Annotated in this window: 53 protein-coding genes and 2 pseudogenes (1 of these 55 cut by a window edge); 33 read left to right on the plus strand and 22 right to left on the minus strand. The window is 73.6% G+C overall.

What is annotated here, in order from left to right:
* The 3 genes from PUR71_RS06195 to PUR71_RS06205 form a co-directional block, all read right to left on the minus strand.
* On the minus strand, window positions 1–76 hold the 5' end (the start) of the coding sequence (locus tag PUR71_RS06195; RefSeq protein WP_329925308.1) for an acetyl-CoA C-acetyltransferase. Its footprint begins 1139 nt before the window's first position; the window shows 76 of its 1215 coding nt (coding positions 1–76); it begins with the start codon at window positions 74–76; the stop codon falls past the left edge of the window.
* Window positions 77–194: 118 nt separating this feature from the next.
* Window positions 195–1337, minus strand: a complete 1143-nt coding sequence (locus PUR71_RS06200; RefSeq protein WP_329925309.1) for an acyl-CoA dehydrogenase family protein — start codon at window positions 1335–1337, stop codon at window positions 195–197.
* Between the two features lie 2 nt (window positions 1338–1339).
* A complete protein-coding gene (locus PUR71_RS06205; protein WP_329925366.1) occupies window positions 1340–2515 on the minus strand; it encodes a CaiB/BaiF CoA transferase family protein in 1176 nt (391 codons plus the stop codon).
* 452 nt (window positions 2516–2967) lie between these two features.
* Between PUR71_RS06205 and PUR71_RS06210 the strand changes: the two genes are divergently transcribed.
* The 5 genes from PUR71_RS06210 (at window position 2968) to PUR71_RS06230 (ending at window position 7486) form a co-directional block, all read left to right on the plus strand.
* A complete protein-coding gene (locus PUR71_RS06210) occupies window positions 2968–3492 on the plus strand; it encodes a GNAT family N-acetyltransferase (RefSeq protein WP_329925310.1) in 525 nt (174 codons plus the stop codon).
* Between the two features lie 109 nt (window positions 3493–3601).
* Window positions 3602–4594, plus strand: coding sequence for a hypothetical protein (locus PUR71_RS06215; RefSeq protein WP_329925311.1), 993 nt, complete (start codon window positions 3602–3604; stop codon window positions 4592–4594).
* Window positions 4595–4610: 16 nt separating this feature from the next.
* Entirely contained in the window at window positions 4611–5891 is a 1281-nt protein-coding gene (locus PUR71_RS06220; RefSeq protein ID WP_329925312.1) for a sensor histidine kinase, read from the plus strand.
* Window positions 5892–5994: 103 nt separating this feature from the next.
* A complete protein-coding gene (locus tag PUR71_RS06225) occupies window positions 5995–6666 on the plus strand; it encodes a response regulator transcription factor (protein ID WP_329925313.1) in 672 nt (223 codons plus the stop codon).
* A 166-nt stretch (window positions 6667–6832) separates the two neighbouring features.
* A complete protein-coding gene (locus PUR71_RS06230; protein WP_329925314.1) occupies window positions 6833–7486 on the plus strand; it encodes a Pr6Pr family membrane protein in 654 nt (217 codons plus the stop codon).
* Window positions 7487–7624: 138 nt separating this feature from the next.
* Here the strand turns inward: PUR71_RS06230 and PUR71_RS06235 are convergent, their stop codons facing one another.
* Window positions 7625–9232 (minus strand): ABC-F family ATP-binding cassette domain-containing protein, encoded by a 1608-nt coding sequence (locus PUR71_RS06235; protein WP_329925315.1) that lies wholly within the window; start codon window positions 9230–9232, stop codon window positions 7625–7627.
* A gap of 556 nt (window positions 9233–9788) precedes the next feature.
* Between PUR71_RS06235 and PUR71_RS06240 the strand changes: the two genes are divergently transcribed.
* From PUR71_RS06240 to PUR71_RS06255, 4 genes are all read left to right on the plus strand, one after another.
* Window positions 9789–11036 (plus strand): trypsin-like serine peptidase, encoded by a 1248-nt coding sequence (locus tag PUR71_RS06240; RefSeq protein WP_329925316.1) that lies wholly within the window; start codon window positions 9789–9791, stop codon window positions 11034–11036.
* Between the two features lie 200 nt (window positions 11037–11236).
* The gene (locus PUR71_RS06245; RefSeq protein WP_329925317.1) at window positions 11237–12892 is read left to right on the plus strand and encodes an ABC-F family ATP-binding cassette domain-containing protein; all 1656 of its coding nucleotides are present in this window, start codon (window positions 11237–11239) and stop codon (window positions 12890–12892) included.
* Window positions 12893–13020: 128 nt separating this feature from the next.
* Window positions 13021–13704 (plus strand): nitroreductase family protein, encoded by a 684-nt coding sequence (locus tag PUR71_RS06250; RefSeq protein ID WP_329925318.1) that lies wholly within the window; start codon window positions 13021–13023, stop codon window positions 13702–13704.
* A 147-nt stretch (window positions 13705–13851) separates the two neighbouring features.
* Window positions 13852–14457, plus strand: coding sequence for a GNAT family N-acetyltransferase (locus PUR71_RS06255; RefSeq protein WP_329925319.1), 606 nt, complete (start codon window positions 13852–13854; stop codon window positions 14455–14457).
* 4 nt (window positions 14458–14461) lie between these two features.
* Here PUR71_RS06255 and PUR71_RS06260 read toward each other — a convergent pair whose 3' ends face one another.
* Complete coding sequence (locus tag PUR71_RS06260; RefSeq protein ID WP_329925320.1) at window positions 14462–15415, minus strand: aldo/keto reductase; 954 nt, start codon at window positions 15413–15415, stop codon at window positions 14462–14464.
* A gap of 428 nt (window positions 15416–15843) precedes the next feature.
* Here PUR71_RS06260 and PUR71_RS06265 point away from each other — a divergent pair, with 428 nt between their 5' ends.
* The 3 genes from PUR71_RS06265 (at window position 15844) to PUR71_RS06275 (ending at window position 19695) form a co-directional block, all read left to right on the plus strand.
* Window positions 15844–17361 (plus strand): carbohydrate binding domain-containing protein, encoded by a 1518-nt coding sequence (locus PUR71_RS06265; RefSeq protein WP_329925321.1) that lies wholly within the window; start codon window positions 15844–15846, stop codon window positions 17359–17361.
* Between the two features lie 158 nt (window positions 17362–17519).
* Window positions 17520–18992 carry an SDR family NAD(P)-dependent oxidoreductase gene (locus tag PUR71_RS06270; protein ID WP_329925322.1) on the plus strand — a complete coding sequence of 491 codons (1473 nt, stop codon included), beginning with the start codon at window positions 17520–17522 and terminating at the stop codon, window positions 18990–18992.
* A 70-nt stretch (window positions 18993–19062) separates the two neighbouring features.
* The gene (locus PUR71_RS06275) at window positions 19063–19695 is read left to right on the plus strand and encodes a GNAT family N-acetyltransferase (protein ID WP_329925323.1); all 633 of its coding nucleotides are present in this window, start codon (window positions 19063–19065) and stop codon (window positions 19693–19695) included.
* Window positions 19696–19767: 72 nt separating this feature from the next.
* Here PUR71_RS06275 and PUR71_RS06280 read toward each other — a convergent pair whose 3' ends face one another.
* Window positions 19768–20511: an SDR family oxidoreductase gene (locus PUR71_RS06280; RefSeq protein ID WP_329925324.1), complete on the minus strand. Its 744-nt coding sequence runs from the start codon at window positions 20509–20511 to the stop codon at window positions 19768–19770.
* Window positions 20512–20656: 145 nt separating this feature from the next.
* On the opposite strand from PUR71_RS06280, the gene PUR71_RS06285 reads away from it, so the two are divergent.
* Window positions 20657–21259, plus strand: a complete 603-nt coding sequence (locus PUR71_RS06285) for a TetR/AcrR family transcriptional regulator (RefSeq protein WP_329925325.1) — start codon at window positions 20657–20659, stop codon at window positions 21257–21259.
* A 68-nt stretch (window positions 21260–21327) separates the two neighbouring features.
* Here the strand turns inward: PUR71_RS06285 and PUR71_RS06290 are convergent, their stop codons facing one another.
* From PUR71_RS06290 to def, 3 genes are all read right to left on the minus strand, one after another.
* Window positions 21328–21858, minus strand: coding sequence for a hypothetical protein (locus PUR71_RS06290; protein ID WP_329925326.1), 531 nt, complete (start codon window positions 21856–21858; stop codon window positions 21328–21330).
* 69 nt (window positions 21859–21927) lie between these two features.
* On the minus strand, window positions 21928–22572 hold the full coding sequence (locus PUR71_RS06295) for a class I SAM-dependent methyltransferase (RefSeq protein ID WP_329925327.1): 645 nt from the start codon (window positions 22570–22572) through the stop codon (window positions 21928–21930).
* Window positions 22569–23213, minus strand: coding sequence for a peptide deformylase (gene def, locus PUR71_RS06300; protein WP_329925328.1), 645 nt, complete (start codon window positions 23211–23213; stop codon window positions 22569–22571). The genes PUR71_RS06295 and def overlap by 4 nt, the downstream gene beginning before the upstream one ends.
* 86 nt (window positions 23214–23299) lie before the next feature.
* On the opposite strand from def, the gene PUR71_RS06305 reads away from it, so the two are divergent.
* The 5 genes from PUR71_RS06305 to PUR71_RS06325 all read left to right on the plus strand — a co-directional run bounded on the left by PUR71_RS06305 (window position 23300) and on the right by PUR71_RS06325 (window position 27882).
* On the plus strand, window positions 23300–23866 hold the full coding sequence (locus PUR71_RS06305; RefSeq protein WP_329925329.1) for a helix-turn-helix domain-containing protein: 567 nt from the start codon (window positions 23300–23302) through the stop codon (window positions 23864–23866).
* 444 nt (window positions 23867–24310) lie between these two features.
* The gene (locus PUR71_RS06310) at window positions 24311–25516 is read left to right on the plus strand and encodes a cytochrome P450 (RefSeq protein WP_329925330.1); all 1206 of its coding nucleotides are present in this window, start codon (window positions 24311–24313) and stop codon (window positions 25514–25516) included.
* A 75-nt stretch (window positions 25517–25591) separates the two neighbouring features.
* Window positions 25592–26752, plus strand: a complete 1161-nt coding sequence (locus tag PUR71_RS06315) for a type III polyketide synthase (RefSeq protein ID WP_329925331.1) — start codon at window positions 25592–25594, stop codon at window positions 26750–26752.
* Complete coding sequence (locus tag PUR71_RS06320; protein ID WP_329925332.1) at window positions 26749–27339, plus strand: NUDIX hydrolase; 591 nt, start codon at window positions 26749–26751, stop codon at window positions 27337–27339. Before PUR71_RS06315 ends, PUR71_RS06320 begins: the two co-directional genes overlap by 4 nt.
* A 99-nt stretch (window positions 27340–27438) precedes the next feature.
* Window positions 27439–27882, plus strand: coding sequence for an SHOCT domain-containing protein (locus PUR71_RS06325; protein WP_329925333.1), 444 nt, complete (start codon window positions 27439–27441; stop codon window positions 27880–27882).
* Between the two features lie 82 nt (window positions 27883–27964).
* Here the strand turns inward: PUR71_RS06325 and PUR71_RS06330 are convergent, their stop codons facing one another.
* A complete protein-coding gene (locus PUR71_RS06330; protein WP_329925334.1) occupies window positions 27965–30439 on the minus strand; it encodes a Tex family protein in 2475 nt (824 codons plus the stop codon).
* Between the two features lie 174 nt (window positions 30440–30613).
* Window positions 30614–31243: a hypothetical protein gene (locus PUR71_RS06335; protein ID WP_329925335.1), complete on the minus strand. Its 630-nt coding sequence runs from the start codon at window positions 31241–31243 to the stop codon at window positions 30614–30616.
* A 93-nt stretch (window positions 31244–31336) separates the two neighbouring features.
* On the opposite strand from PUR71_RS06335, the gene PUR71_RS06340 reads away from it, so the two are divergent.
* Window positions 31337–32236: an aminoglycoside phosphotransferase family protein gene (locus PUR71_RS06340; RefSeq protein WP_329925336.1), complete on the plus strand. Its 900-nt coding sequence runs from the start codon at window positions 31337–31339 to the stop codon at window positions 32234–32236.
* A gap of 89 nt (window positions 32237–32325) precedes the next feature.
* Window positions 32326–32991: a TetR/AcrR family transcriptional regulator gene (locus PUR71_RS06345; protein WP_329925367.1), complete on the plus strand. Its 666-nt coding sequence runs from the start codon at window positions 32326–32328 to the stop codon at window positions 32989–32991.
* Here the strand turns inward: PUR71_RS06345 and PUR71_RS06350 are convergent.
* The gene (locus PUR71_RS06350) at window positions 32988–35048 is read right to left on the minus strand and encodes a HelD family protein (RefSeq protein WP_329925337.1); all 2061 of its coding nucleotides are present in this window, start codon (window positions 35046–35048) and stop codon (window positions 32988–32990) included. The genes PUR71_RS06345 and PUR71_RS06350 overlap by 4 nt on opposite strands.
* A gap of 142 nt (window positions 35049–35190) precedes the next feature.
* Here PUR71_RS06350 and PUR71_RS06355 point away from each other — a divergent pair, with 142 nt between their 5' ends.
* Window positions 35191–35712 carry a DUF4240 domain-containing protein gene (locus PUR71_RS06355; RefSeq protein ID WP_329925338.1) on the plus strand — a complete coding sequence of 174 codons (522 nt, stop codon included), beginning with the start codon at window positions 35191–35193 and terminating at the stop codon, window positions 35710–35712.
* Between the two features lie 21 nt (window positions 35713–35733).
* Here the strand turns inward: PUR71_RS06355 and PUR71_RS06360 are convergent, their stop codons facing one another.
* Window positions 35734–36654, minus strand: coding sequence for a pentapeptide repeat-containing protein (locus tag PUR71_RS06360; RefSeq protein ID WP_329925339.1), 921 nt, complete (start codon window positions 36652–36654; stop codon window positions 35734–35736).
* Window positions 36655–36821: 167 nt separating this feature from the next.
* On the opposite strand from PUR71_RS06360, the gene PUR71_RS06365 reads away from it, so the two are divergent.
* Window positions 36822–37511 (plus strand): GNAT family N-acetyltransferase, encoded by a 690-nt coding sequence (locus PUR71_RS06365; protein ID WP_329925340.1) that lies wholly within the window; start codon window positions 36822–36824, stop codon window positions 37509–37511.
* Here PUR71_RS06365 and PUR71_RS06370 read toward each other — a convergent pair.
* Window positions 37502–38290 (minus strand): SGNH/GDSL hydrolase family protein, encoded by a 789-nt coding sequence (locus tag PUR71_RS06370; RefSeq protein WP_329925341.1) that lies wholly within the window; start codon window positions 38288–38290, stop codon window positions 37502–37504. The genes PUR71_RS06365 and PUR71_RS06370 overlap by 10 nt on opposite strands.
* Window positions 38291–38446: 156 nt before the next feature.
* Window positions 38447–38797: pseudogene (locus tag PUR71_RS06375) on the minus strand (winged helix-turn-helix transcriptional regulator); the annotation flags it as partial.
* A 104-nt stretch (window positions 38798–38901) separates the two neighbouring features.
* Here PUR71_RS06375 and PUR71_RS06380 point away from each other — a divergent pair.
* Together PUR71_RS06380 and PUR71_RS06385 are read left to right on the plus strand one after the other, a co-directional pair.
* Window positions 38902–40116 (plus strand): pyridoxal phosphate-dependent aminotransferase, encoded by a 1215-nt coding sequence (locus PUR71_RS06380; protein ID WP_329925342.1) that lies wholly within the window; start codon window positions 38902–38904, stop codon window positions 40114–40116.
* A 69-nt stretch (window positions 40117–40185) separates the two neighbouring features.
* Window positions 40186–40518, plus strand: a complete 333-nt coding sequence (locus PUR71_RS06385; protein ID WP_329925343.1) for a YnfA family protein — start codon at window positions 40186–40188, stop codon at window positions 40516–40518.
* 142 nt (window positions 40519–40660) lie between these two features.
* On the opposite strand, the gene PUR71_RS06390 is transcribed toward PUR71_RS06385, so the two are convergent.
* The 3 genes from PUR71_RS06390 to PUR71_RS06400 form a co-directional block, all read right to left on the minus strand.
* A complete protein-coding gene (locus PUR71_RS06390) occupies window positions 40661–42328 on the minus strand; it encodes a purple acid phosphatase family protein (RefSeq protein ID WP_329925344.1) in 1668 nt (555 codons plus the stop codon).
* A gap of 168 nt (window positions 42329–42496) precedes the next feature.
* On the minus strand, window positions 42497–42751 hold the full coding sequence (locus tag PUR71_RS06395; protein ID WP_329925345.1) for a hypothetical protein: 255 nt from the start codon (window positions 42749–42751) through the stop codon (window positions 42497–42499).
* Between the two features lie 116 nt (window positions 42752–42867).
* Complete coding sequence (locus PUR71_RS06400; RefSeq protein WP_329925346.1) at window positions 42868–43272, minus strand: (2Fe-2S) ferredoxin domain-containing protein; 405 nt, start codon at window positions 43270–43272, stop codon at window positions 42868–42870.
* A 113-nt stretch (window positions 43273–43385) separates the two neighbouring features.
* Here PUR71_RS06400 and PUR71_RS06405 point away from each other — a divergent pair, with 113 nt between their 5' ends.
* Both PUR71_RS06405 and PUR71_RS06410 read left to right on the plus strand, forming a co-directional pair.
* The gene (locus PUR71_RS06405; RefSeq protein WP_329925347.1) at window positions 43386–43733 is read left to right on the plus strand and encodes an ArsR/SmtB family transcription factor; all 348 of its coding nucleotides are present in this window, start codon (window positions 43386–43388) and stop codon (window positions 43731–43733) included.
* Window positions 43730–44293 carry a S26 family signal peptidase gene (locus tag PUR71_RS06410; protein WP_329925348.1) on the plus strand — a complete coding sequence of 188 codons (564 nt, stop codon included), beginning with the start codon at window positions 43730–43732 and terminating at the stop codon, window positions 44291–44293. The genes PUR71_RS06405 and PUR71_RS06410 overlap by 4 nt, the downstream gene beginning before the upstream one ends.
* A 9-nt stretch (window positions 44294–44302) precedes the next feature.
* Here the strand turns inward: PUR71_RS06410 and PUR71_RS06415 are convergent, their stop codons facing one another.
* A complete protein-coding gene (locus PUR71_RS06415) occupies window positions 44303–46069 on the minus strand; it encodes an FAD-binding dehydrogenase (protein ID WP_443077393.1) in 1767 nt (588 codons plus the stop codon).
* Window positions 46070–46294: 225 nt separating this feature from the next.
* Here PUR71_RS06415 and PUR71_RS06420 point away from each other — a divergent pair, with 225 nt between their 5' ends.
* A complete protein-coding gene (locus tag PUR71_RS06420; protein WP_329925350.1) occupies window positions 46295–47245 on the plus strand; it encodes an SGNH/GDSL hydrolase family protein in 951 nt (316 codons plus the stop codon).
* 137 nt (window positions 47246–47382) lie between these two features.
* Here PUR71_RS06420 and PUR71_RS06425 read toward each other — a convergent pair whose 3' ends face one another.
* Entirely contained in the window at window positions 47383–48504 is a 1122-nt protein-coding gene (locus PUR71_RS06425; protein WP_329925351.1) for a HoxN/HupN/NixA family nickel/cobalt transporter, read from the minus strand.
* 290 nt (window positions 48505–48794) lie between these two features.
* Between PUR71_RS06425 and PUR71_RS06430 the strand changes: the two genes are divergently transcribed.
* The 3 genes from PUR71_RS06430 to PUR71_RS06440 all read left to right on the plus strand — a co-directional run bounded on the left by PUR71_RS06430 (window position 48795) and on the right by PUR71_RS06440 (window position 52436).
* Entirely contained in the window at window positions 48795–50645 is a 1851-nt protein-coding gene (locus tag PUR71_RS06430) for a CocE/NonD family hydrolase (protein WP_329925352.1), read from the plus strand.
* Window positions 50646–50710: 65 nt separating this feature from the next.
* The gene (locus tag PUR71_RS06435) at window positions 50711–51403 is read left to right on the plus strand and encodes an aspartate/glutamate racemase family protein (RefSeq protein WP_329925353.1); all 693 of its coding nucleotides are present in this window, start codon (window positions 50711–50713) and stop codon (window positions 51401–51403) included.
* Window positions 51404–51449: 46 nt separating this feature from the next.
* On the plus strand, window positions 51450–52436 hold the full coding sequence (locus PUR71_RS06440; RefSeq protein WP_329925354.1) for a restriction endonuclease: 987 nt from the start codon (window positions 51450–51452) through the stop codon (window positions 52434–52436).
* A gap of 15 nt (window positions 52437–52451) precedes the next feature.
* On the opposite strand, the gene PUR71_RS06445 is transcribed toward PUR71_RS06440, so the two are convergent.
* Complete coding sequence (locus PUR71_RS06445; RefSeq protein WP_329925355.1) at window positions 52452–52853, minus strand: VOC family protein; 402 nt, start codon at window positions 52851–52853, stop codon at window positions 52452–52454.
* 107 nt (window positions 52854–52960) lie between these two features.
* On the opposite strand from PUR71_RS06445, the gene PUR71_RS41115 reads away from it, so the two are divergent.
* A complete protein-coding gene (locus tag PUR71_RS41115) occupies window positions 52961–53635 on the plus strand; it encodes a class I SAM-dependent methyltransferase (RefSeq protein WP_443077391.1) in 675 nt (224 codons plus the stop codon).
* A 149-nt stretch (window positions 53636–53784) separates the two neighbouring features.
* Window positions 53785–53949 (plus strand): annotated as a pseudogene (locus PUR71_RS06460) (DUF397 domain-containing protein); the annotation flags it as partial.
* 77 nt (window positions 53950–54026) lie between these two features.
* On the opposite strand, the gene PUR71_RS06465 reads toward PUR71_RS06460, so the two are convergent.
* Entirely contained in the window at window positions 54027–54347 is a 321-nt protein-coding gene (locus PUR71_RS06465; RefSeq protein ID WP_329925356.1) for a cupin domain-containing protein, read from the minus strand.
* A 142-nt stretch (window positions 54348–54489) separates the two neighbouring features.
* Between PUR71_RS06465 and PUR71_RS06470 the strand changes: the two genes are divergently transcribed.
* Window positions 54490–55344 (plus strand): hypothetical protein, encoded by an 855-nt coding sequence (locus PUR71_RS06470; protein WP_329925357.1) that lies wholly within the window; start codon window positions 54490–54492, stop codon window positions 55342–55344.
* Window positions 55345–55411 lie beyond the last annotated feature (67 nt).

The following is a 55411-nucleotide window of genomic DNA, read 5'->3' on the forward strand; positions in this document are numbered from 1 at the left end:
CGTGCAGCGAGCCGGTGGCCTTGCCCCGGCCGCGCGGGGTGCGGATCGCGTCGTAGACGTACGCTTCGGTGGTCACGGTGGGAACGCCTTTCGGGGCTTCAGGGCTTCGGGACTTCAGGGTTCGGAGCTTCGAGGCTTCGGTGGTTCGGGGCTCGGGGGCCGCAGTGCGCGGGGAGGGCCGGACGGCAGGGGCGTCAGCCCAGGATGGAGCGGCCGACGATCTCCTTCATGATCTCGGTGGTGCCGCCGTAGATGGTCTGGATGCGCCCGTCGGTGAACGCCCGGGCGACCGGGAACTCGCTCATGTACCCGTACCCGCCGTGCAGTTGGAGGCACCGGTCGGCGGTGCGCTTCTGCAGTTCGGTGGCCCACCACTTGGCCATCGAGGCGTCGACCGGGGTGAGGGCGTAGCGGTTGTGCTCGGTGATGCAGCGGTCGACGAACGCCCGGGTGACGGCGCACTCGGTGGCGAGCTCGGCGATCTCGAACCGCACGTGCTGGAGCTTGGCGAGCGGACGGCCGAAGGCCTCGCGCTGCTTGACGTAATCGGTGGTGATCTCGACCAGGTACTCGGCCCCGGCGATCGCGGCGACGGCGATCGCGAGCCGCTCCTGGGCGAGGTTCTGCATCAGGTGGACGAACCCGCCGTTGAGCCGGCCGAGCAGGTTCTCCTTCGGTACCCGGACGTCCTCGAAGAACAGCTCGGCGGTGTCCTGGGACTTCTGGCCGATCTTGTCCAGGTTGCGGCCGCGCTCGAAGCCGGGGGTGCCGCGCTCGACGACGAGCAGGCTCAGGCCGTGGGCACCGCCCTCGGGGGTGGTGCGGGCGACGACGATCACCAGGTCGGCGAGGATGCCGTTGGAGATGAAGGTCTTGGCGCCGTTGAGCAGGTAGTGGTCGCCCTGGTCGACCGCCTGAGTGCGGATGCCCTGGAGGTCGGAGCCGGTGCCGGGCTCGGTCATCGCGATCGCGGTGATGATCTCACCGCTGCAGAAGCCGGGCAGCCAGCGGCGCTTCTGCTCCTCGGTGGCGAGCGAGGTGAGGTAGGGGCCGATGATGTCGTTGTGCAGCCCGATCGCCAGTCCGGGGGCGCCCGCGCGCGCGAACTCCTCGGCCAGCACGGCGGCGTAGCGGAAGTCCGGGGCGCCACCGCCGCCGAACTCCTCGGGGACGGCGATGCCGAGCAGGCCCTGACGGCCGGCCGCCACCCAGACGGAGCGGTCGACGATGCCGGCCTTCTCCCAGCGGTCGTAGTGCGGCAGGACCTCCTTGGCGAGGAACGCCCTGACGGTGTCCCGGAAGTCGTCGTGCTGCTCGGTGAAGATGTCGCGCTGCAACGCTACGCTCCTTGGTCTGCTGCTCGGCCTGCCGCTTGCTCGGCAGCTTGGTCCGCTGCTCGGCCTGCTGCGTCGTTGTCCGGGTCGGGGCTCAGGAGGGGCACGTCCCAGTCGCGGGCCACCTCGGCGGTGTGCGCGCCGGGCCTGGCCGGTGGGCGCCGCAGCGCACCGGGGGTGACGGAGAACCGCGGGGCGGGGGCGGGCTGGGTGACGCCGTCCGCCTCGACGTAGGTGCCGCGCGCCACCAGGTGGGCGTCGGCGGCGGCCTGGCGCATCGTCAGGACGGGCTCCACGCAGGCGTCGGAGCCGGCGAAGACGGCCTCCCACTCGGCGCGGGTGCGGGTGGCGAAGCGTTCGGCGATCAGGGCCCGCAGTTCGGGCCAGCGGGCGTGGTCGTGCTGGCCCGGCGCGTCCGGGCCGAGGCCGAGCAGGCGGGCGAACTCGGCGTAGAAGCGCGGCTCCAGCGCGCCGACGGCGAGGTGACCTCCGTCCCCCGAACGGTAGACCGCGTAGAAGGGGGCGCCGCCGTCGAGCAGGTTCACCCCCCGGCGGTCCTGCCAGTGGCCGGCCGCGAGCAGGCCCCACAGCATGCTGCCGAGGTGGGCGGCGCCGTCCACGATCGCCGCGTCGACGACCTGGCCGGTGCCGGTGGCGCGGGCGTGGTGCAGCGCGGCGAGCAGGCCGACGACGAGGTAGAGCGAGCCGCCCGCGTAGTCGCCGAGCAGGTTGGCGGGGATCCCGGGCGCCTCCTCGGCCCCGCCGGGGGCGGCGACCAGCCCGAGCACGCCGGCGACCGCCGCGTAGCCGATGTCGTGTCCGGCCTGCGCGGAGCGCGGCCCCTCCTGCCCCCAGCCGGTCATCCGGCCGTACACCAGTGCGGGGTTGCGCGCGAGGCAGGCGTCGGGGCCGACGCCGAGCCGCTCGGCGACTCCCGGCCGGTAGCCCTCGATCAGCAGGTCGGCCCGCTCGACGAGGTCGAGCACCCGGGCGGGCCCGTCCGGGGACTTGAGGTCGATCAGCACCGAGCGCTTGTTGCGGTTGGTGACGTCCCGCGCGGGGTCGATGCCGAGGGGCGAGGGATCGGGCCGGTCCACCCGCACCACGTCGGCGCCGAGGTCCGCGAGCAGCATGCCGGCGAACGGCCCCGGCCCGATCCCCGCGAGCTCGACCACCCGCACACCCGCCAACGGGCCGGCACCCGGGGCCGGGGAAGCACTGGTGTCACGCACTGGCTGCAGAACCCTTCGGGGTTTGACAGTAAAGCTGTAACACTCGCGATGATAGAGAAGCGACCCGCCGGTAACAAGACCTCGCCCCCCCAACGCGCCGCACCGGGGCGACCACGGAGGGCTCCTTCGCCCACTGACGGTGCCACCCGGCACCTCAGACACGGTGCGCGACGGGCCCCGACGGTGGACGAGGTGCACGAGGCACTGGGGGCCGGGCGGATCAGCGAGGACATGGCCGGGACGCCTCGGCGATGGCATGGCGGTGGATCCGGCCGGCGAGTGCGGCGTGACGGTGCGAGCCGATCTTGGGAGGCGATTCCGGGAGGCGATTCCGGGAGGCGAGCAGCATGGTAATGACCTAAACTGCGATCGACCTATTACTGATGACACGGGGGGCCGCCATGACCGTTGCCGGACGCACGATCGTCGCCGCGACCGAGCGGCTGCTGCTGACGCGGCCGCAGGACGACGACGTCGAGGCGGTGTTCGCCGTCCACGGGGATCCGGAGACCAACCGGTACAACCCGCACGGGCCGCACCGGGACCGCTCGGAGAGCCGGGCGATGCTGGACGGCTTCCTGGAGCAGTGGACGCGGGACGGGGTCGGGAACTGCGCGGTGGCGACGCGCGAGGAGCCGGGGGTGGTGATCGGGTTCGCGGGGGTGTGCCTCCACACGCTGGACGACGAGCGGGTGTTCAACGTCTACTACCGGTTCCGGCCCACCGCCTGGGGACTCGGGTACGCGGCCGAGGCGGCCCGGGCGGCGCTCGCGGAGGCCGGGCCGCGGTTCCCGGGCGTGCCGGTGACCGCGCTGATCCACGCCGACAACCTGCCGTCGCGGCGGCTGGCCGAGCGCCTCGGGCTCGTCCCGGACCCGGACGGCAGGGTCGACCCGGAGGACCGGCTGATCCACCGGATGCCCTGAGGCCCCGCCCCATCCGCCGCCGCGCTGATGGCCGGATCCCCCGCCAGGGGGAGGGGGATCGTTTCCAGGGCCGACGTGCCGCCCCCGCCTCCGGCGCGACCGTAGGGGCATGAGGAACAAAGAGGATGTGGTGCGGGGCGTCGCGGCCGGAGTCGCGATGGCTTCGACGATGCCCTACCTGACGCTCAAGATGGCGTGGCTGTGCGGGTCAGAGGCCGGCGTGCGCGACCCGGGTGCCATGGACAAGCTCTGGCTGCTCAACCTCATCACCTTCGGCATGGACGTGATCGCCCTGGCGCTCGCGCTCACCTTCGTCCGGCCCTGGGGCCCACGGGTGCGGGCCGGGCTGGTGGCGTTCCCGATGTGGGTGGCGACCGGGCTGCTCGGGACGATCCTGGTGGCCGTGCCGGTGACGCTGCTCGCCGGCCTGGTGCTCGGCCCGGAGCACCGGAACGCGGCGCAGCAGGCCGACGACGGCCTCGCGGGCTGGGTGTTCGGGCTCGTGTACGGCGGGTTCTCGGTGCAGGGCGTGGCGCTGATCCTCGCGTTCGTCCTGTACGCCCGCCGGCGCTGGGCGGGCCTGCTGAGCGAGCGCGTCGGCGACCTGCCCGGCTCCCCCACGCTCGTCGTGCAGCGCGCCTTCGCGGGCGTGGCCGCACTGCTCGGGCTGGGCGTCGCGGTGGTCAGGGCGTACTGGGCGGCGGGCGGGACGGCCGGGCTGCCGCTGCGGTGGGTCGAGGAGCGCAGCAGGTCGGTCGCGACGATGGACGCGGTGACGGCGGTGATGGCGGTGGCCGCGGCGGGAGCGCTGCTGGTGCTGGTGTTCCGGATCGGGCCGGGCCGGCGGCTGCGGACGCCGTTCGCCGTGGCGTGGACCGCGGCCGGGTCGATCTTCGGCTGGGGCTCCTGGCAGTTGGTGGCCTTCGGGAGCACGACGACCGTCCCGGACCTGCCGCACGCGGTGCCCGGGCTGATGGTCCTGGTGGAGGCCGGACAGGTCGTGGCCGGACTGCTGGTCCTGGCGACGGGCGCGATGGCGCTGACCGAACGGGCGGCGGCCGCCGCCGGGAGGCCGCCGGCTGCCGTAGAGTCGCGCGCGTGACCACGGGGGCGGGCAGGTGAACACGGGCGCGCAGGTGCGGCGACAGGGGCGCATCCGGCGGACGGCGGAGACGCTGTTCGGGCGGCGGGCGCGGCTGCGCTGGGTGCACCTGGTGCTCGGCGGCGCCCTGCTGATGCCGTACTGGCTGCTGTCGCAGGTGCTGCTCGGGGCGCTCAACAACAACCAGTCCCACCTGCGTCAACTCCTGCTCCAACTCCTCTCGGTGGGCACCTCGCTGCCGATGGCCGCCGTCACCGCCCTGCTCCCGACCGTCCGCACACTGGAGAGCGCGGCGGCGCGGGCGCTGTGCACGCCCGACCGCCCCGAGGCGCTGGCCACCGGCCCGGCCCGGTCGTGGGCGGCCCGGCGCCGCGCGGCCGGCTGGTACGTGCTGCACCTGTTCCTCGGCGGGGTGGTCTCCGGCATGACGCTGGCCGGGGCGCCGTTCGCGGTCGTGCTGATCCTCGACCTCCCGGGAGCCAACGACCTCACCCACTACTGGGAGCGCGGCTTCCCCGGCTGGATGCTCACCGGCGTCGCCCTCGGCCTGGCCGTCCTGGCCCTGATCGTGGGCACCAACGCCGCCTGCGGCGCGCTGCTCGCCCGCTGGGCGCCGGTCCTGCTCGGCCCGACCCCCGAGGAACGGCTGGCGGTGGCCGAACGCCGGGCCGCCGTGCTCGCCCAGCGCAACCGGCTGGCCCGCGAACTGCACGACTCGGTCGGGCACGCGCTGAGCGCCGTCGGCATCCAGGCCTCGGCGGCGGCCCGGGTGCTGCGCAGCGACCCGGACTTCGCCGCCGAGGCGCTGGCCGCGATCGAGGAGACCGCGCGGGCCGCCGTCACCGAACTCGACACGGTGCTGGGGCTGTTGCGCGAGGAGGACACCGGCGACGGACCGGCCGGCCCCACCCTGGCCGGGCTCGACGACCTGCTGCGCCAGCTCGCCCGCACCGGCGTGCGGGTCGACACCGAGCTCTCCCCCGGCCTGGACCGGTTGCCGCCGGCGGTCTCCTGCGAGGCGTACCGGATCGTCCAGGAGGGCCTGACCAACGTGCTGCGGCACGCCGGGCCCGCGCCGGCCGCGCTGCGGGTGGCCCTGGCGGACGGCCGGCTGGACATCCGACTCACCAACCCCCTGGACAGCCCGCGCCCCGGCCGTCCGAGCCGCCCCGGCGGCGGGCGCGGGCTGCGCGGCATCGAGGAACGGACGGCGGCGCTGCGCGGCGGCAGCGAGGCGGGACCGGCCGAGGACGGGACGGCTTGGCGGCTGGCCGTCTGGCTGCCCACCGGCCGGTAGGAACCGACGGGAACGCGGCCGGACGTCGCCCCGGCTCCGAGCCGACGCCAACCAGACGAGGCACCAATCAACCGACCGCCAACCGACCGACGGGGAAGACGAGATGACGGGCACCATCCGCGTGGTGATCGCGGACGACGAGCGGCTGGTCCGGATGGGCCTGCGGGTGGTGATCGACGCCGAGCCGGACCTCGACGTCGTCGGCGAGGCGGCGGACGGCGCCGAGGTCGTGCCGCTGGTGCGCGAACTACGGCCGGACGTGGTGCTGATGGACGTCCGGATGCCCGGCATCGACGGGATCCGGGCAACGGAGCAGCTGGTCGGCGGGATGGCCGAGCCGCCGCGGATCCTCGTCGTGACCACCTTCGAGCACGACGACCACGTGTACGACGCGCTGCGGGCCGGCGCCGCCGGGTTCCTGCTGAAGCGGGCGCGGGCCGAGGAGATGGTGCAGGCGGTGCGGCTGGTCGCCCGCGGGGACTCGCTGCTGTTCCCGGCGGCCGTCCGGGAGCTCGCCCTGCGCCACGCGCCCGCGGCCGCCCGCGGCGGCCCCGCCCCGGACCGGGGGCCGATCGGGAGGCTGACCGAACGCGAGGCCCAGGTGCTGCGGCTGATGGCCACCGGGCTGAACAACGGGGAGATCGCGCGGGAGTTGGTCGTCAGCCAGGAAACGGTGAAGACCCACGTCGGCAGCGTGCTCGCGAAGCTCGGCGCACGGGACCGCACCCAGGCGGTGATCGCGGCGTACGAGTCGGGGTTCGTGCTGCCGGGCTGAGCCGGGGTTCGTGCTGCCGGCGAGCACCGGTCAGGCGTGGTCGGGGCCGGTCAGCGCCCTCCACGCAGGAATGATTCTTTCGTCCCGCCCCTACCTGCGAGTAGAGTGCTTCGATCCCCTGCCCGTCCGATACCTCCCGTATCGCCTGAAACGAACTGGTGACCGCATGTCAGTCCGGACCCGCCCGGCGCTGTGGTGGCGCGTGGGCATCGCGCTGTCGGCATTCCTCGGTCTGACGCTGGGCAACGCGTCGCTGGTGTACTTCACCGTGCAGAGCAACGTCATCGTGCTCGGCTACTTCATCGGCGCGGCCTACTGGATGCTCGAGCGCGGCACGGTGGACGCGCCCGCGCCCCGGCTGCGCGGCGCCGCCACGCTGTACATCGTCATCACCGGGCTGGTCTCGCACGTCCTGCTCCAGCACGGCGCCAACCCACTGCCGGGGCTGGTCGACGGGCCGGACAGACTGGCGCACTGGTCCTCGTTCTTCCTCCACTACGTGACGCCGGTGATGGTGGTCACGGACTGGCTGCTGCTCAAGCCCCGCAACGCCTCCGCCTGGCGGGACATCCCGCTCTGGCTGGCCTTCCCGCTCGGGTACGCGGCGGTCGTGCTCACCCGCAACGCGCTGTTCGCCGACTTCCCGCTGAAGTACCCGTACTTCTTCTTCGACCCGACCACCAAGGGCTACGGCTACGTCTGGGGTCAGATCGCCATGCTGACGGTCGAGTTCGTCGTGCTCGCCGCAGCCGTGGTCGGCCTGGACCGGCTGGGCACGAAGGTCGCGGGCAAGCTGCGCCCCGCCGCCACCGAGGCGTAGCGCCAACGTCGGGCACCCCGCCGGACCTGCGGGTGCCGGTGGGGTGCCCGACGAGTGGGCCGGGCTCGGGGACTCGGCCCCGAGCCCGGCCCGGCCGGGGCCGGCGGCGGAGCGGCAGTGAGCGGTGAGCGGTGAGGCCTACATCGGGTCCACCGCCCTCAGCTCCCCGTCCAGCTCCAGCCAGCGCGTGACGCCCAGGCCGCGCAGGAACGGCAGGTCGTGGCTGGCCACGATCAGCGCGCCCTGGTAGGCCGCGAGCGCCTCGGTGAGCTGGCGGACGCTGGCGAGGTCCAGGTTGTTGGTCGGCTCGTCGAGCAGCAGGAGTTGCGGCGGCGGGTCGGCCAGCAGTAGGGCGGCCAGGGTGGCCCGGAACCGCTCGCCTCCGGAGAGCGTGGCGGCCGGCTGGTCGGCCCGCCCGCCGCGGAACAGGAAGCGGGCGAGCCGGGCGCGGATCGCGTTCTCCCCGGCGGCGGGGGCGAACCGTTTGACGTTCTGGGCGACGGTGAGCCCGTCGTCCAGGAGGTCGAGCCGCTGGGGCAGGTGGCGCAGCGGCACCGGCGTGGTGACCTCCCCCTCCAGCGGGACGAGTTCGCCCGCGATGGTGCGCAGCAGGGTGGTCTTTCCGCTGCCGTTGCCCCCGACGAGGGCGATCCGCTCGGGGCCGCGCAGGTCGAGGTGGGCGGTGGCGCCGTTCGGCAGCCGGACCTTCTGCAGGGTGAGCACGGTGCGCCCGGGCGGGACGGCGGTGCGCGGGAGGTCGATCCGGATCTCGGCGTCGTCGCGGACCGCCTCCTCCGCGGCGGTGAGCCGCTGCTTGGCCTCCTCCAGGCGCTCGGTGTGCATGCCGGTGAGCCGGCCCGCCGTCTCCTGGCCCTGACGCTTGAGCATGCCGGCGAGGATGTGCGGGTCGTTGCGGGTGACCGAGCGCTTCCTGCCGTAGCCGGCGCTGCGTTCGAGCCGGATGCGGGCGTCGGCGAGGTCCCGCTTCTGGCGCTGGACGTCGGCCTCGGCGTTGCGCAGGAGCCGCTCGGCCGTCTCCTGCTGGGCGGTGAGCGTGCGCTCGTACTCGGTGTGGTTGCCGCCGTACCAGGTGACCCGGCCGTCGCGCAGGTCGGCGATCTGGTCGACGTGTTCGAGCAGTTCGCGGTCGTGGCTGACGATCAGCATGACGCCGCGCCAGCCGGCCACCGTCTCGTACAGCCGCTCACGGGCGCCGCGGTCGAGGTTGTTGGTGGGCTCGTCGAGCAGCAGGACGTCGGGGCGGCGCATCAGCAGGGCGGCCAGCCGAAGCAACACGGCTTCGCCGCCGGAGAGTTCACCGGTGGTGCGGTCGAGGTCGAGCCGCTGCAGGCCGAGCTTGTCGAGGGTGGCGCGGGCGCGCTCCTCGACGTCCCAGTCGTCGCCGACGGCGTCGAAGTGGTGCTGGGCGGTGTCGCCGGACTCGATGGCGTGCAGGGCCTCGCGGGCGGCCCGCACGCCGAGCGCCTCGTCCACGCGCAGGGCGGTGTCGAGCGTCAGCCCCTGGGGCAGGTAGCCGAGTTCGCCCGCGACGCGGACGGTGCCGCCGGAGGGCGTGAGGTCCCCGGCGATCAGCCGCAGCAACGTGGACTTGCCGGCGCCGTTGAGCCCGATCAGGCCGGTGCGGCCGGGGCCGACGGCGAGTTGGAAGCCGTCGAGGACGGACGTGCCGTCGGGCCACTCGAAGTCGAGGTCGGTGCAGAGGACGGCGGTGGTGGGTTGTGCCATGTGGGCCTCCCGGTTGGTTGCTGGTGGAGAACGGGGTGAGCAACACGGGGAGACACCGCGGGTGCGGAAGGGCGCGGGAGGGCTCGGCGGAGAACGGCGGAAGGCCCGCGGAAAGCGGCGGGGAGCAGCGGGAGAACGCCGCAGGAGCCGTGGGGAACCACGGGGGCCGTGACCGAGGTCGCACACCATGACGCACACCGCGCGGCGAAACGGCCTGCGCGGCGGGGCGGTGTCCTGGGACCTCAGTAGTTCAACGGCCTGCTCCTGTTCGGGTGACTGACGGGCCCGACGCTACGGACCCTCCGCACCGCTCCGCAACCGAATTTCCGTCCACCCTGCGGACCGGCGTCGGAACCGGCGGGACGGGCGCACCTGACGGCGGGGCCAAGGTGCCGATCCGGTGCCGATCCCGTGACAGCCTCGTTGCAGTGGGGGGTGGAGGTGAGAACGCCCCTGTGCGGCATGGCAGACTCCTCACCTGCCATACCTGCGGCCCTCGCGGCCGTACCCGCGGATCGGGCCGTATGGCGTTCATTCACAGGGGGAACAGAACACGATGTCATCGATATCCCGGACCACCCGTGCCGCTCTGGGCGCCTCCGTCGTCGCGCTGACGATGGTGCTGGCCTCGGCGTGCGGCCCGGACAACAGCGACAGCTCGAACGGGGCGCAGACCGCGGCGCCCACCACCGCTGCCGCGGCGGGCGACACGGCCAAGCCGGGTGCCGCGCCGATCAAGCTCCCGACGGTCGACGAGATCAAGAAGTGGAAGCCCGAGGACTGGGAGAAGTGGGCCCAGGCCAACGTCATCACCCCGGCCGTCAAGGGCTACTGGGACCTGCAGAAGATCCTCAAGGCCAAGCCGGTCAAGCCGGGCCTGGGCAACCAGCCCACCGGCCAGCCGACCGCGCCGGCCCCGACCGGCGCCGCTCCGGCGCAGCCGACCTCGCAGGCCCCGGCGCAGCCGACCTCGCAGGCCCCGGTCCAGCCGCCGGCCGACGGCGGCAACGACCCGAAGCCGTCCCTGATCCAGATGAAGCCGGTCCCGCACCCGTTCGCGAAGAACCTGAACGTCAACGGGAAGCTGTTCTTCATGGACGGCAACCAGGAGTACGTCTGCTCCGGCACCGTGATCTCCGACCCGGCCAACCCGGGCAAGAGCAACCTGGTGTGGACCGCGAGCCACTGCCTGCACGGCGGCAAGGGCGGCAAGTCGCACACCGACATCGTCTTCGCCCCGGCCTTCAACAGCAACGGCGCGCTCAGCGGCGGCAAGCAGGGCTCGCTGGCGCAGGCCGAGCCGTTCGGCGAGTGGGGCGCCACCGCCGGCATCGTGTCGCCGACCTGGGCCGGCGAGGCCGACCCGGAGAGCGGCGGCCCGTGGAGCCAGTACGACTTCGGCATCATCCGGGTCGCCAACCCGGACGGCGGCGGCAAGTCGCTGGAGGAGACGGTCGGCGGCTCCGTACCGGTCTGGTTCAACGCCCCGCGCGACCAGATCACCGCGGTGAGCAGCTACGGCTACCCGGCCGCCAAGCCGTTCGACGGCATGGAGCTGGACCACTGCGACGGCCCGAAGCCGGCCCGCCGCACCATCGACCCGTCCCGCCCGGCCATGCTGACCTCCGGCTGCAACGGCACCGGCGGTGACAGCGGCGGCGGCTGGTTCGCGATGAAGGACGGCAAGCAGGTGCTGGTCTCGGACACCTCCATCGGTGGCGAGGACAACACCTGGGAGGCCGGCCCGTACCTGGACGACGTCGCGGCCAAGGCGCTGGACTACATCTCGAAGAAGACCAAGTGACGCGCTGAGCCCACCACCGCGGGGCCCGCTGCCGGAAACGGCCGCGGGCCCCGCGCCTTTCCGCCCCGCCCCGCGCCTTTCCGCCCCGCCCCGCTCCGGTCGGGCCGGCCCCGCAGCGTCCCGCCCGGACCCGCGGCTTTCCCGCCCGGGTCCGCGGCTTTTCCGCCCGGGCCCTGCGGCTCCGTAGAATCGACCCCATCATGAGCGCCACACTCGTAGTCAAGGACCTCAGCGCCGGTCACGGCGAACGCACCCTCTTCTCCGACCTGGACCTGGTCGTCGCCCCCGGCGACGTGATCGGCCTGGTCGGCGTGAACGGCGCCGGCAAGTCGACCCTGCTGCGGCTGCTGGCCGGACTGGACACCCCCGAGGCGGGTTCGCTGCGGCTCAGTCCGGCGAGCGCCAACGTCGGCCACCTGCCGCAGGAGCCGGAGCGCCGCGACGGCGAGTCGGTGCGCGACTTCCTGGCCCGCCGCACCGGCGTCGCGGCCGCGCAGGCCGAGCTGGACGCCGCCACCGAGGGCCTGGTCGAGGGCCGCCCGGGCGCCGACGACGCGTACGCGACCAGCCTGGACCGCTGGCTCGACCTCGGCGGCGCCGACCTGGAGGAGCGCGCCGAGGAGGTCGCCGACTCGCTCGGCCTGAAGGTGTCGCTCGACCTGCCGATGACGGCGCTGTCCGGCGGCCAGGCCGCCCGGGCCGGCCTCGCCTCGCTGCTGCTCTCCCGCTACGACGTCTTCCTGCTCGACGAGCCCACCAACGACCTCGACCTGGACGGCCTGGAGCGGCTGGAGGCCTTCGTCAAGGGCCTGCGCGCCGGCACCGTGCTGATCAGCCACGACCGCGAGTTCCTGGCCCGGACGGTCACCAAGGTGCTGGAGCTGGACCTCCACCAGCAGCAGGTCAACCTGTACGGCGGCGGCTACGAGGCGTACCTGGAGGAGCGGGCGGTGGCCCGTCGGCACGCCCGCGAGGAGTACGAGGGGTACGCCGACACCAAGGCCTCGCTGGAGGCCCGCGCCCAGATGCAGCGCAACTGGATGGAGCACGGCGTGCGCAACGCCCGCCGCAAGGGCGGGGACAACGACAAGAAGGCCCGCGCCACGCGCGCCGAGTCCACCGAGAAGCAGGCCTCCAAGGCCCGGCAGACCCAGCGGATGATCGAGCGGCTGGACGTGGTCGAGGAGCCGCGCAAGGAGTGGGAGCTGCGGATGGAGATCGCCGCCGCGCCGCGCTCCGGCTCCGTCGTCGCCACCCTGCGCGCGGCCGTCGCCCGCCGCGGCGACTTCGCCTTCGGCCCGGTGGACCTGCAGATCGACTGGGCCGACCGGGTCGCGATCACCGGTGCCAACGGCGCGGGCAAGTCCACGCTGCTGGCCGCCCTGCTCGGCCGGCTCGAACTCGACGGCGGCAGCGCGGTGCTGGGCTCGGGCGTCGTGGTCGGCGAGGTCGACCAGGCGCGCGGGCACATCTTCAAGAACAAGCACAGCCTCGGCGGGGAGCCGCTGGTGGAGGCGTTCGCCGCCGCCGTGCCGGAGCTGTCGCCGGAGGACGTGCGCACGCTGCTCGCCAAGTTCGGCCTGAAGGCCGTGCACGTGCTGCGCCCGGCCGCCACCCTCTCCCCCGGCGAGCGCACGCGCGCCGCACTGGCGCTGCTCCAGGCGCGCGGGGTCAACCTGCTCGTGCTGGACGAGCCCACCAACCACCTTGACCTGCCCGCGATCGAGCAGCTGGAGTCCGCCCTCGCGTCGTACACCGGCACGCTGCTGCTGGTCACGCACGACCGGCGGATGCTGGACACCGTCGCGGTGAACCGGCGTCTGGAGGTCCGGGACGGCCGGGTGCACGAGCTGTAGCCGTTCCGAACGCACCACGCACCACGCACCACGCACCACGCAGCACGCAGCTCACGGCTCACGGCGGTTCCGCCGGGATTGGTCTCGACCTCTTCCCGGCGGAACCGTCATGTGCTGTGCTGTCCGCCATGGTTGAGAGTGCAGAGAGCGCAGTGCCGCAGACGTCCCACCCGACCGTCCCGCACACCCCGATGGCCGTGCCGGCCCACGAGGCCGAGGCCCGTAGCCGGTCGTTCCACGACGTGATGGCGCGGCGCCGGACCGTCCGCGACTACTCCACCCGCCCGATCCCGGACGGCGTCGTCGAGTGGGCGGTCCGCACCGCCAACACCGCGCCCAGCGGCGCCCACGTGCAGCCGTGGCGGTTCGTGGTGATCACCGACCCGGAGCGCAAACGGCGGCTGCGCGAGGCCGCCGAGGCGGAGGAGCGCGAGTTCTACGCGCACCGGGCCTCGGAGGAGTGGCTGGCGGCGCTGGCGCCGATCGGCACCGACTGGCACAAGCCGTTCCTGGAGGACGCGCCGGCGGTGATCGTCGTGTTCGAGGTGCACAAGGGGCCGAGCTCGCCGCGCCCGTACTACACGAAGGAGTCGGTGGGGATCGCGGTCGGGCTGTTGCTGGCCACGCTGCACCAGGCCGGGCTGGCGACGCTGACGCACACGCCGAGCCCGATGAGGTTCCTGAACGAGGTGTGCGAGCGCCCGGCGGAGGAGCGTGCCGCGTACGTGATCCCGGTCGGCTACCCGGCCGAGGGAGCGCGCGTGCCGGACCTGCGGCGCAAGGAGCTCGACGAGGTGCTCGTGCGGCTCTGACCGGCCGGACGAACGCAGGGCCGGGCGTCCGGCGCGGGCCCCCGCCGGACGCCCGGGCGCGGGACCGCCGCCGGCACGCCTCGCGCGCTTCCGGGTGACGGCGGGCTCCGCTGGTGACAGGTCCCGGCCAAGGACATAATCGCCGTCATGAGCGACGCACAGCCACGGTCCTGTGACCACCACCCGGCGACGCCGGGCGAGGCCACCGCGGGCCGGCCCCCGGAGCTGCTGCGGCTGCCCGGCGGCGTCACGCTGCACCGCCGGCTCAGCGCGCACACGACCGCGCTCAACAAGGCCGTCCGCGCCAACCTGGACCACCTGCGGCCCTGGCTGGAGTGGGCGGCCGAGGCGCCGAGCCGGGCCAGGACCGCGCAGCTGACCAGGGCCGGGGCAGCGGCCTGGGACGCCGGCACCGACTTCATGTACCTGGTCGGGCTGGACGCCGAACCCGGCAGCGTGATCGGCGCGTTCGGCCTGCACGGCCGGATCGGCCCCGGCGCGCTGGAGATCGGCTACTGGGTGAGCGCCCGGCACGTCGGCCGCGGCATCGCGACCACCGGGGCCGGGGCGCTGACCTCGGCCGCGCTGACGCTGCCCGGGATCAGGCGGGTGGAGATCCGCTGCGACCAGGCGAACGGCGCCAGCGCGGCCGTGCCGCGCAAGCTCGGCTACCGGCTGGAGCGGATCGCCGACGCCGCCGTCCGGGCCCCGGCGGAGACCGGACGGCAGCAGGTGTGGGTCATGGAACGCTAGGTGTTCAGTACCGCCCGCCGGTCGCCGACGGGATGGCGTCCAGTTCGGCGAGGTCGGCCGCCGAGAGCACGACGTCGGCCGCGCCGACGTTGTCCACCAGGTAGCGCGGGGTCCGGGTGCCCGGGATCGGGAAGACGTACCGGCCCTGCGCCAGCGTCCAGGCCAGCGCGACCTGCGCGGGCGTCGCGCCGATCCGCCCGGCGACCTCCCCGACCTTCGCGACCAGCGCCAGGTTCGCCTTGAGCGCGTCCTGCTGGAAGCGCGGCAGCTTGCGGCGGAAGTCGTCGGCGGGCAGCTCGTCGAAGGAGGAGATGCTGCCGGTCAGGAAGCCGCGGCCGAGCGGCGAGAACGGCAGGAACGCGATGCCCTGCTCCTCGGTGTAGGGCAGGACGTCGGCCAGCGCGTCCCGGGTCCACAGCGAGAGCTCGGACTGCACGGAGGCCACCGGGTGCACCGACTGCGCCCGCTTGATCTCCTCGACGGTCACCTCGGACAGGCCGATCCGCCGCACCTTTCCGGCCCGGACGAGCTCGGCGAAGGCGCCCCAGGTCTCCTCGATCGGGACGGCCGGGTCGACCCGGTGCAGCTGGTAGAGGTCGACGTGGTCGGTGCCGAGGCGGCGCAGGCTCTCGTCGATCGAGCGGCGCACGTGCTCGGGGCTCCCGTTGCGCTCGCCCTGGCCACTGCCGCCCGGGACGATGCCGACCTTGGTGGCGAGGAACGCGCGCTCGCGGTACGGGCCGGCGAGGGCGGCGCCGACCACCTCCTCGTTGGTGTAGGGCCCGTACATGTCGGCGGTGTCGATCAACGTGACGCCGAGGTCCAGCGCCTGGCGGATCACCTGGACGGACTTCTCGTCGTCCCGGTTCCGCACGTCGTAGGCATGGGTCATCCCCATGCAGCCGAGGCCGAGGACGCCGGTCTCCGGGCCGTTGAGTCCGAACGGGGCGGTGCGCATGTCGGTTCTCCGATCTGGTGGCTCAGTGGGTCAACGGGGAACAGCCTCCACCTTGGAGTGCGCTCGAGGTCAAGCGCCTTCCGGATCACGGACGGGCCGGACGGGACGGGCCGGACGGGACGAGCGGGCGGGACGAGCGGGCGGGCCGGACAGGCCCGACAACGCCCAGGTGAAGGAGTGCGGGCCCTGCCGCAACTGACCCACCCGGCTCCGGGCCCGTCCTGAGCCGTCTCCTCAAGCCCGTCCTAAAACCTGCTCTCGGCGGGCTCCCCGGTCCGGAGAAGTGCTTGACGTGCACAGCTGGTCTAGTCCAGTTTGATCCTCGGCACCCCACGCAGCTCCCCCCGCACCGGACCACGCCCCCAGTCGGCCGCCCGCGCCCCCACGTCCGCGGCGCGGGCGGCCCACCGTCCCCGAGAGGCACCCCCATGCCCAGCGCGCCCCACGACGCCCCCGCGCACCGCCGGTCCCCAGGCCGCACCAAGCTGCTGAGCCTCGCCGCGGCCACCGCGCTCGCGGCCGGCGGCCTCGCCGCCCTCGCCGGGAACGCCGGCGCCGCCGACACCGACCTGCTCGCCAACGCCGGCTTCGAGAGCGGCTCGCTCACCCCATGGAGCTGTTCCGGCGACACCGGCAGCGTCGTCAACTCCGGTGCCCACAGCGGAACCTACGCGCTGAAGGGCGCGGCGAGCGCGAGCGACACCGCTCAGTGCGGCCAGACCGTCAGCGTGCTGCCCAACACCACGTACTCGCTCAGCGCCTGGGTGCAGGGCCGGTACGTGTACCTCGGCGTCACCGGCAACGGCGTCAACGACCCGGCCACCTGGACCCCCGGCGGCGCCGACTGGCAACGGCTGTCGACCGGCTTCACCACCGGCCCGAGCACCACCAGCGTCACCGTCTACCTGCACGGCTGGTACGGGCAGGGCGCCTACCTCGCCGACGACGTCACCCTCACCGGACCCGGCGGCACGGGCCCCAGCCCGACCGCCACCCCGACCGTGACACCCACCGGCACCCCCACCGGCACCCCGACCGGCGGCCCGAGCACCCCGCCACCGAGCGTCGCCCTCCCGGTCGCCCCGTACATCGACATGGGCGCCTGGCCCACGCCGTCCATGCCCGACATGGCCAAGTCCGGGAACCTCAAGGGCTACACGATGGGCTTCGTCACGGGCGTCGGCTGCAAGGCCAGCTGGTTCAACGCCTACGACCCGCGCACCGGCTGGGCCAAGGACCAGGTCGACGCGCTGCGCGCGGCCGGAGGCGACGTCAAGCTCTCGTTCGGCGGCGCCGGCGGCACCGAACTCGCCGCCGCCTGCACCACCGTGGACTCGCTGTTCGCCGAGTACGACGCCGTGGTGAAGGCCTACGACCTGCACTACGTCGACTTCGACATCGAGGGCGCGGCGATCGCCGACACCGCCTCCAACGACCGCCGTTCGGCCGCGCTCGCCAAGCTCCAGCAGGCCCACCCGGGCCTCAGGGTGTCGTTCACCCTGCCCGTCCTGCCGGAGGGCCTGACCTCCGACGGCGTCGCCGTCGTCAAGTCGGCCCGGGACGCGGGCGTGAGGGTCGACCTGGTGAACATCATGGCGATGGACTACTACCGGACCGGCACCGACTACGGCAACGCCGCCGTCCAGGCCGCGCAGGCCCTGTTCGGCCAGCTCAAGGCGCTGTACCCGGCGAAGGCCGACGCGCAGCTGTGGGCCATGGTCGGCGTGACCCCGATGATCGGCGAGAACGACGACCACCAGATCTACAACCAGACCGCCGCGCGGCAACTGGTGACCTTCGCCCAGCAGAACCACCTCGGTCTGCTGGCCTTCTGGGACGCCACCCGGGACGCCAACGCGTGCACCGGCGGTTCGCTCTCCAAGTGCACCAACATCCCGCAGAAGCCGTACGAGTTCGCCGAGATCTTCGCGAAGTACGCGGGCTGACCAGGCGATTCCCCCGCGGCGGGGGCCCACGGCCGGGCCACGGCCGCCGGCCCCCGCCGTTCGCACCCGGCCGGCCCGCAGCCCGGCTTTATTGAGGTCACATCGCCTGCGCCCCTCCGTTACAGTCCGACCCACGGCACGACCACGAGGGGGCGGACATGACGGTCCGGACGATACGAACGGAAGACCACCAGCACGACCCGGCCACCGGCCGCGGCGCCGCGTGCGCCGCGAGCGCCGAGGCCGGCAGCACCGCGGAGACCGTCACCGCCGAGGAACTCGCCGCACTCGGCCGCACCCTGCGCCGCCTGCGCGACCTGCCGCCGCACGACCGCACCCGCCTGCACGCCGAGCGGCAGCTCAGCTCCTTCGTGATGGAGAGCCGCAAGCGCCGCCGCCAGGAGGCCAAGCAGGCCGTCCGCGACGCCGACGCCGCGCTCCTCGCCGCCACCGCGACCGGCGCCCTCGACCGGCGCGAGGACGCCCCGCTGGCCCCGCCCGCCCTGACGAACAGGCCCGTCGGGGAGCTGCGGACACCGCGCCGGTGCTACGTCTGCAAGCGGCAGTACCGCGAGGTCGACGGCTTCTACCACATGCTCTGCCCGGACTGCGCCGCCGACAACACCGCCCGACGCGGCCTCGGCACCGACCTGCGCGGGCGGCGCGCGCTGCTCACCGGCGGCCGGGTCAAGATCGGCTTCCAGCTCGCCCTCATGCTGCTGCGCGACGGCGCCGAGCTGACGGTCACCACGCGCTTCCCGCACGACACCGTCCGCCGGTTCCGCGCCGCCGAGGGCAGCGCGCAGTGGTGGGAGCGGCTCACCGTCGTCGGGATCGACCTGCGCGACCCGCGCCAGGTCCTCGGGCTCACCGAGCAACTGCGCGCCGACGGGCGGCCGTTGGACATCCTGATCAACAACGCCGCGCAGACCCTGCGCCGCCCGCCCGAGTCGTACGCGCTGCTGGCCGCCGGGGAGCACGAGGCGCTGCCCGCCGCCGACCGCCGCGCCGTCGCGCACGCCCCGGGCTTCCGGCCGATGCCCGCGCTCACCGCCGCCTGGCCCGCCGCGGAGCTCGACCCCGCCCCGGCCGCGGCGCACGGGCTGCTCGCCCTGCCCGACGAGGCCGGCCTGCTGCCCGACCTCGCCCCCGGCAACTCGTGGTCCGCCCGGCTCGGCGGGCTCGACCCGGCGGAGGTGCTGGAGACGCAGCTGGTCAACGCGCTGGCCCCGGCCCTGCTCTGCGACCGCCTGCTCCCGCTCCTGCTCGCCTCCCCGCACCCGCGCCGCTACGTCGTCAACGTGACCGCCGTCGAGGGCCGCTTCGCCGTCGCCAACAAGACCGGCGGCCACCCGCACACCAACATGGCCAAGGCCGCCCTCAACATGCTCACCCGCACGAGCGCCGCCGAACTCGCCGACCAGGGCGTGCACATGTGCGCCGTCGACACCGGCTGGATCACCGACGAGAACCCGGCCCCGAAGAAGACCCGGATCGCCGCCCGCGGCTTCCGCACGCCGCTGGACATCGTCGACGGCGCCGCCCGCGTCTACGACCCGATCGTCCGGGGCGAGGCCGGCTCGCCGGTGTCGGGGGTGTTCCTCAAGGACTACCGGGAGGCCGCGTGGTGAAAGCCCGTCCGCCCGGCCGCGGGGCCGGGTACGGTACGGGAGGTCGAGATCGCCGCACCGGGGGGAACGCATGGCGCCGGACGCCGAACTGACGCACGCCTGGGTGCACGGGCTGGCCCTGGCCCGCCGCTGCCCGGCGCCGGTCGAGGTGCCGTGGGGGCTGCGGGTGGACGTCGGACGCGGCAAGGAGTCCGTGCGGCACGTCCTGCTGCACACCGACGGGGCGAGCGTGCGGGCCGCCGCGGCCGCCGCCGACCGGCCGTTCGCGCGGATCAAGGGGTTCGTCGACCCGGAGACGACCCTCGGCCTGCTCGGCGCGGCCTGGGAGCGCGACGCCGACGAGCTGATGATGACGACCGTGCTGCGCCGCGAGGAGGTCCGCCTCCCCGCCGGCTACACCGCGGAGGTCGAGCGTGGCGACGGGGTCGCGCACGCCCGGCTCCTCACCCCGGACGGCCGGTTCGCGGCCGGCGGCCACACCGGGACGCACGGCGCGCTCGCCGTGTTCGACCGCATCGAGACCGACGGGGCCCACCGGCGCCGCGGGCTCGGAAGCGCGGTGATGCGGCTGCTCAGCGACGCCGCCCTCGACGCGGGCGCGCAGACGGCGGCCCTCGGCGCGACGGAGGAGGGGCGGGCACTGTACTCCTCGCTCGGCTGGGACCTGCGGGGCCTCATGGCCGGGTTCGTCCGCCGCACCTGACCTCCCCCTCCCCCGCCGCGACGACCGGCCCGACGCCGGCCCGACGCCCGCCCGGCACCCGCCCGGCGCCGCTCAGCGGCCGGTGGCCAGGTTGGCGCCACCGGTGCAGTCGAGCACCACACCCGTCACGAAGGTGTTGGCCGCGAACATGTGGATCGCGCGGGCCACGTCCTCCGGGCGGCCGACCCGGCCGACCGGGGTGGTGGCGGCGAGGCCGTCGAACAGGGACTTGCGCTGCTCCTCGGGCACGCGGTCCCACCACGGGGTGTCGACGACGCCGGGCGAGACCGCGTTGACCCGCAGCGGCGCGAGCTCGACCGCCAGCGGCGGCACCATCGCCTCCAGCGCGCCGTTGATGGCGGCCAGTCCGGCGGTGCCGGGGATCGCGGCGCGGGCCGAGGCGGCGGTGATCAGCGTGACGGAGCCGTCCGCCCGCAGGTGCGGCAGGGCCGCCTGCAGGACCCGGACCTGCGGCCAGAACTTGGCGTCGAAGCCGTGCGCGAGGTCGGCGAGGTCGAGCCGGGCGAACGGTCCGGAGCCGGCCGCGCCGCTGACGGCGAGGACCAGGTGGTCGACGGCGCCGCCCCCCGCGAAGAAGGCCGCGACGGCCTCGGCGTCCGTCGCGTCGACCGACGCGCCGGTGGTCCGGCCGCCGATCCGGACGACGGCGGCGTCCAGGCGCTCGCGGTCCCGTCCGGTGATCACGACCTCCGCGCCGTCGGCGGCGAACGCGGCCGCCGCCGCCTCGCCGATGCCCGAGCTGCCGCCCATCACGACGACGCGCTGTCCGGCGAAGAGGTCCGACGTGGTGCTCATGGTGGTGCTTCCTTCCGACTTGTCGAGACTAGCCGTTCCGATAAAGATGATTGCCGAGACTGCTAGTCTTGTCAACGGAGAGCCCGAGCCGGCCGGGACCGGACGAGGCGGGGGGCGAGCGGACGACAGAGCGAGAGGACGACCGATGAACGCGACGGATCCCCAGCCGGGCCCCGCCCGCCCGCACACCGGCCGCCGCCGCAACGAGGCCGCCCACCGGGCCATCCTCGACGCGGCCCTGCGCCTGCTCGCCGAGTCCGACGGCACGCCCGTCACCATCGACGCCATCGCCCGTACCGCCGGCGTCGGCAAGCAGACCGTCTACCGCTGGTGGCCCTCCAAGGGCGCCGTCCTCCTCGACGCCCTCTCCGACCGCGCCGACCAGGACGTGGCCGGCCCCGACACCGGGGACCTCCGCGCCGACCTGCGCGCCTTCGTCGCCACCACCTTCGACGCCGCCCGGCGCGACACCAGCGCCTCGGCCCTGCGCGCCCTCGTCCGCGAGGCCGCCCGCGACCCCCACCTGGCCGACCTGATGCAGACCTTCACCGCGACCCGCCGGGCGGCCCTGCGCGAGCTCCTCACCCGCGGGCGCGAACGCGGCCAGCTCCCCGAGGGCGCCGATCTCGACCTGATCGTGGACCAGGTCTACGGCGTCTTCTGGTACCGCTTCCTCCTCGGCCACGCCCCGCTCGACGCCGACGCCGCCGACCGGCTCGCCGAATCGCTGGTCACCGGGGCCCGGTAGCGGTCCGCGACACGACGTGTGCGCGGGAAGTCGGCCGGTCCGACGTCCTGCGCGCGACGGCTGGACGGTCACCGCCCGGCCGCGGGCCGCCGGCGGCGGTAGTACGCGAAGGCCAGGGCCAGCACGATCGGGCCCCACAGCATCGCCGGGCCGACGCACACCCGGGCCAGCGCCAGCCACCAGCCGTTGCTGTAGCCGACCTCGTCGACCACGCCGAGCCAGGCGAGCGGCTGCAGACCGAACAGCCCCACCAGGAGCAGCCCGCCCACCACCGCGGGCCCGGCGGCCGCGAGCGGCGGCACCCGGCGGCCCGCGAGGAACGGCACCCGGCGCGGGAAGACCTCGCCCCACCCCGCGACCAGGCCGAGGGTCAGCAGGCACAGCGCCTCGGTGAGCACGCTCAGCCCGACCACGTAGCCCGGCGCCCACCAGGGCATCGTCGGCCGTCCCGGGTCGACGGTGCCCATCTCGAAGCCGGCCGCGAACGGGAGCCGCCACAGGCAGTGCGGCAGCACGACGAACGGGAGGGCCTTCGCCAGCCACAAGGCCCAGCGCTGCACGGGACGTTCGGTGTCGCCCAGGGGAATCGTGATCGCCATGGCTCCACTCTCGCCGCGCCCCGGGGCCCGGACGTCGTCCACGCGGCCGAACGCCCTCCCCCGCGCGAGCTATCCGGCGTCCGCCAGGAGGCAGACGTAGGAACGATCCACGCGCGACGGATGTGGCTGCTCCACCCGCGTGGTGACGGTGAACCCGGCGAGCGCGAGCAGGTCGACGAGCCGCCGCGCGGGCACCAGATGGGACTCGTACGACACCGGGTGCCCGTACGCCTCGGTGGGCCGCAGGCGGCCGTCCCCGACGTGGCCGCCGAGCAGCAGCCGGCCCCCGGGGCGCAGGACGCGCCGGAACTCGCCGAACAGCGCCGGAAGTCGCGCGGCCGGCGTGTGGTGGACGGAGTTCCAGGCCAGGATGCCCCCGAGACCGCCGTCCGCGAGCTCCAGCGCCCCCATCGAGCCCTCCACGAAGCGGAGTCCGGGGTAGGCCAGCCGGGCGAGCCGGATCATCTCGCCCGACACGTCCACCCCGAACACGTCGAGCCCGAGCCCCGCCAGGTACGCCGCCAGGCGCCCCGGCCCGCAGCCGAGATCGGCCACCGGTCCACCGCCCGAGGTGCGGACGAGCTCGGCGAAGGCGGCCAGCATCGCGCGCGAGACCGGGTCCAGCTCCTGCGGCGGGATGACGAGTCGGACGTAGTCGGCGGCGACGGCGTCGTAGGACGCGCGGACGGCGGCGAGGTGGGCGGGTTCGGTCACGCGGCCGATCCTGCCGCGAGGCAGCGGCACGACGAGGCGCAAACCCCGGCCGGGCCCGTCCAGTCGGCGCGGGCGCCCGCGGCCTCCCGCTCGGCGAAGACGCCCGCCCGCAGGTCGGCGGTCTGCCGCAGGACGTCCTTGCGCTCGCGCCTGGCGAGCCGGTCGACGTAGAGGCCGCCGCCGAGGTGGTCGCTCTCGTGCTGGAGGCAGCGGGCGAAGTACCCCGTGCCGACCACCGTGCGCGGGCCGCCCCGCCAGTCGAAGCCGCGGACCACCACACGGGCGGGCCGGGCGAGCACCGCCCGGGCCCCGGGCACCGACAGGCAGCCCTCGGTGTCCTCCAGGAGGCGACGGCCGGGCGACTGCGGTTCGACGACGGGGTTGAGCAGGTGGCCGACGTGCCGGACGCCGTCGTCGTCGGCGCAGTCGTAGACGAACAGGCTGAGGTCGACGTCCACCTGGTTGGCCGCGAGCCCGGCGCCGTCCGCGACGTACATCGTGGCGAACATCGCGTCGATCAGGCGGGCGAGTCCGGGGCTGCCGAAGTCCGCCGGGCCGGCCGGGCGGCACGGCCGGTGCAGGACCGGCTCGCCGATCTCGGTGATCCGCAGGATCTCGGGACGTTCACGCGGGTCGGACATCGGAGCTCCTCGTGGGCGGGACCCGGCGGACACGTCGTCACGTGCCGGGTTTGCGATGGGCTTTGCAAAGTAGCAGACTTTGCAAAGTGACCGAAGAAGCAGCCGAGGACGACCTGACCGCCCCCGCCACCGGCGCGCTCCCCGAACACGCCGTCCGCACGGCGCTGCTGGAGCTCCTGGCCGGGCGCGGCACCGTCACCTCCACCGAGGCGGCCGGACTGCTCGGGTACAGCTCCGGGCTCTGCTCGTTCCACCTGCGGCAGCTGGCCCGCTACGGGCTCGTCGAGGAGGCGCCGGCGACCGACGGGCGGGCACGGCCCTGGCGCCTTCCCCGAGAGAAGCCCCAGCACGGCGACGCGGAGGAAGAGTTCGGCGAGCTCGCCCGCGGACTGGAGGACGAGAGCTACCGGCGCTGGCTCGCCCACCGCGGCGAGGCACCGGCCGAGTGGCAGCACGACGACGCGTTCAGCGCCGTCGTCTACCTCACGCCCGCCGAGCTGACGGCCGTCGGGGAGGCCGTCCGGCAGGTGCTGGCCCGGTTCCGCGGCCGCGAGCACGACCCGGCCGCCCGGCCCGCCGGGGCGCGGCCGGTCGCCGCCGTGGCCAGACTGTTCCCGCTGCTGCCCGACGACGGCCCGACGACGAGGGGCTGATGCCCGCTCACCGCACGATCAGGTACCGCCGCTCGCTCGAACCGCTGACGCACACCAGAGCGCCACGATGGTCTGCATCCGGCGGCGCTTCACCTCCGCCCGCGAGGCCCGCCACACCGCGCCGGCCATGACGACCGCTCCGCGGGCTCCAGGACGCGCTCTCGCGCCACCCGGCCGTCCGCCATCTCCACGGGCCGACTGGCGCAGCGGGTGGCCGGGTCGGGGTCGTGGGTGACGATCAGCAGGGTCTGTCCGATCTGCTGGGGGTCGATAGCAGGAACGTTCAACTCCCTTGATTCGCACGAAAATCATCAATCTAACTCGTTCGAGGTAACCAGCCTTCTCCTCCACATTTCTGCCTGCCCATGGGGGAACATCGCCATGTCCGCGCCCGGACGGGTCATCCCCTCCGGGCGGCCTCACCTTCAGCCTCTGGATCGGCCCTTGACTACGTCCGCCCCCGTGTGGGAATGCCCCTTCAACCACACCGAAGGCCTGGAGTTCGACCCCCTCCTCAAGCGGCTGCTCACCGAGGCCCCGGTCGCCCGGATCCGGCTGCCGCACGGCGAGGGCGAGGCCTGGCTGGCCACCCGCCACGAGGACGTCCGCACCGTCACCACCGACCGCCGCTTCAGCCGCGCCGCCGGCATCGGGCGCGACCTCCCCCGCATGACGCCCGCCCCGATCGCCCAGGCCGAGGCGATCAACCTGATGGACCCGCCCGCCCACAACCGGCTGCGCCGCCTCGTCGCCCAGGGCTTCACCAACCGCCAGGTCGAGCGGATGCGCCCCCGCACGCAGGACGTCGTCAACGGCTACCTGGACGACATGGAGGAACACGGCGCCCCGGCCGACCTGACGCACTTCCTCTCCGCCCGGCTCCCGCTCCACACCATCTGCGAACTGCTGGAGATCCCGCACGGGGACCGCGCCCGGCTGCGGGCCTGGGCGGTCGCGATGATGCGGATGGTCCCGGGCGGCCGGGAGGCCCAGGAGGAGGCCAAGGCCGGCCTGCGCGCCTACTTCAGCGAGCTGACCGCCGCCCGCCGGGCCGATCCCGGCGAGGACCTGATCAGCGCCCTCGCCACCGCCCGCGACGGCGACGAACTACTGGACGACGACGAGCTCGCCGTCATGGCGATGGTGCTCCTGGTGACCGGCCACGACACCAGCACCTACCAGCTCAGCAACATCACCTACACCCTGCTCACCCACCCCGAGCAGCTCGCCAAGCTCCGCGCCCGGCCGCAGACGCTGCCGCAGGCGCTGGAGGAGCTGCTGCGCTTCATCCCGTTCCGCCAGGGCGTCGGCATCGCCCGGGTCGCCGTCGAGGACGTCGAGCTGGGCGGGGTGCTGATCCGGGCCGGCGAGGCCGTGCACGTCTCCTACCTCACCGCCAACCGCGACCCGGCGGTCTACGAGCGCCCCGACGAGCTGGACCTCGACCGCGGCGCGCCCACCCACATGGCCTTCGGGCACGGCCAGCACCACTGCCTCGGCTCGCACCTGGCCCGGATGGAGCTCCAGGTCGCCATCGGCACGCTGCTGCGGCGCTTCCCCGGGCTGCGCCTGGCCGTCGAACCGTCCGAACTCGACTGGAACTCCGGCTCGATCTGGCGCTTCCCGCAGGCCCTGCCCCTCGCCTGGTGACGGCCGCACGGCGTCCGAACCGTTCCACGCATCCACCGGCCCACCCGCGGGCCACCCAGGGGAGATCCCGTACCCATGGCAACACTCTGCCGCCCCGCCATCGCCGTGCCCGAGCACGTCATCACCCTCGACGAGACCCTGGACCTGGCCCGCGCGATGCACTCCGGCCACCCCCAACTCGGCCTCGCGCTACGGCTGATCGAGAACACCGGCGTGCGGACCCGGCACCTGGTCCAGCCCATCGAGCAGACGCTGCGCCACCCGGGCTTCACCGCCCGCAACGCCGTCTACGAGCGCGAGGCCAAGCGACGCGTCCCCGAGGTGGTCGAAGCCGCCCTGCGCAACGCCCAGTTGGGCGCCCAGGACGTCGACCTGCTGATCTACGTGTCGTGCACCGGCTTCATGATGCCGTCGATGACCGCCTGGCTGATCAACACGATGGGTCTGCGCCCGGACACCCGCCAGATGCCGATCGCCCAGCTCGGCTGCGCGGCCGGCGGCGCCGCCGTCAACCGGGCGCACGACTTCTGCCGCGCCTACCCGGGCGCCAACGTGCTCATCGTGGCCTGCGAGTTCTGCTCGCTGTGCTACCAGCCGACCGACCTCGGCGTCGGCTCGCTGCTCTCCAACGGCCTCTTCGGGGACGCCGTCGCCGCCGTGGTGATGCGCGGGCACGGCGGCACCGGGGTGTCGGTCGAGCGCAACGGCTCGCACCTCGTCCCGGACACCGAGAACTGGATCTCCTACGGGGTACGGGACACCGGCTTCCACTTCCAGCTCGACCGGCGCGTTCCCGGCACGATGGAGATGCTCGCGCCCGCCCTGCGCGGTCTGGCCGCCGAGCACGGCTGGGACGCCTCGGGGCTCGGGTTCTACATCGTCCACGCCGGCGGCCCGCGCATCCTCGACGACCTGTGCCACTTCCTCAACCTCGATCCGGCGATGTTCCGCTACAGCCGGGCCACGCTGACCGAGCGCGGCAACATCGCGAGCGCCGTCGTCTTCGACGCCCTCGCCCGGCTGTTCGCCGACGGCGGCGCGACCGACGGCACCCGCGGGCTGATCGCCGGTTTCGGGCCCGGCATCACCGCCGAGATCTCGCTGGGGAGTTGGGTGTCGGTGCCGCGCGGCGTCGCCCAGCCCCGGCGGCCGCGCGCCATCGCCACCACCGACCTCTCCCGCGTCCACCCCGACGCCCCCCACCGTTTCCCGGCCGGCACTACGATCACCGAATGACCGACACCACGGACCGCACCGCCACCGACCCGTCCGCCGGAGCCGCCGAAATCGCCGCGCTCTTCCCCGCGTTGCACGCGCCGCAGTACTGGGCCTGGGGGAGGTACGACGCGCAGTTCTCCACCGAGCTGCCGCCGGACGGCCTGGTGACCAACATCCACCTGGTGGGCTTCGCGGACGGCGGCGTGGTCCTCTGCCGGGACGACCGGGACCACTGGTTCCTGCCCGGCGGCACGCGCGAACGGGACGAGAGCGTCGCCGACTGCCTGCGGCGCGAGCTCGAGGAGGAGGCGGGCGCCCGGCTGCTCGGCGAGCCCGCCTGGCTCGGCGCGCACCGCTGCCGCACGGACGACCCGACGCCCTACCGGCCGTGGCAGCCGCACCCGGAGAAGGCGTGGCTGTGGGGCTGGGCGGACATCGCGCTGGAGTCCGCGCCGACCAACCCCTCGGACGGCGAGCAGGTCGTCGAGGTCCGCGCCCTGCCGGCGGCCGAGGCGCAGCGGCTGCTGGCGGACTCGCACGAGCCCTGGTGGGGCGAGCTGATCGGGCTCGCGGTGGAGCTGCGGCGGCGGGCGGGGCTGGGCTGAGGCCGCCGTCCCGCTGCGGCATCCCCGTCCCGCGCGAAGATCACCGGAACGGCCCAGCAGCGGGACGCTTCGTCCGTTTTGCGATGATATGACTCGGCCATGGACACCTCTTCGTTGGCCGCCTCGCTGGCCGTGGACTACCCGGTGCTCAACATCTTCTGGACGATGTTGGAGCTGTTCCTCTGGGTGCTCTGGTTCTTCCTGCTGTTCAAGATCATCACCGACATCTTCCGCAGCCACGACCTGGGCGGCTGGGGCAAGGCCGGTTGGCTGGTCGTGGTGATCATCCTGCCGCTGATCGGCGTGCTCGCCTATCTGATCGCGCGCGGCGAGGGCATGGGGAAGCGGGACCTCGCCCAGGCCCAGCAGACCGAGGCGGCCCTGCAGGCGTACATCCGGGACGCCGCCGGGGCCCCCGGGGGATCGGCCGACGGCGGCGGACGCAGCCACGTCGACGACCTGGCGAAGCTGGCGGACCTGAAGGACAAGGGCCTCATCTCCGCCGAGGAGTACCAGCGGGCCAAGGACAAGCTCCTGGTGTGAGCGCAGGCCGCGCAACGGCCGGGGCCGGTGGGTACATCACCCACCGGCCCCGGCCGTTGCGTGCCCGGTGTCACGGCGCCGCTCAGCGCCGCCCGGAGCGGCGGTCGTCGCGCCCGCCCTGGCCGCCCTGGCCGCCGGTCAGGCCCGCCCGGCGCAGCGCGTCCGCCATGGCGCCGTTCGCCGGCGGCGTGCCGCCGCCGGAGCCGCCCTGGCCGCGCCGGTCCTGGCCGCGGCGGTCGTCACGCCGCTCGTCCCCGCGGCGGTCCTGGCGCGGCGGGCGGCCCTGCCGGTCGCCGCCGCGGCCCCGGTCCCCGCCGCGCTCGCCGCCGCGGCCGGGCTCGTCGTCCAGCCGCAGCGTCAGCCCGATCCGCTTGCGCGGCACGTCCACCGAGGTGACCCGGACCTTCACGATGTCGCCCGGCTTGACCACCTCCCGCGGGTCCTTGACGAAGTTCCTGGACAGCGCGGAGACGTGCACCAGGCCGTCCTGGTGGACGCCCACGTCGACGAAGGCGCCGAACGCGGCGACGTTGGTGACCACGCCCTCCAGCACCATGCCGACCTCCAGGTCGCCGATCTTGTCGACGCCCTCCTTGAAGACGGCGGTGCGGAACGCCGGGCGGGGGTCGCGGCCCGGCTTGTCCAGCTCGCCGAGGATGTCGGTGACGGTCGGGATGCCGAAGGTGTCGTCGGCGAAGTCCCCCGGGCGCAGCGCGCGCAGCCGCTCCCCGTTGCCGATCAGCTCCCGCAGCTCGCCGCCGGTCGCGGCGAGGATGCGGCGCACCACCGGGTAGGCCTCGGGGTGCACGCTGGAGGCGTCCAGCGGGTCGTCGCCGCCGGGGATGCGCAGGAAGCCGGCGCACTGCTCGAACGCCTTCGGGCCGAGCCGGGCGACGTCCTTGAGCTGCTTGCGGGTGCGGAAGGGGCCGTTGGCGTCGCGGTGGGCCACGATGTTGTCGGCGAGCGTGCCGGTGATGCCGGAGACGCGGGTCAGCAGCGGTGCGGAGGCGGTGTTGACGTCCACGCCGACGGCGTTCACGCAGTCCTCGACGACGGCGTCCAGCGAGCGGGACAGCTTCGCCTCGCTGAGGTCGTGCTGGTACTGGCCGACGCCGATCGACTTGGGGTCGATCTTGACGAGCTCGGCGAGCGGGTCCTGCAGACGGCGGGCGATGGAGACCGCGCCGCGGATGGACACGTCCAGTTCGGGCAGCTCCTGCGAGGCGAACGCGGAGGCCGAGTACACGGAGGCGCCGGCCTCGCTCACCATCGCCTTGGTGAGCCCCAGTTCGGGGTGGCGGCCCAGCAGCTCCTCGGCGAGCTTGTCGGTCTCGCGGGAGGCGGTGCCGTTGCCGATCGCGATCAGGTCGACGCCGTGCTTCTTCGCCAGCGCGGCCAGCGTGGCCAGCGAGGCGTCCCACTTGTTGGCGGGCTGGTGCGGGTAGATCGTGTCGTGCGCCACGACCTTGCCGGTGGCGTCCACGACGGCGACCTTCACGCCGGTGCGGAAGCCCGGGTCCAGGCCCATGGTGGCGCGGGTGCCGGCCGGGGCGGCGAGCAGGAGGTCGCGGAGGTTGGCGGCGAACACGCGCACCGCCTCCTCCTCGGCCTCGGCGCGCAGCCGGGCCCGCAGGTCGATGCCGAGCCGCACCAGGATGCGGGTGCGCCAGGCCCAGCGGACGGTGTCGCCGAGCCACTTGTCGGCCGGGCGGCCGTGGTCGGCGATGCCGAAGCGGGCGGCGATGCGCTGCTCGTAGTCGCTCGCGCCGGGCAGGTCGCCCCTGGCGTCGCCGGTCTCGTCGCCGTCCAACGGGGACAGTTCGAGGTCGAGCACCTCCTCCTTCTCGCCGCGCAGCATCGCGAGGATGCGGTGCGAGGGAAGCTTGGTGTAGGGCTCGGCGAAGTCGAAGTAGTCGGCGTACTTCGCGCCGTCCTGCTCCTTGCCGTCCCGCACCCGGGCGACCAGCCGGCCGCGGGTCCACATCCGTTCGCGCAGCGAGCCGACCAGGTCGGCGTCCTCGCCGAAGCGCTCGACCAGGATCGCGCGGGCGCCCTCCAGGGCCGCGTTCCCGTCCGCGACGGCCTCGTTGAGGTACCCGGCGGCCAGCGCGGCCGGGTCCTGGGTGGGGTCGGCGAGCAGGGTGTCGGCGAGCGGCTCCAGGCCGGCCTCGCGGGCGATCTGCGCCTTGGTGCGCCGCTTCGGCTTGAACGGCAGGTAGATGTCCTCCAGGCGGGCCTTGGAGTCGGCCGCGAGGACCTGGGCGCGCAGCGCGTCGTCCAGCTTGCCCTGGGCCTCGATCGACTCCAGGACGGCGGTGCGGCGCTCCTCCAGTTCGCGCAGGTAGCGCAGCCGCTCCTCCAGCGTGCGCAGTTGCGCGTCGTCGAGGGAACCGGTGACCTCCTTGCGGTATCGGGCGACGAACGGGACGGTCGCCCCGCCGTCGAGCAGGGCGACGGCCGCCGTCACCTGCCCGTCGCGCACGCCCAGTTCCTCGGCGATCTTCCGCTCGATCGCCCGCTGGGCCCGCCGGGACTGCTCATCGACTGGCGTGGTCACGAAGCCGGTCACCTTCTCCTTCAGTGCGTTCGCCGTACGCCCTGCATTCTGGCAGGTGCCGTCGACGGCTCCCGGCCGCACCCGGGGCGGCCGGGCGTGGCGGTGCCGGTGACGGCCTTCCCCGCGCTCTGCGCGGCGGGCTCGAACGAGGTTCGGGCGGTGCTCCGTTGGGCGTCAGAGGTGGAGCTCCCGGCTCGGCCGGCCGTCGGCGGCGAGGTCGATCGTGACGGTCCCGGTGCCGGCGGTGACTTCGATCCGGTCCGGGCCGGACCAGCGGACGGTCTCGTCGAACGTGCCGTACGGGCCCTCCTCGACGATCAGCCACCGGCGCGTGGTCAGCCCGGTGCCCGCGTCGACGTAGTACGCCCTGGAGGAGTCGAGCGCCCAGCCCGTCTCCTCCTCCACGATCCGCCGGTCCGCCCGGCCGGGCGCCTCCTGACTGCCCTTCCCCACGGTGGAGTCGGCCAGGACGATGCAGAGCAGCATCGTCCCGGCGAACAGCAACGCGACGACGACGGCGAGCAGGATCCGCACCCACATCCACCAGGGGACGGTGATCACCGCGGCCATCAGCACCGGCAGCGCCAACGTCCAGAGCAGCAGCGGCCGGTCGAACCACTCCCGCAGGACGAGGTAGCCGCCCGAGCGGGCGTTGTAGTGGCCGGTCGCCGCCAGGAGCAGCAGGACGGCCAGGACGGCGAGCGCGGCGCCGAACACCCGGCGCTCGGTGGCCGTCCACTCGATGGTCCGTCCACCCGTACGTCTCTCGGGCCGCTCGTCCCTCTGCCCCCGTGTGATGATCATCGCGCCAGCGTAGTGATCCGATGATCCGAGTTTGTCACGGGAGTTCGATGATCCGGCTGCTGGCCACGCGAACCGCGCTGTACGCTGCCGGGCATGTGCGCTGCCGTCAGGATGCACCCCGACGAACCGGACATCGACGCGGCCCTGGTGCGGCGGTTGCTCTCCGCCCAGTTCCCGCAGTGGGTCGGCCTGCCCATCCGCCCGGTGGCCTCCGCCGGGACGGACAACGCGATGTTCCGGCTCGGCCCGGACCTCGCCGTCCGCCTCCCCCGGGTCGGCTGGGCCGCGGACGGCGTCGGCCGCGAACAGTACTGGCTCCCGCGGCTCGCTCCGCACCTCCCGCGGCCGATCCCCTCACCCGTAGCCCTCGGCCGACCCGCCGCCGGCTACCCGTGGGAGTGGTCGGTGGTCCGCTGGCTCGACGGCGTGAACCCGGCCGCCGGCGCCCTCGCCGCGCCGCTCCGACTCGCCAGGGACCTGGCCGCGTTCATCACCGCCCTGCGCTCCGCCGACCCGGCCGGCGGCCCCTGCGCGGCCCGCGGCGTCCCGCTCGCCGCCCGGGACGGCGCGACCCGCGCGGCACTCGCCCGGCTCACCGGCACGATCGACACCGCGACCGCGACGGCCCTGTGGGACAAGGCCCTGCGCCTGCCCGACTACACCGGCCCGGCCACCTGGATGCACGGCGACCTCTCCCCCGGCAACCTCCTCCTCGCCCCCTCCGGCGGACTCGGCGCGGTCATCGACTTCGGCCTGATGGGCGTCGGCGACCCGACCGTGGACGTGATCGCGGCGTGGACCGTCCTGCCCGCCCAGGCCCGCGCCGCCTTCCGCACCGCCCTCGGCACCGACGACGCCATGTGGTCCCGCGCCCGCGCCTGGGCCCTGTCCATCGCCCTCGTCGCGATCCCGTACTACCGGCACACCAACCCCACCCTGACCGCCGCCGCCCGCCACGTCGTCCGCGAGGTCCTCGCCGACCACACCGCCTGATCCACCCCCGCCCCCGGCGCCGGTTCCGCCGCTCCCACTGCCGACGCGACCGAGTCAGAAACCTGCCCCGGTCAAGCTTGACTGCTAGCCTGGACGGCATGAGCGGACTGCGGGAGCTGAAGAAGGAACGGACGCGGCGGGCGATCTCGGAGGCGGCGATCGCGCTGTTCCTGGAGCACGGGTTCGACCAGGTGTCGGTGGCCGACGTGGCCGCGACGGCCGAGGTGTCGAAGCCGACGCTGTTCAGCTACTTCCCGTCCAAGGAGGACCTCGTCGTCCACCGCTTCGCCGACCACCAGGAGCAGGCCGCCGACGTGGTCCGCGGCCGGGCGCCGGGTGAGACGGCGATCGGCGCGCTGCACCGGGACTTCGTGGCGGGGCTGGACCGGCGGGACCCGATCACCGGGCTCAGCGACCACCCCGCCGTGCTCGCCTTCAACCGGCTCGTCCGCTCGACCCCGGGACTGGTGGCCCGCGGCGCCCAGTACCTCGCGCGGGCCGAGGAGTCCCTGGCGGAGGCGCTGCGCGAGGACCCGGACGTCACCCCGCCCCGCGTGCTCTCGGCGAGACTCCTGGCCGCCCAGCTCACCGCGACCCAGCGCGTCCTCGCCGAGCACAACCACCGCCGCATCGCCGAGGACGGCCAGAGCGCCGACGAGCTCCACTTCGAGGCCGTCGGCGACGCCGACCGCGCCTTCGAGCTCCTGGAACACGGCTGGGCCCGGGCCGCCGGACCCGGGCGCCCGACCCGCTAGTCCGCGACCGCGGCCCGCATCGCCTCCGGCAGCGGGCGGGCGTGCAGCACGTCGAGGCGGGAGACGGCCCGGGTGAGCGTCACGTAGAGGCGGTGCAGCCCGCGCGGCTCGGCGTCGACGATCGCGGCGGGCTCGAGGACGATCACGTGGTCGTACTCGAGCCCCTTGGCGAGCGAGGCCGGCAGCACGGTCAGCCGGGCGGCCCCGCCGACCCCGTCCGCGGTCGCCGCCGGCAGCCCGGCCGCCGCCAACACCCCGGCCGTCCGCGCCGCCTCCGCGTCCGCCGCGATCACCGCCACCGAGCCCTCACGGCCGAGCGCCTTGCGGACGGCTTCGGCAACTTCCTCGCGCGCGTCCGCCACTTGACGGATCGTCACCTCTCCTCCCGCCCGTAGCGACACCGCAGGCGGCACGTCCACGCCGAGCGCCCCCAGCACGCGGTTGGCGAGCTCCGTCACCGCCGCCGGGACGCGGTAGCCCGTCGTCAGCGGCACCACCACCGCCTGCGGCTTGCCGAGGTGGGCCAGCTGCTCGGGCCAACTCCGCGCCGCCCCGGACGTGGTGGACTGCGCGAGGTCGCCGAGGACGGTGAGCGAGCCGAAGCCGCTGCGGCGGGCGATCGCCCGGCACTGCATGGGCGAGAGGTCCTGCGCCTCGTCGACGACGACGTGCCCGAACCCGTCCGGCCGCTCGATCAGGCCCGCGACCTCATCCAGCAGGAACAGGTCGTGTGCCGACCAGGCCGCGCTCCGCTCCGACCGCGGCGGGCGCCGCCAGCGGATCGCCGCCTGCTCGTCCGCGTCCAGCAGTCCGGCCGCGGCCGCCGCCAGCACCCGCGGATCGCCGAGCAGTCCGGCCACCACCGACTCCGGCCGGACGGCCGGCCACGCCGCGTCCAGGAACTCCCTCACCGGCCGGCACCGCCCGATCCGCGCCTCCCACGTCCCGCTGCGGACGCCCGTGCGCCGCTCGGCCCGGTCCCGCAGTGCCGCCACCACCCGGGTGCGCAGGTGCTCGCGCCCGATCGCGTACGGCACGCCCTGCCCTCGCACCTCCGCGACCATCGACCGCAGCGCCTCCTCCGGGACCCGCCAGCGGTACGAGCCCTCCGTGACGACCACCGGCGCGGCGTCCGCCGCCCGGACCCTGGCGTACAGGGCGCGCTCCAGCACGGCGGCCATCCGGGCGTCCTGCTTGACGGCCGCGGCGCGCGCGTCGTCCTCGCCGCGCACCGGGTGGGTGGCGACCAGGTCCTCCACGGTGCACTGGGCCACGTCGATCTCGCCGAGCGCGGGCAGGACTTCGGCGATGTAGCGCAGGAACGCCCGGTTCGGGCCGATCACCAGCAGGCCCGAGCGCCGGATGCGCTGCGGGTGGGTGTAGAGCAGGTACGCGGCGCGGTGCAGGCCGACGGCGGTCTTGCCGCTGCCGGGCGCGCCCTGCACGCACACCGACTCGGCCAGGCCGCCGCGCACCAGCGCGTCCTGCTCGGGCTGGATGGTCGCGACGATGTCGCGCATCGGCCCGGTGCGGGGGCGCTCGATCTCCGCGGCCAGGATGCCGCCGGGGGCGTCGGCGGGCGGCCCGCCGAGCCGCTCGTCCTCCAGGCCGGTGAGGTCCCCGGGCTCCCCCGGGCTCGCCGGCGCCCAGCCGAAGCGGCGGCGCCCGGCCAGGCCGAGCGGGTCGTGCGGGCCCGCCTGGTAGAAGACCCGGGAGACCGGCGCCCGCCAGTCGACGACCAGGGGCGGCACGGTCGGGTCCTCGGAGATCCGGCGCCGGCCCACGTAGTAGCGCTGCCGCCGGTGGTCGCCGGCCTCGGGGGCGTCGCCGAAGTCGAGGCGGCCGAAGAAGGCCGGGCTGTCCGGCAGGTCCGCCATCCGCCGGGCCCGGGTGCGCAGGTAGCGGCCGAGCGCCTCCGCGCTCGCGCCGTCGCCGGAGACGTCCTCGCCCGCGATCACCTGGTACCCGGCGTCGTCCACCTGCCGCGCGAGCGCCTCCCGGCACCGGGCGACGTAGGCCCGCTCCCGCGCCAGCTCGCCGTCGATCCCCGCCACCATGCCGCGACCTCCCGACCGTCGTTCCCGCACTCCGAACGGCCAGCATAACTGAACTCGGTAAAGAATCTATTCGGGTCAGAATCATGTCTCGGTTGCACCAGGGAGGGATCGCGTGTCAGAGGCACCCGTCAAGGTGGGTCGCATGCGGAACGAGAACACGCACGACGAACTGCCGGCCATGACCTGGGACCGGTTCTGGGAGCTGGTCGGCACACTGGGCGGGCCGGCCGTCCTGGAGAGGTGCGACCACCTGCAGGAGGCGTGCGAGCGCCTCTCGGCGCGGCTCGCGCGCGGGCCGGCCGACGAGATCACCGGCTTCGGGGAGCGGCTGGCCGAGGCGCTGTACCGACTGGACCGCGCGGAGTCCGGGCGACTGCCGGTCGAGGGCGCCGGGGGACCGTACGACCGGCAGACCGACGACCACTTCCTCTACGCCCGCGCCGCCGTCGTGGCGGCGGGACGAGAGGCGTACGAGGGGGTGCTCGGCCGCCCCGAGCGGTTCGCGCCGTACACCGCGCTCCAGGCGGAGGAACTGCTGTACGTCCACGAGGAGGCGTACGAGGCGGTCACCGGCGAGGAATGGGACCACCCGACCCGCTACGACTACGAGTCGTGCTCCAACGCCGAGGGCTGGCCCGGCCCGGAGCACCCGGCCGAGGCGTGAGCCACCGGGCCTGCGCCGAGGCTAGCGGCGACGCGGCCGGCCACCACCGGACCGGCCGACTCCGCGCGGCTTGCGCGGGGCGGTCTGCCGGGCGGCCTCCGCCGGGGCCGCGGCGGGCCAGTGGGGGGGCCGGGCCAGGCCGGCGGGGAGGCGGGTGGTGGCATCACCGCGCGCGGCGTTGAGCTGGGCCTGGGTGAGGAAGAGCGCCTCGGTCAGATCGGCGCCCGCCACGTTGGCGTCGCGCAGGTCGGCACCGATCAGGTCGGCGAGCCGCAGGTCGGCCCCGCCCAGGTCGGCCGCGACCAGCAGCGCCCCGCGAAGGTTCGCGCCGCGCAGGTCGGCGCCGCGCAGCCGGGCGCCGAAGAGGTCGGCGCCGCGGTGCTCGCGGCGACGCGGGACGGCGGCGCGGACGTGCTCGCTCGCCCGCAGCAGCAGGTCGCTGACGCGCTGCCGGTGCGCGTTCAGGTCGACGGCGAGGACCTCCTGCGGGGTGCCGCCGGCGAGCCGGTCGGTGGCCTCCAGGGCCTCCCGCAGCTCGGGGTGGACGGCGCGGGCGGCGTCGAAACCGAGCGCCTCGCCGAGGTAGGCCATGAGTTCGTGCAGCTGCCGCACGACCGGGAAGACGTCGAACATCTCCCGCGCACTGCCCGGCTCCTCCCGCCAGCTGCGCCCGCCGTACGTGATCTGCGAGACGCGCTGGCCGGCGCCGAAGCAGTCGTAGACGGTGCAGCCCTGGAAGCCGGTGTCGCGCAGGCGCGCGTGGATCCCGCAGGTGAAGTCGGTCCGCAGGTTGCGGCAGGGGGTGCCGGCGGCCTTGTCGACCGCGAAGTCGGCGCCCGCGGCGAACGGGAGGGCCACGCAGCAGAGCCCGAAACAGCTCGTGCAGTCGGACCGGAGTTCGGTGGGCAGTGACCCGCCGCCCACCTCGCTGCGCTCGCTCATGCGCCCACCTCGCTGCGATCGCTCACGTACTGCCATCCTCCCGACCCAGGACACCGGGTCGTTCCGGTGCGTCGAACCCGCCAAGCCTACTGTGCCCCTGGCCTCACTCCCGCCCCAGCGGTAAGGTATGTGGCACCATTTCGTCCATTACCAACGGGGGTGGGTCGATGCAGGACCCGGACATCGCGGAGCTCGTCCGCCGCTGGATCTCCGGCTGGGTCGTCTCCCGGGGCGCCGCCGAACCCGCCGCCGCGCCGTGGGGTTGGAGCATCGACGTGGGCGCCCCGACCGGCGAGGTCGCGCGGCACGTGCTGCCGCACCCCGTCGAGGACGACGTCCGCAAGATCGCCGGGGCGACCACGGCCCCGGGCACCTGGCTCAAGCTGTTCGCGGCGGACGACACCGTCCGCCCGTGGCTGGGGCCCGAGTGGCGGCTGGCCGGGCCGGGCCACCTGATGAGCCTGCCGCTCGACGGCGCCGAACGGCCAGCACCGCCGGCCGGCTACACCGTCACCACCTGGCTCCGCGGCGGCGTCGTCCGCGCCCTGGTCCGCACGTCGGCCGGGCACCTCGCCGCCCGCGGACAGGCGGGCCTGGCGGGCCCGGTCGCCGTGCCGGACCAGATCGTCACCTCCCCCGACCACCGCCGCCGGGGCCTGGGCAGCGTCGTGATGGGCACGCTCCAGCACGCCGCCCGCGAGGCCGGCGCCGCACAGGCGGTCCTGGTCGGCACCCCGGACGGCCGCGCGCTGTACTCGGCGCTCGGCTGGACGGTCCACTCCCCGATGGCGAGCCTCGTCCTCCAGCCGGAGGCCCGGGCGGACGGCGGCCAGCGGGAGGAGGGCGCTCAGCGGTAGGGCAGCAGCTCCGGCCGCTTCGGCGGCCGGCCGTCGCCGGAGGAGCGGCCGGTGAGACGGCGGCCGATCCACGGGCCGAGGTGGGAGCCGATCCAGCGGGCGTCGGCGCCGAGCTTCTCGGCCCGGCCGCGCGGGGCCGCGGGCGGCAGCGGGGCGCGCCAGTCGAAGCCGGCCGGGCGGCCGAGCGCCTCCAGGACCGCGGCCGCGACCCGGCGGTGGCCCTCGGGCGACAGGTGCAAGCGGTCCTCGGCCCAGAGCCGGCGGTCGTCGAAGCAGGGCGCGGAGAAGAGGTCGACCACGGCGATGCCGTCGTCCTGCCCGAGCTCGTGCACGAAGGCCTTCATCCGCAGGATCGCGGGCAGCAGCCGGGCGCCGCCGGCCATCCGGCGGCTCGGGTCGGTGCTGGTGAACATGACGACGGTGGCGCCGCCCGCCCGCAGCCCGGTGGCGCAGCGGCCGAGCAGCCGCTCGACCTCCACGATGTCGCAGCCGGGCCGCAGCACGTCGTTGAGACCGCCGGCGAGGGTGACGAGGTCGGCGCCCATCCCGGCGGCGACGGCGAGCTGTTCGTCGTGGATCTGGCCGATGAGCTTGCCGCGGACGGCGAGGTTGGCGTAGCGGAAGGCGTCGGTACCGCCCGCCGCGTCCGCCTCCTCCGCGAGCGCGGCGGCGACCCGGTCGGCCCAGCCGCGGTAGTGGCCGTCGGGCAGGACGTCGTCGCACATGCCTTCGGTGAAGGAGTCCCCGACGGCGACGTAACTGCGGTACCTGGTGGGCACGGGCGCTCTCCGCTCTCCTCCGACTGCTCCGTGGTCCGACGATCGTACGCTCGGACCGGAGCGGCGCGGTCCGCCGCCCCCGTCAGCCGGAGACGACCCCCGTCAGCCCGTGACGACCGCGACGGCCTCCGCCGGAACCTCCGGCGCCCCCGTGACCCAGTGCTCCCGCACCGCGTCCGTCGGCCGCTGCTCGCCGAGGGACGCCAGCCCCCAGGCGCCCAACGCCTCGATGACGCCCCGCAGTTCGAGTCCCCGCTCGGTGAGCTCGTAGACCGTCGCGCTGGCGGGCGGTTCGAGCCGGCGGCGCAGCACGAGGCCCTCGCCCTCCAGCTGCTTGAGCCGCGCGGCGAGGATGTCGGTGGAGACGCCCGGCAGGTCGGCGTGCAGGTCGGTGTAACGGCGGGGGCCGCGGAGGAGTTCACGGACGATCAGGAGACTCCAGCGCTCCCCCACCGCGTCCAGGGCGCGGGCGACGGCGCAGTACTGGTCGTAGCTTCGGCGTGACATGTGGATCAGCATAGCCAAAAGGTTGGACTTTCCAAGTGCTTACTTGGTAGAACAAAGCTTCAGAGCGCGAACGGGGTGTGACCGTGACGGTCGGGAGGCCGCAGATGGAGTTTCGGCAGTCCAGCAAGCTGAATGACGTGTGCTACGAGATCCGCGGTCCGGTGGTCGACCAGGCCAACGCGCTGGAGGAGGCCGGGCACAGCGTCCTGCGGCTGAACACCGGCAACCCGGCGCCGTTCGGCTTCGAGGCGCCCGAGGAGATCGTCCAGGACATCATCCGCAACCTTCCCAAGGCGCACGGGTACAGCGACTCGCGCGGCATCCTGCCCGCCCGCCGCGCGGTCGTGCAGTACTACCAGCAGCGCGGGGTGGAGGGCGTCGACGTCAACGACGTCTACCTCGGCAACGGCGTCTCCGAGCTGATCCAGATGGCCGTCACGGCGCTCGTCGACGACGGCGACGAGGTGCTCGTCCCGATGCCGGACTACCCGCTGTGGACGGCCGTGGTGCGGCTGGCCGGCGGCAAGGCCGTCCACTACCTGTGCGACGAGGCGGCCGACTGGTACCCGAGCCTGGAGGACATCGCCGCCAAGATCACCGCCCGCACCAAGGCGATCGTGGTCATCAACCCCAACAACCCCACCGGCGCGGTCTACCCGAAGGAACTCCTGGAGGGCATCCTCGACCTCGCCCGGCGCCACCAGCTGATGGTCCTGGCCGACGAGATCTACGACAAGATCCTCTACGACGACACCGAGCACCACTGCCTGGCCGCCCTCGCGGACGACGTCCTCACCCTCACCTTCAACGGCCTCTCCAAGGCCTACCGGGTGGCCGGCTTCCGCAGCGGCTGGCTGGTCGTCTCCGGGCCCAAGCAGCACGCCACGGACTACCTGGAGGGCCTGACGATGCTCTCCGGCATGCGGCTGTGCCCCAACGTGCCCGCGCAGTACGCCGTCCAGGCCGCGCTCGGCGGCCACCAGTCCATCAACGACCTCGTGCTGCCCGGCGGCCGGCTCACCGAGCAGCGGGACGTCGCCCACAAGGCGCTCAACGAGATCCCGGGCGTCAGCTGCGTCAAGCCCAAGGGCGCGCTGTACGCGTTCGCCCGGCTGGACCCGGCGGTGCACAAGATCGTCGACGACGAGCAGTTCGTGCTGGACCTGCTGCTCCGCGAGAAGATCCACGTCGTCCAGGGCACCGGCTTCAACTGGCCCCGCCCGGACCACTTCCGCTTCGTCACCCTCCCCCGGGCCGACGACCTGGAGACGGCGATCAACCGCATCGGGCGCTTCCTCGCGACGTACCGGCAGGTCTGAGGTCCTCGTGCCGTGACCGGAGGGGCGACACGGCGAACCCGTCCGGCCACGGCACTAGGCTGGCGGGCCATGACCGTCCTGCGCTCCGTCGCCCTGTTCGCCCTGGCCGCGCTCGCCGAGATCGGCGGCTGCTGGCTCGTGTGGCAGAGCGTGCGCGAGCAACGGCCCTGGTGGCTGGCGGGCGTGGGCGTGGTGGCGCTCGGCGCGTACGGGTTCGTCGCCGCGCTGCAGCCCGACGGCAACTTCGGCCGCGTCCTGGCCGCGTACGGCGGGGTGTTCGTGGCCGGCTCCCTGCTGTGGGGCATGGCCGTGGACGGTTTCCGGCCGACCCGCTACGACGTGATCGGCGCGCTGGTCTGCCTGGCCGGGGTCGGCGTGATCATGTACGGGCCCCGGCGCTGACCGGGCGGCACCGGAAGGGCCCGGCTCCGAAGGCAAGCCGGCACCGGAAGCACGCCGGCACCGGAAGGGCCCCGGCGCCGAGGGGCGTTCCGCCGGACGGAACGTTTCCTCGGCCCCGGGGCCCCGGGGCTTCCGCCGGCGCCTACCAGCCCCAGCCGCCGCCCTCGCCGTCGTCGTCGCGGCCGGAGTCCCAGCCCTCGCCGACCGTGCGCAGGATCGTGTAGTTGTCGATCTGCGTGCCGTTCTCGGCCAGCGCGGTGACCTTCATGACCGACTTCCGGCCCAGGGGGCCCGGGGTCACGTCGACCTTGATGAAGGAGTAGCCCGTGTAGCGCACCCGCGACCACTGGATGGTCTCGGGGGTCTTCACCCGCCCCTTGCTCCAGTAGTAGCTCTGGACCTCGTCCTGGTGGTTCTCGTGGCCCTCGTAGGTGTCCGGGGTCGCGAAGTTGTACAGGCTGCGCCCGGCGGCACCGGCGGTCACGTAGACCACGCCGTCCTTCTCGGGCTCGATGGTGGCCCCGCTCGGCACCTGCTTCGAGACCTTGTTGCCCAGGATGGCGTCGGTGCGCTCGTAGATGTGGTTGTGGCCGTTGATGACCAGGTCCACCCGGTACTTCTCGAACAGCGGCACCCAGGCCTCGCGGACCCCGCCCTCGGAGGCGTGCGCGACGGTGGTGGAGAAGGCGCAGTGGTGGAAGAAGACCACGATGAAGTCGACGGTCTCGTCGCTGCGCAGGTCCTTGAGGGTGCGCTCCAGCCACTTGGTCTGCCTGCCCGCCGAGAGGCCCAGGTTGGCCGGGATCTCGTAGGAGACGTCGTTGGCGTCCAGCGAGATGACGCCGACGTTCTTGTAGCGGAAGGTGTAGACGCCGGGGACGGCGCGCGGGTCCGGGCCGTTGTCCGGCAGGAAGAAGCGGGTGTTCTCGCCGCCGTAGCCGTTGGGCGAGTACCAGGCCTCGATGTCGTGGTTGCCGTAGGCGACCATCCACGGGATGTCGGCGGCGACCGTCTCGGTCTGGACCAGGAAGGCGTCCCAGGTCTTCGCGTTGTAGACGGACTTGTCCGGGTCGGTGCCGGAGCCGGCCGGGTCGGCGTAGCAGATGTCGCCGGCGTGCAGGTGGAAGGCCGGCTTCTGGGCCTTGATGATGTTGTCGTTGCCCGCCGCGTGCGCACTGACGCCCTGGTCGCCGAACGCGGTGAAGGTGAACGGCTCGTACACCTTGCCCCAGCGGTGGTCACGGGAGGGCGCGGTGCGGAACGTGTGCAACGTGGAGATCCGCTGCTGCGAGGCCGGGTCGAAGCCCTGGTGGCCCACGCCGTAGTAGTACGTGGTGTCCGGCTCCAGGTCCTCCAGCGCCACGTGCAGGTAGTACTGGTCCACCGGCTGCTGGCCCGGGGCCAGGGCGGGGGTGTGGAGCGCCCGCACCTCGGCCTCGACCTTGTGGCCGAGATCCCACGGGTGCTTGCCGAAGCGCAGGAACGGCTTCTTGACCGGCACCGGCACCTGCCACGAGATGCGGAACTGGGTGTCCGGCTCGGCGCCGAACTGGAGGTGACGGCCCACGGGGGCGACCAGCGCACCGTCGATCCCGTCCGTCGTGCCGCCCGTCAGCAGCTGCGGGGTGGCCGGCGCCGCGAACGCGGTGCCGCTGCCCAGCGCACCGCCCACGGCGACCGCACCCACCGTCACCGCACCGGCGCGCAGCATCCGGCGCCGGGAGAAGCGGGCCCGCAGGTACTCGTGCTGCTCGGCCATGCTCATGCGGTCCGCGAGCTCGGCCGGTACGCCCATGTGAGGGATATCCATGCGCCGGACTCTTCCAGCGGCGGGTTGCCCGCGCACGGACGCGCGGTGAACGGGCCGGAGCCCGAAACCCACACGGACGCCAACACCGGGTCAAGGGGAGGCAAAGGACATCGGCCCACACCGGATCACGACGCGCGCCGTGCGGCGGGAGTGACCCCGCGTCCGCCCTCAGCCGGACGGGTCGTCCCAGCTCGTGGCGGTGCGGTTGCCCGTGCCGTCGCAGGTGCGGCAGATCTCGTCGCGGTAGGCGTGCTTGGCTCCGGTCGCGTCCACCCGGTAGCGGACGTACACCCCGGTGCCGTCGCACAGGAAGCAGTTGCCGCCCCCGCCGCCGACCTCCGTCGTCCCGGTGCCCTGGCAGGTGCGGCAGTTGAGACCGGCGGTGCGGCCGGTACCCGCGCAGATGCGGCAGACCGTGGTCATCGTCTTCCTCCCTGGGCGGATCCGCTCGGAGCCACCGGTCATGCTAGTCGGGCCAGTTGACCCCGCGTGAGACTTGTGTGCGCATGATCCGGAACGGTTGCGTCACGACGGTCGGTTCACTCCGGCAGGCCCTCGCGGATCCGGCGCGAGACCGCGACCTCCTGCAGGTCGAGCAGGCCCGGGGGATCGGCCAGCCCGGGGCCGCCCGCGTGCACCCACGCGGCGATCTCGTCGATCATGTCGTCGGCCAGCACCCAGCCCAGCCAGACCGGCCGGCCCCCGGCCGCGCGGCCCTCGCCGGAGGGGCCCACCACGACCACGTTGGAATGCGTGCACGCGTCCAGGCACTTGACCGCCCGCACCCGGCCCGCCGGGCCGACCGCCTCCCGCAGCCGCTCGTACTGGCCGGCGTGGTCCACGCCCGGGTGCTTCTGCTCGGTGCCGCAGCAGCACCCGCGGCAGACCGTGACGGTCACCGGGGAGGCGGCGGCCCGCGGGCGGTCGCGGTCTCGGCGGCTCATGGGTTCGGCTTCTCCTCTGGTCGGCGGCCCGTTCGGCCTCCGCAGCGTACCCGCACGGTTCCGGCCCACCGGCGGGTGCCGCCCACCCGGGGGCGGTCCGTAGGATGCCCCCCATGGGACACGTGACCGCCGACAGCGCCGTACCGCGGATGCGCCTGGACGCGTCCAACGCGGCCAAGGTGGCCACCACCCTCCAGGCCCTGGCCACCCCGTCCCGCCTGCTGATCCTCGGCCGGCTGCGCGAGGGCCCGATGGCCGCCACCGAACTCGCCGAGGCCGTCGGCCTGGAGCAGTCCGCGTGCTCCCACCAGCTGCGTCTGCTGCGCAACCTCGGCCTGGTCGTCGGCGAGCGCCGCGGCCGCTGCGTCGTCTACTCGCTGCACGACGACCACGTGGCCGCCCTGCTCGACCAGGCCGTCTACCACGTCGACCACCTCCGCCTGGGCCTCGCCGACCGGTGAACGGACGACGACTCCGCAGGATCGCGGTCCGGCTCGCGGGACTGCTCGCGGTGGGCCTCGGCCTCGCCGTACTCCTCACCGGCTACGCGACGAAGACCCTGGACGACGACCTGCTGCTCACCGACCGGGTCCGGGCCGAAGACGTGCAGCGCGGCGAGATCCACTACCTCGGCACCCCGCCGGCGACGGACCACGCCTTCCTCGAACGGGTCATGGCCCTCGCCGGGGACCGGATCACCTGCCGGGCCGGGCGGTTCACGCTCAACGGGCGGCCGGTGGACGGCACGTGCCCGCGTGACGTCGACGTCACCGTCCCGCCGGGCAAGGCCTTCGTCGACGACCTGCAGGGCACCGCGACGGTGGACCTGACACAGCTCGGCGAGCGGGTGGTCTGGCACACCGGCACCGAGGTCCGAACGCCTCCCCTGCCGGGCAAGTTGACCGGCGCGATCGTGCTGATCATCCTCGGCCCGCTTCTGGTCCTCGCCCACAGGATCGCCGCCCTCGCCACCGCCGTGAGCTCCAGCCGGACCGAGAAGGCTTCCCACGAAGCGAGCTGACGGTATACGTCAGGCACTCGCCTCCGCCGCCGCACGGCCTGCCGCGCGGCCCGAGAACAGGCAGCCGCCGAGGAACGTCCCCTCCAACGAGCGGTAGCCGTGCACGCCCCCGCCGCCGAAGCCCGCCGCCTCGCCCGCCGCGTAGAGACCCGGGAGCACCTCGCCGTCGGGGCGCAGGACGCGTGAGGCGAGGTCGGTCTCCAGACCGCCCAGGGACTTGCGGGTGAGGATGCCGAGGCGCACGGCGATCAGCGGGGCCGCGGACGGGTCGAGGATGCGGTGCGGGGCGGCGGTGCGCACCAGGCGGTCGCCGAGGTAGCGGCGGGCGCCGTGGATCGCGGTGACCTGGAGGTCCTTGGCGAAGGGGTTGGCCAGCTGCCGGTCGCGGTCCTCCACCGTGCGGCGCAGCTCGTCGGGGTCGATGAGCGGACGGCGGGTCCTGGCGTTCATGCCGCGGGCGAGGTCGGGGAGGTTGCCCGCGACGACGAAGTCGGGCCCGTGCCGCAGGTGGCCCTTGACCGGGCCGGGGGCGCCGGGCAGGGCACGGCCGAGCACGCCGCGCACCGACCGCCCGGTGAGGTCGGGGTTCTGCTCGGAGCCGGAGAGGGTGAACTCCTTCTCGATGATGCGCTGGTTGAGCACGAACCAGGTGTGCTCGTGCCCGGTGGCCATGATGTGTTCGAGCGTCCCGAGGGTGTCGAAGCCGGGGAAGAGCGGCACGGGCAGCCGGCGGCCGGTCGCGTCGAGCCAGAGCGAGGACGGGCCGGGCAGGATGCGGATGCCGTGCCGGGCCCAGATCGGGTCCCAGTTCTCGATGCCCTCGGTGTAGTGCCACATCCGGTCGCCGTTGATCAGGTTCCCGCCGGCCGCGCCGGCGATGCCGAGCATCAGGCCGTCGACGTGCGCGGGCACACCGGAGAGCAGCCGCGCGGGCGGGGTGCCGAGCCGGGCGGGCCAGGCCCCGCGGACGAGTTCGTGGTTGCCGCCGATGCCGCCGGAGGTCACGACCACGGCCTGGGCGCGCAGTTCGAACCGCCCGGCGACGTCCCGCGAGCTGGCCTCGCCGCGGGCAGCCGCACTGGGCTCCAGCACCTCCCCGGTGACGGTGTCGGTGACGCCCGCGGTGGCCGCGAGCCCGGTGACGCGGTGGCGGAACCTCAGGTCGACGAGGCCGCGGGCGGCCGCGGCGCGCACCCGGCGGACGAAGGGTTCGAGCAGACCCGGCCCGGTGCCCCAGGTGATGTGGAAGCGGGGCACCGAGTTGCCCGGCCCGTCGGCGAGGAAGCCGCCGCGCTCGGCCCAACCCACGACCGGGAAGAAGCGCACGCCCATCCCGTGCAGCCAGGCCCGCTTCTCGCCGGCCGCGAATTCGACGTAGGCCTCGGCCCAGCGGCGCGGCCAGGCGTCCTCGGGCCGGTCGAAGCCCGCGGTGCCGAGCCAGTCCTGGAGGGCGAGGGCGTGCGAGTCGCGGATCCGCATCCGGCGCTGCTCGGGGGAGTCGACGAGGAACAGGCCGCCGAAGGACCAGTGCGCCTGGCCGCCGAAGGAGGCCGCGGGTTCCTGGTCGAGGAGGATCACCTTCCGTCCGGCGTCGGCGAGTTCGGCGGTGGCGGTGAGACCGGCGAGTCCCGCTCCGATCACGATGACGTCGGCGTCCAGGGCCATGGCGCAGTCCTCCGTCGCGGGCGTGCGGACGGCGCGGGGACACGGGCGCCGTCGCTGTGCGCCCGATACTGCGGCCTGGGGCGACGTCCGGTCAACCGGCGACGGCCTCAGGTGACAAGCAGTCGCACCAATTCCGCTCCGGGGTGTTTCGGAAATACCTTCGATACACACCGGAGCGGAATTCGAAATAACCGGCGGTCACATCTGACGCATTTTCGAGAAAATCCCCGCCGAGGATGGACGGGCACGAAACCTGGCAGTAACTTACCTGTGAGTAGCTGTGGCGCCCGGCTGGCACGACCCCCACCTCGTCGTTTCTCTCCCCCAGGAGGAACCGTGCTCCGCCCTGCCCGGAATCAGCCCCACCGCGCGCGCGTTCGCCGCGCCCGCAATTCCGCGCTCGCCGCCGTCGCCCTCGGCGCCGCGCTCGCGCTCACCTCGACGACCGCCCAGGCGGCCACCCCCGCCCCGAAGCACTACGTGGCGCTCGGCGACTCCTACGCCGCCGGCGCGGGGGTCCCCGGCCAGTCCGCCGGCCTGTGCCTGCGCTCCGACCACAACTACGGCCACCTCGTCGCCGCCGCCCTGCACGCGGGCGCCTACACCGACGTCACCTGTGCCGCGGCCAAGGTCAAGAACGTCACCGAGCCGCAGTACGACCTGATCCTGAAGGTCAACGACCCCCAGCTGAACGCCGTCACCCCGGACGCCGACCTCATCACCCTCGGCCTCGGCGGCAACGACCTCGGCACCAGCGACATCGGCATCGGCGACATCATCGCCACCTGCATCGCCGGAGCCGTCGTCAACCCGCTCGGCACGCCCTGCCAGGACGTCTACAACCACGGCCACTGGGACTGGAGCAGCTGGAGCTGGCAGTACGGCGAGGACGACCTCGCCGACCGCATCGACGCGGCGCGGCCCCGCCTCGCCGGCGCCCTCGCGGCGATCCACGCCAAGGCCCCCAAGGCCAAGATCCTGCTGGTCGGCTACCCGTCCGTGCTGCCGCCCGACGGCTCGTCCTGCGTGCTGCGCCAGCCCATCGCACCGCGCGACGTCCCGTACCTGTACCGGACGCTGAACAGCCTCAACGCCATGCTCAAGGCCACCGCCGCGAGCAGCGGAGCGGTCTACGTCGACACCGGGACGCCGACCGCCGGGCACGACGCCTGCTCCGACGACCGCTGGGTCGAGGGCGCGCTGCCCGGCTCGCCCGCCGTGCCGTTCCACCCGAACGCGACGGGCGAGAAGGTGATGGCCGACGCGGTGCTGGCCGCGCTGCGCTGACCCCGGAACGACGCGGGGGCGGCGGACCGTTCTCCGGTCCGCCGCCCCCGCCCCGTTCTTCCGCGAGGACCACTCCGCTCGCCCGGCAGGGCCACTCCGCTCTTCCTCGGGAGGACCACCACCACTTCCGGGAGGGGCTACTCCGCCTTGCTGCCCGCCGAGACCAGGCCCGCCGACCACTTCTCCTCGACCTTGCCGTACTTCCAGAACAGGATCGCCCCGGCCCAGGTGACCACGAACAGGCCGACGATCGCGTAACCGACGAAGTTGAGGTCCAGGCCGCCGATCCAGCCGATCGGGCCGGTGGTGATGTCCAGCTTCTCGCCGAGCAGGCCGATCAGCTCGACCAGGCCGATCACCAGCGCCACCAGGACCGACAGGCCGGTGACGGTCAGGTTGTAGTAGATCTTGCGGACCGGGCGGGAGAACGCCCACTCGTAGGCGAAGTTCATGAACGAGCCGTCGATCGTGTCCAGCAGGCTCATCCCCGCCGCGAACAGGATCGGCAGCGTCAGCAGCGCGTACCAGGGCAGCGAGAAGGCCGCCGCGCCGCCCGCCAGCACCAGCAGCGAGACCTCGGTCGCGGTGTCGAAGCCGAGCCCGAACAGCAGGCCCACGGGGTACATGTGCCAGGGCTTGGTGACCGCCCGGGTGACCTTGCCGAGGATGCGGTTCATCAGCCCGCGCTTCTCCAGCTGGCGCTCCAGCTCCTCCTCGTCGTACTCGCCGACGCGCATCTTGCGGAACACCTTGAGGATGCCGTTGAACGCGCCCAGGTTGATCAGGCCGAGCAGCAGCAGGAACGTCCCCGAGACGGTGGTGCCGATCAGGCCCGTCATCCTGTGCAGCGTCGAGTCGTCCGCCTCGACCTGGTCCGCGAGCGAGCGGATGCCGAAGGCCAGCAGGGCGCAGAGGCCGAAGACGATCGAGGAGTGGCCGAGCGAGAACCAGAAGCCGACCGACAGCGGCCGCTTGCCCTGGCCCATCAGCTTGCGGGTGGTGTTGTCGATCGCCGCGATGTGGTCCGCGTCGAAGGCGTGCCGCATGCCCAGGGTGTAGGCGGTGAGGCCCATGCCGGCCCCGAAGACCTGGCCGCCGACGTCGTAGTGCTCGGGCGCGACGAGCGCCAGCAGCGTGACCCAGCCGATCACGTGCAGGGCGAGGATGAAGCCGCCCATGCCGGCCAGGCGGATCCACTCCTCACGGGTGAGGCGGTGCCACCATCTGACGGACGGGGTGCCTGCGGCAGGGGCGGCCATGCGGGGGTCCTTTCGGGGGAGCGGAATGCGGAGCCATCCTTCCGTCCCATAGGAGGCAGTTGCAACCCGTTCGCAAATAATGAAGCACTGCGGACACAATCGCGGGCCGCCGGGCCCCGACGGCCGGCGTCCGGGCCTTCACCACTGCGCCCGATTCATCAGGAAATCAGCCGACTCCTCCCCTAGGGTCGGACTGCCGGCGCTTCCCGCCTGCCGGCCCGCGCCGGCGTCCGTCGGCGTCCGCCGGCACCCACCGGCACTCACCGGCCCGGGACCCGATGGGAGCGGCAATGCCGTCGTACCCCTTCCACACCACCCGCGAGGACGTCCGCATCCCCCTGCCCGACGGCACCGAGCTGTCCGCCCGCGTCTGGCGGCCGGTCAGCGACGAACCCGTCCCCGCCCTCCTGGAGTACTCCGCCGGACGACTCACCGACTGGTCCGCCGCGGACGACGCCCGCCGCCACCCCTGGTACGCCGGCCACGGCTACGCCGCCGTCCGGGTCGACACCCGCGGCCACGGCAACTCCGGCGGCCTGCCCGTCACCCCCGGCGACGACGCGGAGCTCGCCGACGGCACCGCCGTGATCGCCTGGCTCGCCGCCCGCCCGGGGTGCAACGGCCGGGTCGGACTGCTCGGCGTCGGCGCGGCCGGCGCCACGGCCCTGCACCTCGCCGCGCGCTCCCCCGAGACCGTGCGCGCCGTCGTCACCGCCTGCCCCGAGGGCGGCCACCGGCTCGGCGGCGCCGTCCTCGCCGCCGACCTCCACGCCCGGCTCACCGCCCTCGTCGCCTCCGCCGCCCGGCCGCCGGACCCCCGCCACGTCGGCGACGCCTGGCGCCCGCAGTGGCTGGCCCGGCTCGAATCCCTCGAACCGCCCGCCGAACGCTGGCTCGCCGCCGGGGAGACGTCCGTCCCGGTCTCCGCCCCCGCGCTCGCGATCGCCGGCTGGGGCGACCCGTCCTGCTCGTTCGTCCTGCGCCTGCTCGCCACCTCCCCCGAGGCCCGCGCCCTGGTCGGCCCCTGGCCGCACGGCCTGCCCGAGGACACCCTCCCCGAGACCCTGCGCTGGTGGGACCACTGGCTGCGCGACATCGAGACCGGCGCCCTCCGGGAACCCGCCCTGCGCGGCCTGCTCGGCGGCCGGTGGATCGCCGAGGAGGCCTGGCCCTCCCCCGGCGTCCGCGAGATCCACTACGGCCTCGACGGCCAGTTGCAGACCGCCGGCACCACCTCCGACGACCGCTACGTCCACGTCCACTCGCCCCAGCACACCGGTCTCAACGCGGGCGCCTACGTCCCGCTCGGCCGGCCCGCCGACCGGGCGCCGGACCAGCGCGAGGAGGACGGGCGCTCGGTCTGCTTCGACTCCCGACCCCTGCCCGAGCCCGTCGAGGTCCTCGGCATCCCGTCCGTCCGGCTCCGGCTGCGCGAGGACGGGCGGCCGGCGCTGGTCGCCGCGCGGCTGTGCGCGGTCGGGCCGGACGGGACGTCGGAGCTGATCACCCGGGGCGTCCTGGTGACGTCGGGCGAGGCCGAGGTCACCGTCGAACTGGCCGCCTGCGCGTCCTCCGTCCCCGCCGGGCACCGGCTGCGGCTCGCGCTGTCGTCCGCGTACTGGCCGTGGGTGTGGCCCGCCCCCGATGGCGGCGGGTACGCCGTCGACCCGTCGCACAGCACCCTCACCCTGCCCGTCCGCCACCTCGCCGCCGACGCGGGCGCGGCACCGGCGGCCCTGGAACCCCCGGTGCTGCCCGACCCGCTGCCCGTCCACCTCACCGAGCCGCTCACCGCCCGCCCCGAACGCGTCACCGTCCACGACCTCGGCCGCCACGAGTGGCGCACCGAACTCTCCCCCGCCGCCGACGGCACCCGCACCCAGCCCGACGGCCTCGTCCGCGACGAGCACACCGTGACCGCCTACCGCGTCCTCACCGGCGCACCCCTCAGCGCCCAGGCCCGCACCGACCACACCACCCGCCTGGAACGCCCCGACCTCGGCTGGGACGTCACCCTCCAGACCCGCGCCCAACTCCGCTGCGACGCCACCCACTTCATCAGCATCGTCCAGCTCCGCGCGCTGGAGGCGGGCTCGGTCGTCTTCACGCGGGAATGGCAGCACCGCGTACCACGGAACTGACACTGCTTGTAAAGTAATCCTTATACATTTGCGCTGGGATCATCGACATCTTTATATTCGGCGCCATGAAGACCCTCGGCCTGATCGGCGGCATGAGCTGGGAATCCACCGCCGAGTACTACCGCCTCCTCAACGAACTCACCCGTGAACGCCTCGGCGGCCTGCACTCCGCCCCCCTCGTGCTCTACTCCGTCGACTTCGCCACCGTCGAACACCTCCAGGCCGAGGGCCGCTGGACCGAGGCGGGCGAACTCCTCGCCGACGCCGCGCGCGCCCTGGAAGCGGCCGGCGCCGACCTCCTGCTGATCTGCACCAACACCATGCACAAGGTCGCCGACCAGGTCGCGTCCGCCGTCACCATCCCCCTCCTCCACCTCGCCGACGCCACCGCGACGGCCGTCCGCACCGCCGGCCTGCGCCGCGTCGGACTCCTGGGGACGGCGTTCACGATGGAACAGGACTTCTATCGCGGCCGGCTGGCCTCCAGCGGCGGCCTGGACGTCCTCGTCCCGGGCCCGGAGAGCCGTGCCCTCGTGCACCGGATCATCTACGAGGAGCTGTGCGTCGGCATCGTCCGCGAGGAATCCCGCGCCGCCTACCGCCAGGTGATCGCCGACCTGGTCGCGGCGGGCGCCGAGGGCATCATCCTCGGCTGCACCGAGATCGAACTCCTCATCCGCCCCGACGACAGCCCCGTCCCCGTCTTCCCCACCGCCCGTCTCCACGCCGAAGCGGCCATCGCGGCGGCGCTGGCCTGAGCTGCACATTTGATGGACTGTCAGATCATCTCGATAGCCTTCCCCTGTGGAAGACGTGACAAATGAACTACTCCTCGAGGAGCTGATGGCCCTCGGCGGCTGCGGCGTCCACGACCGCTACCAACGCGAAACCGAGTCCAGCCTTCACTGCGAACTGCTCCCCGTGGCGATCTCGTTCCTCCGGCGCATCGCCAAGGGAGGCAGGTGGCTGCGCTCTCCGATGCAGTTCCAGGACGCCCTCGTCGACACCACGGCCTTGGCCGAGACACTCCTGAAGATCCTCAAGGACATCGAGGACCGGATGGACTCGATCGCCAAGAAGACCACCCCCGTGATGGCCGCCTGCGGCAGCTACCTCTTCGAGCGAAGGCACGAGGTCTACTACTGGCTGGACCGCACGGGGGAGACCGCGCTCAACGCGTGCTGTTCGCTGGCCGAACTCATTCGGACGTCCGCGCGGAAGCGGTACGAGCAAAGTCGGGAAGTCCAGAACGCGAAGCGGTTCAGAGGCGTCCCGCTGCTTGAACAGCCGGACGCGCTGGCCGATCTGGACTCCGTGATCACGCGAGCAGCGGAGAACCTGCTCGAGGTGCTGGAAAAGGAGCCCGCCGTTCTGTTCGAACCCGGCAGCAGGATCCCGCTCGTTGCGATCAACAGCCTCAGTCCCGGCGACTTCGAACTGCTCGTGGCGGCCCTGCTGGAACGCGACGGCTTCACCGTGGAGCGGGCGGCCGGCCGCTCCGGCGACAATGCCGCGGACTGCATCGCCGTCGGACCCATGGGCCTTCGCTATGCCGTGCAGGTGAAGCACACCAAGACTCGACGTAACATCGGCCCGGATCCAGCGCGCTTGCTGGTTGCGACCCTCCGGGAGTTCCACAAGGCAGACATCGCCCTGGTCGTCACCAATGGCGGCTTCACCAAGGCCGCATTGACCGAGGCCCCGAAGATCCGCGCGCTGCTCGTCGACCAGTACAGACTCGAACGGTGGGCCGAGCACGGGGAATCGCTGGTCGACGTCCTCAGCCGCTGAGCCGCCCCACCGGGATCAGGCGGCGAGGGGCGTGAGGAAGATCCAGAGGTGGCCGAACGGGTCGCGGAGCATCGACTGGCGGGCGCCGTAGGGCATGTCGGCGGGCTCGGAGAGGAGTTCGGCACCAGCCGCGACGGCCTGGGAGGTGAGGGCGTCGACATCGGGGACGTAGACGTGCAGGGCGACGGAGGTCACGGTGGCGGACGGGGGCGCGAAGGGGGCCAGATGGGCGTCGCCGAGCATGAGGGTGGCGCCGTGGATGCCGATCTCGGCGTGGACGATCCGACCGTCGTCGCCGTCCAGCCGGAACAGCTCGGTGGCGTCGAAGGCGTTCTCGTAGAAACGGATCGCCTCGGCGGCACCGTCGAGCATGATGTGCGGGATGACCGTGCGCTGGTGGTGCTCGGGAATCTGCATGAACCGTACGGTAGACCGGGTTGATCACCTGCGCATCGGACCGGAGGAGGGCCCGGCCTAGGTCCGGGGATGCACGACCTCGGCCCCAGGGCGGGCAGAATGGCGCGATGGACCAGCCCGCCGCCACGCCCTACTGGAACACCAACGTCGCCCGCCACCCGGGCATCCTCCGCGCCGTCCCCGCCGCCTGCCGAACCGCGCTGGACGTCGGGTGCGGGGACGGGCTGCTCGCGGTGAAGCTCGCCGGGCGGGTGTCGAAGGTCGTGGGTGTCGACAAGTCGCCGGAGATGATCGCCGCCGCACGCGCGCGAGCCGACCTCGAATTCCTCGCCGGGGACTTCCTCGACATCGAACTCCCGCACGCCGAATACGACTTCATCTGCTCGGTGACGACCATCCACCACATGGACTTCGAGGCGGCACTCACCCGCATGCGCGAACTGCTGCGCCCCGGAGGTGTCCTGGTGGTCGTCGGCCTGGCGAGGGAGGCGAGCGCGGCGGACTGGGCCCTGCTCGTCGCGTCGGCACCGCTCGTCCGGGCCGTGAAGTGGCTGCGGCGCGCAAGTGCGCCCGAGGGCATGCCGGTGGCGGACGCGTCGCTGAGCTACGCCCAGGTACGAGCCGCTGCACGGCGCCTGCTCCCCGGCGTGCGGTACCGGCGGCACGTGCTGCGCCGGTACTCCCTGACGTGGACGAAGCCCGCCCAGCGGGCCGCGTCCGCCGGGCGGGGCGGATTCAGTCCGAGTTCGCCCCCACCAGCACCGCCGGCCCGTCCGGCGTGATCACCGGCACCCAGGCCTCTCGGTCTCACGGATCCGGCTCTCGTCCAGGCACGACGGGCGCGGCTCCCCGGTGGTCCCGTCACATGCCCAGTAGTGAATGGCCTCGACGACTCGCTCGCCATCATCACCGACCAGAGGGACGAGCTCACATGACGTTCCATACCGACGCCGCCGCCCTCCCGCTCATCTGGCGCAAGTCCTCACACGGCAACGACTCCGGCAACTGCGTCGAGTTCGCCCTCGCCGACGGCCGGACATCCTTCATCCGTGACTCGAAGGATCCATCCGGGCCGACGTTGGTCTTCCCCCCATCCCTGTGGTCAGCCGAACAGGCCCAAATCCCATCGGGCGTCCGTGATCCAGCGCAGCACACCCAAGCGTTCGTCGGAGATCACGAGTTGATCGTCCCGGACGACGCCGGCGCCGGTACCTCGATGATGAGCAGAGTGCCGCGACTGCCCGGACGTACTGCGTGCACTGCACCTCCCGGGATTCGGCACAGCTCACCCGATTCGATCGTGAAGTCCTCTCCGTCCACCACCAATTCCAGTCGGCCATCCACCACGACCAGTGCCTCCGCCGTCGCATGCGCCTCGGGTGGCAGCGGGCGGCCGTCCATCCGCAGCACCTTCACCGCCGCCGTCCCGACCTCGGCGAGGACCGCCGACTCCCAGGCCCCGGGCAGGGACGAAGCGGTGTGGACCAGGTTCATGGCATGCCTCCCGGCGGGCCGACCGACCCGTCGAGGGCAGGCGTCCGCCTTGTCGTCGTGCTCGGTGGATGTCCAGGACGCTACGCGACCTGCGCGGACGATTGGTCGACCGTTCGGTAAAACCTGCGAGTAGGCTCCGCGCATGACGGACGAGGTCGGCGCACGGGCGCTCTACGAGGCACTGCTGGACTACGAGGGCGCGGACGCCTACCCCGATGTCGTCACCCCCTGGCTCGACCGGGCACTTCGCGCCGGTCACCGCGAGGCGCTCGCCACCGCGGCCCGGTTCCGGACCTGGTGGGAGGATCCGGGCGGGCGCGAACTCACCTGGGAGCTCTACGCGTTGAGCCGCGTGAGCGATCACCTCCTCCTCGAAGGCTCCCGGAACCGACAGCAGTACCTCGCCTTCTTCGCCGCGCTCGGCATGACCCCCATCGAGGACGACGGGCCCGCGTTCGACCCGTTCCACCACGAGATCGCCGAGGTCGAGCAGGCCGACGACCCGAACGCGCCCATCGAGGTGATCGGTCTGCACTGGCCCGGACTGATGCTCGGCGAGTTGCTCTTCGGCCGGGCCGGCGCACGGGTCCGGGCCGGTGCCGCACACGCGGAGCGCGGGGTCGCCGACGCCTGGCCGCTCTACTGGACGTTCCGCCGGCGCCACCGCCCGACCGTCGACCTCTCGCAGGGCTGGGGCAGCAACTCCCAGTGGCGCACCGCACTGCGCCTCGACTACCGGACGGCCGACGGCGACCACCTCAACGTCGCCGAGAGCGTGCCGATCGACGGCCGCCCCGACCTGCCCGCGGACCACCCGAAGAACCTGGGCGAGGACGACCGCCTCCTGACCCCCACCGAGCGCCGCGAACTGCTGCGCCACCGCACCTTCCTGCGCGCCCCCGGCGCCGTCGACGCCCTGGCGCGCTCCGAGCGCTGGCAACGGGACTTCTTCCCGTTCGAGTGGAGCCTCGACGCTCCGCACGGACCTCGCCGATGACGTGCCGGGCGATGGACACCGTCCGCGCGTTCGTGTCCCGGGAGCAGTCGAGCTCCAGCAGGGCGAC

The sequence above is a fragment of the Streptomyces sp. SP17BM10 genome (assembly GCF_036322405.1).
GTDB lineage: Bacteria > Actinomycetota > Actinomycetes > Streptomycetales > Streptomycetaceae > Kitasatospora.

Excerpts from the sequence above, each read along its gene's own strand:
- PUR71_RS06405 (WP_329925347.1), top strand. The coding sequence starts at position 43,386 with ATGGGACACGTGACCGCCGACAGCGCCGTACCGCGGATGCGCCTGGAC.
- PUR71_RS06260 (WP_329925320.1), bottom strand. The coding sequence starts at position 15,415 with ATGCGCACCGCCCCGTTCGGACTCAACGGCCCGGAGACCGGCGTCCTC.
- PUR71_RS06225 (WP_329925313.1), top strand. The coding sequence starts at position 5,995 with ATGACGGGCACCATCCGCGTGGTGATCGCGGACGACGAGCGGCTGGTC.
- PUR71_RS06280 (WP_329925324.1), bottom strand. The coding sequence starts at position 20,511 with ATGAGCACCACGTCGGACCTCTTCGCCGGACAGCGCGTCGTCGTGATG.
- PUR71_RS06360 (WP_329925339.1), bottom strand. The coding sequence starts at position 36,654 with ATGAGCGAGCGCAGCGAGGTGGGCGGCGGGTCACTGCCCACCGAACTC.
- PUR71_RS06275 (WP_329925323.1), top strand. The coding sequence starts at position 19,063 with ATGGCGCCGGACGCCGAACTGACGCACGCCTGGGTGCACGGGCTGGCC.
- PUR71_RS06255 (WP_329925319.1), top strand. The coding sequence starts at position 13,852 with ATGAGCGACGCACAGCCACGGTCCTGTGACCACCACCCGGCGACGCCG.
- PUR71_RS06285 (WP_329925325.1), top strand. The coding sequence starts at position 20,657 with ATGAACGCGACGGATCCCCAGCCGGGCCCCGCCCGCCCGCACACCGGC.
- def (WP_329925328.1), bottom strand. The coding sequence starts at position 23,213 with ATGTCCGACCCGCGTGAACGTCCCGAGATCCTGCGGATCACCGAGATC.
- PUR71_RS06380 (WP_329925342.1), top strand. The coding sequence starts at position 38,902 with ATGGAGTTTCGGCAGTCCAGCAAGCTGAATGACGTGTGCTACGAGATC.
- PUR71_RS06400 (WP_329925346.1), bottom strand. The coding sequence starts at position 43,272 with ATGAGCCGCCGAGACCGCGACCGCCCGCGGGCCGCCGCCTCCCCGGTG.
- PUR71_RS06325 (WP_329925333.1), top strand. The coding sequence starts at position 27,439 with ATGGACACCTCTTCGTTGGCCGCCTCGCTGGCCGTGGACTACCCGGTG.
- PUR71_RS06320 (WP_329925332.1), top strand. The coding sequence starts at position 26,749 with ATGACCGACACCACGGACCGCACCGCCACCGACCCGTCCGCCGGAGCC.
- PUR71_RS06425 (WP_329925351.1), bottom strand. The coding sequence starts at position 48,504 with ATGGCCGCCCCTGCCGCAGGCACCCCGTCCGTCAGATGGTGGCACCGC.
- PUR71_RS06350 (WP_329925337.1), bottom strand. The coding sequence starts at position 35,048 with ATGGTGGCGGGGATCGACGGCGAGCTGGCGCGGGAGCGGGCCTACGTC.
- PUR71_RS06430 (WP_329925352.1), top strand. The coding sequence starts at position 48,795 with ATGCCGTCGTACCCCTTCCACACCACCCGCGAGGACGTCCGCATCCCC.
- PUR71_RS06365 (WP_329925340.1), top strand. The coding sequence starts at position 36,822 with ATGCAGGACCCGGACATCGCGGAGCTCGTCCGCCGCTGGATCTCCGGC.
- PUR71_RS06355 (WP_329925338.1), top strand. The coding sequence starts at position 35,191 with ATGCGGAACGAGAACACGCACGACGAACTGCCGGCCATGACCTGGGAC.
- PUR71_RS06390 (WP_329925344.1), bottom strand. The coding sequence starts at position 42,328 with ATGGATATCCCTCACATGGGCGTACCGGCCGAGCTCGCGGACCGCATG.
- PUR71_RS06435 (WP_329925353.1), top strand. The coding sequence starts at position 50,711 with ATGAAGACCCTCGGCCTGATCGGCGGCATGAGCTGGGAATCCACCGCC.
- PUR71_RS06215 (WP_329925311.1), top strand. The coding sequence starts at position 3,602 with ATGAGGAACAAAGAGGATGTGGTGCGGGGCGTCGCGGCCGGAGTCGCG.
- PUR71_RS06235 (WP_329925315.1), bottom strand. The coding sequence starts at position 9,232 with ATGGCACAACCCACCACCGCCGTCCTCTGCACCGACCTCGACTTCGAG.
- PUR71_RS06445 (WP_329925355.1), bottom strand. The coding sequence starts at position 52,853 with ATGCAGATTCCCGAGCACCACCAGCGCACGGTCATCCCGCACATCATG.
- PUR71_RS06335 (WP_329925335.1), bottom strand. The coding sequence starts at position 31,243 with ATGATCATCACACGGGGGCAGAGGGACGAGCGGCCCGAGAGACGTACG.
- PUR71_RS06245 (WP_329925317.1), top strand. The coding sequence starts at position 11,237 with ATGAGCGCCACACTCGTAGTCAAGGACCTCAGCGCCGGTCACGGCGAA.
- PUR71_RS41115 (WP_443077391.1), top strand. The coding sequence starts at position 52,961 with ATGGACCAGCCCGCCGCCACGCCCTACTGGAACACCAACGTCGCCCGC.
- PUR71_RS06210 (WP_329925310.1), top strand. The coding sequence starts at position 2,968 with ATGACCGTTGCCGGACGCACGATCGTCGCCGCGACCGAGCGGCTGCTG.
- PUR71_RS06465 (WP_329925356.1), bottom strand. The coding sequence starts at position 54,347 with ATGAACCTGGTCCACACCGCTTCGTCCCTGCCCGGGGCCTGGGAGTCG.
- PUR71_RS06385 (WP_329925343.1), top strand. The coding sequence starts at position 40,186 with ATGACCGTCCTGCGCTCCGTCGCCCTGTTCGCCCTGGCCGCGCTCGCC.
- PUR71_RS06470 (WP_329925357.1), top strand. The coding sequence starts at position 54,490 with ATGACGGACGAGGTCGGCGCACGGGCGCTCTACGAGGCACTGCTGGAC.
- PUR71_RS06340 (WP_329925336.1), top strand. The coding sequence starts at position 31,337 with ATGTGCGCTGCCGTCAGGATGCACCCCGACGAACCGGACATCGACGCG.
- PUR71_RS06270 (WP_329925322.1), top strand. The coding sequence starts at position 17,520 with ATGACGGTCCGGACGATACGAACGGAAGACCACCAGCACGACCCGGCC.
- PUR71_RS06290 (WP_329925326.1), bottom strand. The coding sequence starts at position 21,858 with ATGGCGATCACGATTCCCCTGGGCGACACCGAACGTCCCGTGCAGCGC.
- PUR71_RS06250 (WP_329925318.1), top strand. The coding sequence starts at position 13,021 with ATGGTTGAGAGTGCAGAGAGCGCAGTGCCGCAGACGTCCCACCCGACC.
- PUR71_RS06265 (WP_329925321.1), top strand. The coding sequence starts at position 15,844 with ATGCCCAGCGCGCCCCACGACGCCCCCGCGCACCGCCGGTCCCCAGGC.
- PUR71_RS06240 (WP_329925316.1), top strand. The coding sequence starts at position 9,789 with ATGTCATCGATATCCCGGACCACCCGTGCCGCTCTGGGCGCCTCCGTC.
- PUR71_RS06395 (WP_329925345.1), bottom strand. The coding sequence starts at position 42,751 with ATGACCACGGTCTGCCGCATCTGCGCGGGTACCGGCCGCACCGCCGGT.
- PUR71_RS06230 (WP_329925314.1), top strand. The coding sequence starts at position 6,833 with ATGTCAGTCCGGACCCGCCCGGCGCTGTGGTGGCGCGTGGGCATCGCG.
- PUR71_RS06315 (WP_329925331.1), top strand. The coding sequence starts at position 25,592 with ATGGCAACACTCTGCCGCCCCGCCATCGCCGTGCCCGAGCACGTCATC.